The sequence below is a fragment of the Mesorhizobium sp. M0870 genome, from assembly GCF_040319775.1.
Lineage (GTDB): Bacteria > Pseudomonadota > Alphaproteobacteria > Rhizobiales > Rhizobiaceae > Mesorhizobium.
Genome location: NZ_JAMYOI010000002.1, coordinates 226120 through 280558 on the forward strand (window position 1 = coordinate 226120; position 54439 = coordinate 280558).

Consider the following 54439-nt stretch of genomic DNA (forward strand, 5'->3'; position numbering starts at 1 on the left):
CCTCTCTTTCCGGCAGGATCGTAATTTTCGGCGGTTGCCGTATTGCCGCAGAGGTAGACAAATCCCTTTGCTCCGGTGACGACCGTGCCTTTTCCCCACGGCATCAACCTGCCGTTTTTGAATTTCCTATGGGTTACGAGTTCCATGCTCCGTCCAGAGCTCTTGATCGTCAGCCTATCAAATCATCTATTCTGATCGGCAGATCGCGAATGCGCTTGCCGGTGGCATGATAGACGGCACTCGCCACGGCAGCAGCCGTTCCGACATTGCCGAGTTCGCCCAAGCCCTTGACGCCGGCAGGATTGACCTGGTGGTCGATTTCGGGGACCAGGATAACGTCGACCTGTTTGATGTCGGCGTTGACCGGCACGAGATAGTCCTGCAGGTCGCGATTCACGTAGCGCGCGTGTCGCTGATCAATTTCCGTGGCCTCGTGCAACGCTTGGCCAATGCCCCAGATCATGCCACCTATCAGCTGGCTGCGCGCGGTGCGCGTGTTCATGATGCGCCCGGCAGCGAAGGCTCCGACCATGCGCGGCACCCGGATTTCGCGTGTATAGCTGTTGATGCGCACTTCGACGAACTCGGCGCCAAACGCATATTTGACCGAATCTTCGTCGTTCTCTCCACCATGAAACTCCGATTGTCCGGCATAGAGTTTCCTCAGGGCTTCAGGCGAAGAACCCTTCGGCGCAAACTCGGCATATTCTTCGATGGCGCCGACTTGCATGGCCTTGAAGACATCGGCCAGCTTGGCGGACTTGCCGGTCTCGGTGACGACCTCTTCGTCCTTCAAATCCAGCTTCGCATTGGCCGAACCTGCCAGCGGAGCCCCCTTGCCCGCAGCGGCGGCAAACAGTTTTTCGCGTATCGCGTCGCAGGCTTTCATGACCGCGGAGCAGACGCTGGCGGTCGAGATCGATCCGCCCGACACGGGAGCCGGCGGCAAGGCACTGTCGCCCATCTCCACGCTGATCTTGTCCATGCCGACCCCCAGCCTTTCGGCCGCCATTTGGCCGGCGATGGTGCGAACGCCGGTGCCAATTTCATGGGAGCCGCACTGGACCCGAACCTCGCCATCCGCGGTGAGACGAACCCGGGCCGCGCAAGGTGCGGCGGCAGTCGGATAGATTGCCGTCGCACAGCCCATTCCGACCAGCCAATCGCCGTCGCGCATCGAGCCGACCCTGGGATCGCGCTTCGACCAGCCAAAGGCCTCGGACGCCTGGTCGTAGCACTTGATGAGTGAGCGGCTGGAAAATGGCTTGCCTCCGATCGGCTCCTTCTCCGGTTCATTGATGCGACGAAACTCGACAGGATCCATACCGAGGGCCACGGCCATTTCGTCCATGGCGTTTTCCAGCGCGTAGACATAAGGCGTCTCCGGCGGCGATCGCATGTAGCCAGGCGTGTTGCGGTCGGCATGAACCAGCGAAACATGCGTCAGAACGGAGCCGTAATCGTACATGCGCGCGGTGGCGGACGTGCCGCCGACGACATAAGGGTCCGGGCGTGACGTCACCTCCCAGGCCTCATGTCCGAACGCCGTGATGCGGCCGTCCTTGCCGGCGCCCATGCGGATCCGATGCCGCGTTTCGGCGCGATAGGTCTGCGTACCGAAGGCTTGCATGCGATTGACGACGCAGCGAACCGGCCGGCCGATGCGCCGCGCCGCGACGGCAACGATAGCAGTGCGTGCCGTCATCGGCCCCTTGGAGCCGAAGGCGCCGCCGATATAGGGACTGACGATCCGCACATTGGCCGGATCGAGCTTCAGTTGGCGTGCCAGTTCCACCTTCCAGCCCGTAACGTTTTGACTGGGTTCGTGTATCGTCAACTGGTCGCCCTGCCATATGGCGGTGGTCGAAAACAGCTCGATCGGATTATGATGCTGGGTCGGCGTCGAATATTTTTCGTCGATCTTCACCGTCGCATCCGCCCAAGCGGCGTCGAAGTCACCGGCCTTCGCATCCTCCTTGAACATCGGGCTTTTGCCGGCAGCCGGTTCCATCTTCACGCCCTTGGAATCAAAGCTGGCGCTGGGCCGTTCGTCCTCATAGTCGGCGCGGACCAACATCGCTGCCTCCTCCGCCGCCTCGAAGGTTTCAGCGACCACCAGAGCGATGATCTGACCATCGTGAAAAACCGTCTTGTCGTGCAAGGGCCCAATCGAACTTGCACCGGTGTTGCCGAATTTCGGCATGTCGGTCTTGTCCAGATCGCCATAGGTGACGATGTCCAGCACACCGGGTACGGCATTGGCGTCTTTCGTGTGAAGTTCGGAAACCTTGCCCCGGGCAATGCTGCTGGTGGCAAGGGCACCGTAGGCGACGTTGGCCGTAACGATGTCGGCGGGATAGCCGGCTTGTCCGGTAACTTTTAGCCGGGCGTCAATGCGAACAACGGGATCGCCCTGGTTTTCCCTTGGAGCGGGTGCAGCTTGGTTCATGGCTCAGCCCTTCATATCCCGGGTTTCGAGCAGCGCCCGCACCAGCGTGCGCTTGCCGAGCGGTATCTTGAATGCGTTATGCTCGCGCGGTCTGGCATCGGCGAAAGCAGCCTCGGCGGCCTCCTGCGCCGTGGCTTCGTCAAGCACTTTGCCCTGTAGCACGTCCTCTGCTTCGCGCGCACGCCACGGCACCGTCGCCACTCCGCCAAGCGCAATGCGCGCACTCCTTACCGTCTCGCCATCCATGTCGAGCGCGACAGCCGCGGACGCCAGCGCAAACGCGTAGGATTCGCGATCGCGTATCTTCAGATAGCGCGACCGGCTGCTCCACTGTGCCAGCGGCACTTCGATGGCGGTAATGAGCTCGTCGGCGGCCAGATCCGTCTCGATGTCGGGCGTTTCGCCCGGCCGTTTATGCAGCTTGGCAAAAGTGAGCGTGCGCCTTCCCCGCGGACCTTCGACATCGACGGTGGCGTCCAGCGCAACCAGCGCCTGCGCGAAATCGCCGTGATACGTGGCAATACAGGCATCGCTCGTACCCAGCACGGCATGCTGGCGATTGGACCCTTCCATCGCAGCGCAGCCGGAGCCCGGTTCGCGCTTGTTGCACGGCCAAGATATCTCTCGAAAATACTCGCAGCGCGTACGTTGCAGCACATTGCCGCCCAGGCTCGCCATGTTGCGAAGCTGACCGCTGGCAGCGAATTTCAAGCTGTCGGCGAGGACCGGGCAACGGCGCCTGACATCATTGTTGTCGGCTGCTTCACCCATACGGACCAGCGCACCAAACCGGATCTTATCATCGTCTATCCTGATCTGCCGCAAGGCCGGCTCGGCAAGAGTGTTGAGGTCGAGCAGTCGCTCCGGCCGCGCGACACCGAGCTTCATGTAGTCGGCCAGATTGGTGCCGCCGACGATGAACTGCGTGTCGGCGCCGGTTGGCGGAACATGCACGGCATCGGGACGGGACGCCATGGCGATTGCCGTGGAGACGCTGGTTGGTCTTTCATATACGAACGGGCGCATCCTAAGCCCTCCTGGTCTCGTCGCGTGCCTGAACGATCGCCGCAACGATGTTGGGATAGGCCGCGCAGCGACATAGATTGCCGCTCATATATTCGCGAATATCATCTTCCGATCCAGCATGGCCTTCGTTGATGCAACCGATGGCGGACATGATCTGACCCGGTGTGCAATAGCCGCATTGAAAGGCATCGTGGTCGACGAAGGCCTGCTGGACCGGATGCAGGTCCCCGTCCGCCGAAGCCAGGCCTTCCACCGTTGTGATCTCCCGGCCCTGGTTCATGACGGCAAAGCTCAAGCACGACAGTACCCGCTTTCCGTCGATCAGCACCGTGCAGGCACCACACTGACCGTGATCGCAACCTTTCTTGGTGCCGGTCAGGCCGACATGGTCGCGCAGCGCGTCAAGCAGGCTGGTTCGATTGTCGAGCGCGAGGTTGTAGGTCTGCTTGTTGATACGCATCGAAACCGCCGACAAATCGCGCGGTTCGGCCGGTTTTGCGGACGCGGGCTGGGCAGCTCTCGTTGGGGAATTCACAAGCGGCATCACCGCCGCCGCCGAAACAGAGGCCGTCATGAACATGCGTCTGCTCAAGCCGCTGGAAATTTTGGCATCGGACATGGCTGGCTCCGGGCTGGCTGGGTCTCAAGCGGCCCAAACCACTCGCGGAGGGCAAAGTTCCCTCCTCACGAGCCTGTGATCCTTTTTCTGCTGGCCGGATCGATGCAATCGGAACCTCCCCGGTCAAGCGATGGTTGTGTGCCAAGAGCCGGAAGGAGGCGATCATGAGCGATGGTCGGCATGGCAAGGACGGCGACAATGGACCTGTATTCTCTGCGGAGCAGGCGAGACAAGGCGAGATCATCCTGCGAACGCGCACCCGTCGGGTCATCTTCATAGCCGGCTTGGTCGGTGTCGTGATCCTGGCCCTCGTCGTGAGGTTGGCAATCGGCTGAACCAATTCCCCTCGCCTGCTGCTGCGCTCTCCCCGGCCCGAAAAGCGTTAGCCTGCGCGCGGCGGTGTTTGGCCATGCCGGGCGATGGCATTGGCTACGCGAACTTCTGTTGGAACCAGCGCGTCAAATCGACGTTCAGCCCTTATTCAATAGGAGCAGGCCATGCCACGAGGCGACAAATCGAAATACACTGACAAGCAGGAGCGTAAGGCCGACCACATTGCCGAAGGCTACGAGAAGCGCGGGGTTTCGGACAAGGAAGCAGAGCGGCGTGCATGGGCTACCGTCAACAAGGACGATGGCGGTGGCAAGAAGGAAGGCGGTTCGGGCCGCGGCAAACACACGGGCCATCTCGCGGCGCACAAAGGCGGTAAAAGCGGCGGCAAGGCATCGGCATCACGGTCTGCCGCAAGCCGATCCGAATCGGCAAAGAAAGCTGCAGCGACCCGCAAGCGCAATGCGGAACACCGCGCCCATTGATCTTGGCGACGGCCTTGGGCCGAACGATGGAAGCACAGGGATGAAATCTCAGCTCGTCAATGAGATCGGCGGACAACGGACATTCGTCGTGGTGCTCGAACCAGGCGAAGAAGCGTTCGCGGCACTGACCGCCTTCGCGGTCGACCAGGAGATCGGCAGTGCGTCCTTGACCGCCATAGGGGCTTTCGAAAAAGCCACCGTGGGCTGGTTTGATCCGACCGCGAAGACCTACCGCAAAATCCCCATCGGCGAACAGTGCGAGGTTCTGAGCGCGATCGGCGATGTTGCACTGGGTGATGATGACAAGCCCAGCCTGCACGTCCATGCGGTGCTTGGATTGAGCGACGGCACCACCCGGGGTGGACATCTGCTTGACGGCATCGTTCGACCAACGCTCGAAATCACCCTGGTGGAAGCGCCCGGTCATCTGCGCCGCAGCAAGCGTCCGGACCTCGGTGTCGCGCTGATCGATCTGGCCGACTGATCTACAGCCCTCTGTCTCGTTCTCACGCTTTCTTGCTCCGCTCGGCAGGTGCTGTGTCCGGCGCAGCTTCCCACCCGAACACGCTGCGCCCGCCAAGCAGATGCGACTGGTCGAATTCTCCCGCGACAATTTCCTTCAGGCTGGGGCCGGTCACGTATCGCTCGACTTGCCGCGACTGATCGTCGAGCCGCCTCAAGGCGCCGATTTCTTCATCGCGACCGAGCTTTGCCTTCTGCACGGCCGACTTCAGAACCCCGATCGTCTCGTCATAGACCTTCAGCGGTACCGGAAATGGATGCCTGTCCTTGCCGCCATGCGCCAGCGAGAAGCGGCCGGGATCGGAAAAACGGCAAGGAGCGCCATGCACCACCTCGGCAACGAGGGCCAGCGCGCGCACTGTGCGTGCGCCGACGCCGGGGACCAGAAGGAGCTCGGCGAAATCGGTGGGACCGCGGTCCGCGGCGGCTGCGATATTGCCGTGTAGGCGATGCATGACGACATCGCTTTCGCGAACGTCATGGTGGGCCGGCATGACCAAATGCGGCAGCAGCGGTTGTTCCGGCTCCTGCCGGCGCGTCGGCTCCGCGCCACGCTCCAATGCCGCCAGCTCGCCCAGGATGCGATCCGGTCCGAGATCCTGCAAAAGGTCAAGTTGCCCTTGGCGGGACGCCTCGGCACGCCGGTCGGTCAGGTTGACGATCTCGCCTTGATTGACCCCTTCGATGGCGGCATGCGGCTGGTCGACAAAACTCTTCAGGCCTTCGGAAAGCCAATGGTAGCGGCGCGCCACCTTGCTGTCGCCGTTCATACCTTGCTGCACCACAACCCAGTGACCGTCATCGGCGACGATAAAGCCATGCAGATAGAGATCGAAACCGTCCTGGACGGCGGCGCTGTCGACCTTGGCGACCAGCCGGCTGGCGGTTGCCAGGCCCGCTCCGTCGAAGCCGACGCGTTGGCCGATGGCTTCCAGCTCATGCGGGGTTTTGCGCGAATGCGCGCCGCGACCACCGCAGACATGAATGCCGAGCTCGCCGGAAAGCGGCGTGAGGCCACGCTTCAAAGCGCCCACGACGCTGGTCGTGATTCCTGACGAGTGCCAATCCATGCCCATGACAGCACCAAAGGACTGGAACCAGAATGGATGCGCCAGCCGCCGCAGCAGCTCGTCTCGACCATAGTGATGAATGATCGCCTCGCACATCACAGCGCCAAGACGCGTCATGCGGTCGCCGAGCCATTTTGGCACGCGCCCGCCATGGAGTGGAAGATCAGCACTTCCCGATCGTTGCGTCACGTCCTGCTACCTGTTCTGGTGTCCGTCATTCTCTTAACAGATAGGCAGCCCAACCGCGCAAGGAAGCATGGACACTCCCACCCGGGCCGGGTTAGCGGACGTCAAGTCCAGTTCGAGAGAACCGTTTCCATCTCAACCGTCTCGACCTGCTGCGCGAAACGTTGGTGGTAAACGGTCAGCAGTGCGTCATGGGTTGCGTCGGAAGAACTGCACAGCGCGTCCGTGACGAGAACCACGCGATAGCCGAAATCGATGGCCCCGAGCACCGTGGCCAGAACGCAAACATCCGTTTCGCCGCCGGTGATGACCAGCGTATCGATGCCGCGCTCCACCAGGAGCGCTCTGAGACGCCCTTCGAACCAGGGCGAGTAGATGTGCTTGTCGACGATCGCCGCTGGCGGACAGTAGCCGGCTAAAGACGGCAACAGTTCGGTCATTTCGGGCCCGATCGTCTCGATCGTCAGGGAAGCCCAGCGCTCATAATAGCGCTTCCATGTGCCGACGCCCTGCCCCGGCTTCCCGGCGGGCAGGAAGCGTGTAAAGACCGTCTGTGGCGCGCGTCTTTCGACCAGCCTCTCGATCTGCGGGAGAACCCGGGTGATCCAGGGTGTTGCCCATTCGGACGGCTCTGCAAACAGCCGCTGCATATCCACGCAGATATGCATGCATCGATCGCCGAGAGGACCGTATGCCAGCCCCGGCATCGACATCAGCGCTTCTCCAACCGGCGATGCATTTTCCCTGGTTCCTCCCGTTGTCGGCAAAGACACGCAACGCCGCGCGCAAGCACTGGTTCCTGAGATAGCCACAGGAACCGACGTAAATGGCTGGCGTTTCCGCTGAGATGAATGGAGGTGCTCGCATGAGACCGCGCGAGAGGCGTTGGAGCGGCAAGTCAGCCGGGGCGCCAAAATGGAACTGAGCGGAGGATGTCTCTGCGGCACGATCCGCTTCCGCGTTGGAAGCGAACCGAGAGTGCATTACTGCCATTGTGATATGTGCCGGCGGGCGACCGGCAGTGCGTTCGCGGTTCTGGCCTGGGTGCCTTCCCAAAGCGTGAACTGGACCAATGCGACGCCGACCTATCGCAGGTCTTCGCCGATTGCCTGCAGGGGGTTCTGCTCCGCCTGCGGATCGCCCCTCAGCCTTGCCTATGACGCATCGCCCGGAGAGATCGCGCTGCATATCGGAACGTTCGACGATCCGGCTCGGCTGGAACCGCGCTACAATTATGGATCGAGGCAGCGACTTGGCTGGGTTTGCTGCGGAATAGACCTGCCGCACCACGATACTGAGGAGCGATGGTGAAACCATGTCTGAAGGACAAGCCAGATGAGCATGTTTTACCGGGCGGCCAAGATTGCCGAAGAGGTCCACGCAGCACAGCGCGACAAGACTGGGCGACCGTATATCGAGCACTGCCGCCGTATCGTTGACGCGGTCGAAACCAAGGACCAGAAGGTCGTCGCCTATCTCCATGACGTCCTCGAAAAGGGCGAAGGCTGGGACCGGACCAAGTTGGAAGAGGCCGGTTTTGGCCCGACGATCGCTTCGGCCGTCGACGCCATGTCGCGCAGGTCCGGTGAGGATTACTTCGCGTTTGTGCGACGAGCGGCATCGAATCCATTGGCGCTGCCGGTGAAGCGCGCGGATTTGGCGGACAATATCTGGCAGGCACGACAGGTCGGGGCATCGACTGTCAAATATGAGGAGGCACTATGCATCCTTGATGACGAGTTTCCGCGCCGTCAGCACCAGCCTTGAATTCAGATCGCCCCGCTGCGAACGGGCAATCTACTCCGGGACGTGGGGCGTGTGCCGTCTGTCCTCCGCGGGCTCGGCATCGATGCGCACCTTTTCCGGATCGAATGCACCATGACGTGCAATGGGCCGCGCCGCGGTTTCAGGCGTCTCGTATGCCCACATGACATCGTCAGCCGAGCTGCCCACCGCATGGACGCGCCAGTAGCTCGCGGTGCCTTTCAAAGGGGAGCGGCTGGTGGTGTTCGTCTTTTCGAAAAGGTCGAAATAGATGTCTTCGAAAGGGATGTAGAACACGGGCTCATGTCCTTCTTCCTGAAGCACTTTCGCCCGTTCCGTGGCAGCGACTATGGCGTCGGAAAATCGTACCGTCACCGTGCCGGCAAACGGTTCTATGGCCAGTTGGCCAGCATGGGGTGTTGAGATTGCGCCTGAAGCTTGCATTCAAATTCTCCCTGGCTGCCGATTGATTGCGAGACCGCATTTCGGTTCGTCATGCATGGAGACGAAATGCACGGCGATGCGTCAGGTTCCGGTCTGTACTATGAGGTCGAATGACGACCCCACTTCAGCGCTTGCCATGGCTATCGAGAAACGCAGCCAACAATCGCGAAACCTGATCAGAAGCCTCACGCGTCGGGAAGTGTCCGATGCCATCCAGCACCACCCGCCTGTAGAACGCGGTGAAATGCTTTTCGAGCCCCTCTGAGGACTGGGCAAACACAACGCGGTCGTCGCCACCATGAAGCGTCAGGATTGGCACCGTGATGATCTTGACCGCTGCTTGCCGGCGGGCGAGTTCGGCATAGCGTGGATCGGGCTCGGCCTCTTCCCATCTGACCCGATAGGAATGCAACGTCACATCCGCCCAGTCAGGATTTTCGAACGAACTCGCGACACCATCGAAAATAGCGTCGTCGAACCAGCCTAATGGGCCCCAGCTATCCCACTGGTATCTGGCGAATTTCTTGCCATTGTTTCGTACGAACTCAGCGCCCCGGGCCGTCGCCATGAACCATTGATACCAAAATGCTTTCGCTTGTCCGGGCGCCGGCGTTGCTGGTTTGCCTGGTTGCCAGCCGAGCGACAGCGCAGCACAGCACTTGATGCGGTCCGGGAAAACCGACGCGAGCAGATAGGATATCCGGGCGCCCCAATCGTGTCCGACAACCGCAAAGCGGCTGAGGCCAAGCGCATCGGCAAAATCCAGCACATCCTGCGCCATCGCGGCAATCTCGCCCGAGCGCATGGTTTCTTCTGAAAGGAACGATGTCGGCCCAAAGCCTCGCAGCCAAGGCGAAAACGTCCGAAAGCCAGCTTCATGAAGGGCTGGCGAAATGCGAGCGTATGTCGTCGCGTCGTCGGGCCAGCCATGCAGCAGGATAACCGGGGCGCCGTCTCGCGGTCCACCATCGAGATAGGCGACGCGCAGCAGAGGTGTGTCGCAATGTGAGACCGAGTTCATTTGCCCTAAGGCACAGTGGCTGGCTGGTCACCAGTCGTGGACTCTGGTCTGGCGGCCTGGTCAACCTGTGGGTTCTTGTTGATGGTGCCGGTGTTGGCTTTCATCGGCTCGATATTGTTGTCGCAGGCGCCGAGCGCAAGGACGGCGGCCAGGACCAGGAGTAAAAAGAACCTCTTCATCGAAACCTCCTCTGGTTGCTGTCCGGCAAACGAGGTTCCACCAATTTGGTTGCCTGATCGTACTCTCAAGACGCCATGGATTTGACGATCAACGCCTTGAGCTATTGGAATCGGCTGCAACTGTCGGATCAGGCAAAACCGGGCCACGTTCAGTCTCCGAACCCTCAGCCTCGATCTCCTGCACGGCCTGGTCCCAGTGCTCCTGCTCGCGGCCAGCCGGCCGGCCCTCTTGCTCCCAGATCTCATGGGCTCGCCGTTTGATCTTTTCTTCCCTGCTGTCCATGGCTAGATCCTCCAATTCGTCAGTCTCAATTCCGGGCCATATTTTTTGTTCCTCCCCATATTTTTTGTTCCTCCTCTGTCGGGAACAGCGCTGCCGGAGTCGCGATTTCGGGGAAGGCGCTTGTGGATTGCGTGGGATGAGCCGCTTGGTAATTTTCGTACCGATATTTTTTCGTGACACACCGATGCCCGCAGCTTTATGAATCTGGCTATCGGCCAGCGCCGAGCACGTCCCTCTCCGATCCCATTGCCCGGCGCTCAACGCCTGATCGCCCGTCGCATCGACATGACGGGCTGTTGCTTCGAGAGGAGGTGACGCCCATGCGGGAATTGCCGAAAGACATCGACGCCGATGTGGTCATCGAAATCAGCAAGCTGCTGGACGACAGCCCGCTTTTCGTCCCGGTGCGGGTTCATGAACTTGCGGCCAGGGTGAGGCAGAGGGTGAAGACCGGCCTGCCGGATTTTTCGATCGAAGAATTGATCGTGGAGATGGCCTCCGTACGTCAACTGGCCATGGCCTTTGATCTGCCTGGATCGGAGAACGTCGTGCAAATCCCGGTGCGGTATCGCCGCTAGCACTGCGGCATCACACGCTCCATCCGGAGGTCAGAACAAGCGATGCCTCAAACATCTGCGCACCGATCTCATCGCGTACTTTGACGGTTACCTTGACGAAATCGCAGTCGGGCATTTCGTCTTGGGCAACATCCTGCAAAATACGAATTGCTTCCGCTCTGGCTTGTTCCCGGGATTCGAACAGCTGCCCGTCATCGTCGGGTACCGCGCCGTCACCGTTTTGAAGATCGAAATAGTACCGCTTCATTTTCGGGCCACGCTGGAAACATCGGGCGGGTCAGTGATTTCGCTTCATTGGGGTTCCTGCCCGCTCGGCGGCCGTGCTGGTGAAGACGTGGTCGTTCAACGCACCGCAGCGCGAAGCGCCGATAGGAAAAGCACAAGCAACGCCAAGGCATTGAGGCCGGCGGCGATGGCATGTGAATACTCCCATTGGCGCCGCAGCAGCTCCCAGTTTTCAGGCAGGACAGTCCAGTTCCGGGTCGCCTGATTGATTGGGTAGGTCAGCGTCCAGAAGGCAAATTGCGTGGCGCCGATGCTGAGAAAGGCGACGACAACCAAGCCGAAAGATGCACTCGCTCGGTAGAGCAGGATCGCCAGGGCGGCCGTAGAGAGCAATGCTCCCAGCACCACGATTCCGAACAGGCTCCATCCATCATAGGCGCGCTGCGCAGCCAGATAGTTTGGCCCGTCGAGCTTCATCTTGTTGAACATCGCGAAGAAATGCGCGGCGGCCGGAACGAAAGCCAGTGCCACGAAAATGAAGCTGACCACCCTCAGACTATAAATTGCCATATCCGGCCTCCTCTCAGGAGAGAGCTAGGGCAATCGGCAAGGTTGAAAAGGTCATTTTAACGACGGCTTCCGCCCGCGATCATATGGTCCCGAGTGAGGTCATTTTTTTAGACCTCACTCAACTATCTCGGAACATTTTTTTTGGGTTCTGGTTCTACGCACTGAAGGGACGAACCTTACCCAGGGAGATTTCCCCATGAAACATGTTCTCATTACCAGCATGCTGGCGATCGGGCTCGGCTGTGGAACGGCAATGGCTCAGACACAACAGCCCGAAAGCCAATCTGGCGCAGACGCCAATTGCGCTTCCGGGCAGGCCGACTGCCAGGGCGGTTCCAAGATGGGCGAGCAGGCCCAGGGCAAAGCCAAGCTGAAGACCGACGAGCAGGCTCAGGGCAAGGTCGGCACCTCCACCGACCAACAGGCGCAGGGCAAGGCCAAACTGAAGACCGACGAGCAGGCGCAGGGCAAGGCCGGCACCTCCACCGACCAGCAGGCTCAGGACAAGACCAAGCTGAAGACCGACGAGCAGGCGCAGGGCAAGGCCGGCACCACCACCGACCAGCAGGCTCAGGACAAGACCAAGATGCAGACCGACGAGCAGGCTCAGGGCAAGGCTGGCACCACCACCGACCAGCAGGCTCAGGACAAGACCAAGATGCAGACCGACGAGCAGGCTCAGGGCAAGGCCTCGACACAGGATACGACGTCGACCGGTTCCATCAACAACGTGACGGTGGAGCAGAAAACCGAGGTCACTCAGATCATCCGGGAGACGAAGGTCGAGCCTGTGTCCAATGTCGATTTTGACATCACCGTCGGCGTCGAAGTCCCACGGCAGAAGGTCAGGCTGCATCGTTTGCCGGCTCGTATCGTCAAGATCGTTCCCGCTTACGAAAGTTACGAGTATTTCGTGCTTGCGGACGGCCGGATCGTCATCGTTGATCCGGATACGTTCAAGATCGTCCTGATTTTGACCTAACATCTCCAACGAGTGGTCCGCCCTCTAGAGGGCGGACCGTCATTGCTGGACTGCTATGGATTCAAAGCAACCCAGAAGGACCGCAAGCGGCAGGTGATACATTCTGCCACCCGCATCGCGGACTCGGCTAGAGACGCCCGAGCACGACCAGGATAATGACTACAAGCAGCAGCAGACCGAGGCCGCCGCCGCCATAGTAACCGGTGCCGTAGAAAGGCCCGCCGCCAAGACCACTAAAACCGCCAAGCAATGCAATGACCAGAATAATGATAAGAATCGTGCCGAGACCCATGACTTGCTCTCCTGTTTGCGGCTTCGCGCCGTATAGACGGAGCGGCGGTCGCCGGCTGATGAGAATATGAACTCGCTACAAGCCTTCCTGTTCCCGACTGAGACCTCATCGACGCTGCCAAGGTAGTGTTTAGGCGAACAAAGGTCACCCCGAGACGCCCGAGTAGTCCCGCTCTTTCAGCAATCCAGCGAGATGGGCGGCGTTTGAAGCTGCCATTTCGATCGCACCCGAGACTTTTTCCGGAGTTGCCGGCAGGTCGACGTAGTTAACCTCCTGCATGGCCTCGCCAACCCAATAGACCCCGCCATTGGCCGGGATGGTGAAGCCAACATCGTTCAGTGCCTGAAAGCATTCCGCGTGGCAGTGATGCGCACCGTCCTCATTGCCGACGATGGCTACCAAGGCCACCTTTCCTGCTGCCGGCATGCGCCCTCTGTCATCGGTCTCCTCGAGGAACGCATCCATCCGCTCCAGGACGCGCTTGGCCACACTCGAGGGCTGGCCAAGCCAGATCGGGAGCCCGAGCACGAAAATGTCGGCCGCCAGTATTTTCCTTCTGAGTTTCGGCCAATCGTCGCCCTCGCCCATGTCGGAGAGCACGCCGGGCTTGATATCGTGGCTGAGCGCACGCACGATCTCGCCCTTCACCTCGTATTGCATCAGCGCCGCCAGGACATCCGCGAGCAACCGATCGGTGGAGGATTTTTCCCTGTCGTTCGAAGCTTTGAGCGAGCAATTGAGTGCGAAGGCCGTAAGCGGCATCTGGATCTCCCTGCATTGTCCTAATTGCAAATCGCCGCCGCGACGACATTGCGCCAGCCCATTCGCCCGTTGCGGGTTCGCCCGCATTTCAACGCCAGGGTTGAATGCTTGTTCCGCAGGCGGACCGACATGCCGGTGGCGAGATGGCCCCTCCTCCCACTTGGTGACGGTCCAGCCGGCTCACAGCGGGCTGGGTTCTTGAGCACCGACCACCGCCGGAGAACAGGCAGCGGTGAGCGATGCTGGCGGAACCCGGTCGAGCAACCTATTCGTTCGCTCATCGTTTTCTCCTGAGTTCCCGAGAATGGATAGACGATGCTCGTCCGGACCCTCGAAGCAGGCAATATACGGCTGGCGGTATCCATGGCCGGCGATCCGGGTCGCCCGGCCTTGATCCTTCTGCACGGTTGGCCCCATTCCCGGAAAATCTATGATGGTGTGATCGATGAACTCGGCGCACGATACTTTACGCTGGCTTTCGATCTTCCGGAGATCGGTGAATCGCGTGGCACGCCGCCGTCAACGGAAAAGAAGGTTCTTGCCGATATCGTGATTTCAGCCGCCGAGGCGCTTGGGGCCAAATCCATCGTCGTTGCAGGCTTTGATGTGGGCGGCATGATTGCCTTCGCTGCTGCTCGCCATCATGGCGATCGCATCGTTGGCGCGGTGCCGATGAATACAGTTATCCCCGGCCTTCATCCCTGGACGAAGATAGTGGCAAACCCGGACATCTGGCATTTTGCGTTCCATGCGGTGCCCGAACTGCCGGAGTTGCTGGTGACAGGCCACCAGCGCGCCTACTTCGATTTCTTCTTCAATCTGCTCGCCGGACATCCCGATGCATTGACCAATGAAATGCGGGAGACTTTTGCGGAGGCCTATTCGAGGCCGGAGGCACTTAAGACCGGCTTTGATTGGTATCGCGCGTTCAAGGAGGATGCCAAGGTCAATGCAGTACCGGCGCGCATCGAAGTTCCGATCCTCTATATCCGCGGCGACGCGGATTTCGGATCGATCGACGACTATCTCGAAGGTTTGAGGCTGTCTGGAGCAAAGGACCTGCAAGGTCGCGTGATCGCCAACTGCGGCGAATTCCTGCCCATCGAGGCACCGGCAGAATTCGTCAAGGCGCTGGTGGAATTTGCACCGAGATAGGTGAAGCGATCCGCGTTTATGCAGGTGCCTACCGGCTCGCGGAAGTTACGCGCCAGACTGTGTTTCCGACATCGTCGGCGATCAGCAACGCGCCCGATTTGTCGACGGCAACGCCGACGGGCCGCCCGTGTGCCTTGTTGTCCTTGTCGAGGAAACCGGTGACGACATCCTGCGGCTTGCCATCTGGATGACCGTCCTTGAACGGCACGAACACGACCTTGTAACCGTTGAAGGTCTTGCGGTTCCAGCTGCCATGCTCGCCAACAAAGGCGCCATTGCGATACGGGTCCGGCAGGTTGGTTCCAGTGTAGAACGCTAAGCCCAGCGGTGCGACGTGGGAACTCAAGGCATAGTCGGGAGGGATCGCCTTGGCGACAAGGTCCGGCCGCTGCGGCATCACGCGCGGGTCGACATGCTGACCATAGTAGCTGTACGGCCAACCATAGAACGCGCCGTCCTTGACCGAGGTCATATAGTCGGGAACCAGGTTAGGCCCGAGCTCGTCGCGCTCGTTGATCACAGCCCACAGCGCGCCGCTCTGTGGTTCCCAGCTCAGCCAGTTGGGATTGCGCAGGCCGCTCGCGAAAATACGATATCGGCCAGTGGCCCTGTCGACTTCCCATATGGCGGCCCGGTCCTTTTCTGCCTGGATGCCGTTCTCGGTGATGTTGCTGTTGGATCCGATGCCGATATAAAGCAGAGACCCGTCGGGGCTGGCCACGAGAGACTTTGTCCAGTGATGATCGATAGGCCCGCCGGGCAACGGCGTCAGCACTGTGCCCGGCGCGGTGATCTTGGTGTCGCCCGACATGTAGGGGTAACGCACGATAGCGTCGGTGTTGGCGACGTAGAGATCGTTGCCGACCAGGGCCACGCCAAAGGGCGAATTGAGATGATCGAGGAAGACCTCCTGGACATCGGGCACACCATCGCCGTTGGTATCGCGCAGCAGGGTGATACGGTTGCTTCCTTCGGTGCCGCCGCCTGACGTCGCCATGGACTCGATCCAGCCCATGACCAGGTCTTTCGGCCGCTTGATCGCCGCACCGGGCGGCGCCACGGACTCGACCACCAGAACGTCACCATTCGGCAATGTGTAAAGCGAGCGCGGATGCTTCAGGCCCTTGGCGAAGGCCTGGATTTGCAAACCCTTGGCAACCGTCGGCTTCTCGTCTTGTTTCCAACCGATGACCGACGCGACATGCATCGGCGGCACCAGATACTGGATCGGTTCAGGCAGCGTCGGGTTCGCTCCGACCTGATCGGTGGGATCCGGTTCGTTATCGCTGCATGCGGGCAGCGCCAAAATCGATCCACACAGCAGACCGAGGCTCGCGATACGCCTGATATGCCTGGCCGAGACATTCATTCGACCACCTCCACCTGAGTGCGGCCGGAACTCCATCCCAGCAGGCCCACCAAGAGAATAACGATCACGGCGACGGCGGACAGGATGAGCCCCGTCGGCACGACCGAGGTCCAGGCATCACGGCTGTGCACCAGTGCGTTGAAGAGAGACACGACGAGCACGACGAGGCTGCCGAGGAGATATGGCCATACACGCCCGGCTTCACCGGAAAGCCGGCCGGTAAACAAATCCACCAGTGCTGCAAGAACCGCGAGCACGCCCACAACCAGGCCAGCAAGCAGCAGCCAGGCGGAAAAATCGGCCCACATCATTTCAGCGCTTCGCCAATAGGCAACGTCGGTCAGCAATGTGCCGACGAAACATGCATTTGCGACTGCCATCGGCGTTTTATGGAACGGACGCCTGGCGGCCACCAACACTGAGCGGGCACGGGCCATGCGCATTCTCCACCTTTGAAGCTGTACCTGCCCTCCAAACCAACTTGTGGTTGGGAGGTTCCCGGAACCGTTTGCGTTCAAGAACTCGTGATGGCGCTGGCGATGCCTCAGAACGGCTCGGCGCGCGATGCTCATGCGGAATTGGCGCGCAATGTCCGCAAGGTGATCGAGTATCGATGCAGGTCAACTGGCGGAATGCTATGCTCCCATTCCGTGCGCGATGGTCCGGTCATGAGATACGCCGACCTTGGTTCGACGACGATGGTGCGGCGATCCCACTTGGTGCCATTCTTCCGCCGGAGCCGAAAACTGCAAGGCGCCAGCAACGAAACACCCGCAACGTCTTCGAAATGAGGCTTGTCTCGATGCCAGCCAATGCCGGCGCCGGGCCGGTATTCATTGATCAACACTTGCGCGAAGGCCTCGGCGGGCCTGCCTGCCAACGCCGCGATCTTGTCGCGTAGGGCCAATAGGAAGTCAGGGATCGGCGGCGCCTCGACGACTTGGCGCCTGTCGTAGTCGTAGCGCAGGCCAAAACCGACGACGCGCCGGTTTGCCAGATGGCCATGGAAATCGAACGCCTCGAAAGGCAGGCCTTCGAGATGCCGGGCGAGTTCCGTTTCTTCTTGCGCCGCGATCAGTTCGGGCTGGTAGAGGAAACCTTCCGGCAGGTCGTCGGCAGCACCAAAGAGATCGTGCTGGAGCCTGGATGAGTCGAGTGTTTTCGATGTGGGTGTCGCCATCCCAGCTAGATGGTGAAGGCCAGCCCGCCTGGCAATATCGGAACCTGGCCAGCAAATCTGCACCCCACCCAGCGGACATCACCGCATCTGACAACGCCTGCCAATCCGGAGTTTATCGGGTGCTGTATTCAACTCAGGATTCGCGAGCATGCCTTGAATGCAACCGAGGGAGGTTGCGTGCATGTACGTACGGTTCTTACCAAACCGTGAGCCTTCGTTGCCAGTTGCTTGTCAGCAACTAGATTGGCACCGCGGCATCCCCAAAAAATGCCGCGGTGGCCGGCGCGGGCTTAGGCAACGGTGTCTCACCGGCATCATCGCGTCGGCCACTCGAAAATGTCTTCCTGGCGGTTCAGTGGTGGAGAAGCCTCTGTTGGCCCCGGCGCTCAAGCGAGAGGCCGCTCCTGCCTCGCGGCATGCTTCGAGCCCAAATCTCCGATCAGCCGGCGGTACTGGGTTTCAGGTGGACCGTAAGAGCCTCGCGCCAACTTCACGAGACCGTCTCGATCGCGGATCGTGATCTCTCCGCGGCGCGCTCGGATATAACCATAACTCTCGATCATCTGCAGACCCACGGTAACCCCCGGACGCCTGACACCAAGCATGATGGACAGAAATTCATGGGTTATCATAAGTCTGTCGCCGACAGTGCGGTCGCTGCACATCAAAAGCCATCTCGCCAGCCGGACTTCCAGGCTCTGCCGTGCGTTGATCGATGCCGTGTAGCTTGTCTGAACGTGGAAATATTGGACATAGCGCAACAGGAACGACCGCAACGTAGGGCTGTTCTCCAAGGCTTCGACGAATGGGGCAGCCTCCACCCGGAGGGCCTCGCATGTCGACTGGACGTAACAATCAAAGTTCGCCTGGTCGTCCCCCATGACCAGGGCCGACCCGGTCATTCCTTCGAACCCGATGATTCCGACTTCAGCCTCGGTCGCCTCCGAAGTCCTGGCCACCACCGAGGCCAGTCCGCTTTCCAGAAAATAGACGGCCTCGATCTTCTGCCCCGCAGTCTCCATCGGCGCACGCAACTCAAGAAAAACGCTCGCCAGATGCGGCTTTAGCCGCGCGAAATCGTCCGCGCTCATGCGGCGAAGCAATTCGCTCTTGGCTTGCAGGATCTGGTAATCCACGAGACTCTTTTCCCTTGGGCAAGAGTACTGGGATCTCTTAGCCGGCCGCGCCCGTCGAACGAGCGGACGGTAACGAACCATAGACTTCGTCTCGCGCAGCACTAGACGGGCTGGCGTGTTGGTATGAAACCGACAGTTACTGCTGAAGACTCGAAGGCCTTGTTGGCTGACCATCTTGCGCCAGCAAACGAGCCTCCCGCAGGATAGAGGCGCGATCGAACCCGAGGAGCGATATGATTTCACGTATCTGCTGTTCAGTGGCGCCTGTATCCCGCGCAAGCGCGGTTATCGCGTCTACTGGCAGCACGTGGTGCTCGGGCTCCTTCGCCATGCAACGCCATGCCTCGTGATGGGCAAGAGCGATGGTCACTCCCAAGCGTCAGCGCCCAACTGTGCTGCTGACGATTTTCCTTTGTACGCTTCCGTACGGAGCTTTGCGAGTCAATTCGGGCCGAGGCTGATTTTGGGGGTTCTTGCATCCTTGCGTCGTCCGTCCGTCGGCCCCGAAATTGTTCGGAACGATTGCTCGGCTGAGAGGTTCAGATATTCCACCTAACAGGAGTCTCGAACGATGGACCACACCAACCACGTACGCCTCACAAGCACCGAACTGACGCCCGACCTTCTCGAAGACGCCACGATTTACGACATAGGCGCCAAGCCAGTGGCCGTTCCCGCGAGCCAGTTGGAATTCATGCGCGATGAAGACGGCGACGTTCACGCGGTGACGAACTGGACCAAGGATCAGCTCAAGAGCATGCCCGAGCATCACGATGCATGATTTCAACGACTTCACCTTGAATGGGAGCGGCCGTTCGGCCGCTCTCTGAACGCCCCTTGGGCGCGACAGGATGGACAGACGATGCGGCGCGAGACCGGAGCCTGTTTCTGCGGACGGATCGCGGCAGCCATGGATGGAGAGCCTTTCTGGATATGCTACGATCACGACGACGATTGCCGCCGGGCCATCGGAAGTCCGCTGACGATCTGGGTCGGTTACCGGCCGAAGCAATTTCAGCTTCTTAGGGGAACTCCGAAGGCCTTTTCCAAAACGCCAGGCGTCACCCGCACGTTCTGCCCAGACTGTGGAAGCTCGATAGGCTATAGCGACGAAGGCCTGCCGGACGAGTTCTATGTGACCATCGGCTTCCTCGACAAACCTGAAGGTTTTCGGCCGCAAGCCCATGCCTATTGGGACCTGAGGCTACCGTGCATCGAGTTTGATGACAGCCTGCCACGCATCGACCGATATTCGAGGAAGCGCGACCCGACGTTCGGCAACCCGCGCGACCGGTAGTCGCGGTGCGAGCCGCGAGGGCATCGGCGGAACCTGACTACCGCTAGCGGGTTATTCGGGCAGACCCGTCGGGTGCCACTATGCCATCGACCGTGATCCAAAACACACAATACGATCCCGCCACCAAGATCCTCTCGGTCTGGTTTGTGCCGAGCGGCAGACGTTACGATTATGAGGGTGTTGCGCCGGCAACTTATGCCGCTTTCACCAAAGCCTCCTCAAAAGGCCGCTTCTTTAATGAATTCATCCGAGATCGCCATCGGTACCGCCGCGTGGCGTAACAAGTTCGGACATGAGCAGGCGATGCACGGAACCTGACCGGCATCGTCTCGTTGACGTCTCGTCGAAGCAAACCAGGCAACGACAGTTCATCTGGATATGGTCGGGCGTTGGCACCGGCAAAGATCGATCGGAACAGGGCTTCAAGGGAGTTCAAGAGCCATGACGGCCAAGAAGCAGAAGACCGAAAGCAAGGACAAGAAGGCGCTGCGCTTGGCAGAGACCACCGACGTCTCACCCAAGCAGGCCAAGGAGCTCATGCGAAAGCATGGCAAGGACAGCCCCAAGGTCGAGAAAGAAGCCAGAAACTTCAAGGCGGAAGGATAGGATCCGCATTGACGCCCGACCTGTATGACCCTGCAAGCGATCGGCCGCCAGGCAATTCGGTATTAAGGGGGTGCCCCGGCCTCTTCGGCCGCGAGCGCAAAGGGGAAGCGCAGCACCAGGTTGCGGTTCTCGTCAAAAATCTCGAAGGCCAATCCGGTACGCAGCGGCTTGCCATGCAGCAGCTCTTCGGCGAGGATTTCCTTCGCCGACGCCATCGCGTTTTCCTCGGCGCTCGCGAGATCAGGAAATTCCTGGCCCTCCGGATCCTCCTGCAAGCTTCCGCTCTCATCTCGAAGGTCGAAAAAGTATCTGGACATGCCGACTGAACTCCTGCTCATCGCGATGGTGGCCTCGGAAGCGCCAGCCTCAGATTTCAGTGCCTGATATACCCGGATTGTCGAAGAGCACGGCGAGGCCATGCTCTATGGCGCAGGCCGCAATCAGATCATCGAAGGCCTTTCCCGAAAGCGGGCAACTTGGCATCACCTCTCGGATTGCGGTTCCGGCGTTGGCTGTAGAGATCACATCGTGGCGCTTCTTGCGTGTCTCGACATATTGCTCGACCAGGATTTTCAGGCGCCTCACCGCAACGTCGTCCGTAAACATGGATTCCTCAGCCAAAGCCTGAAGTAAGGCTGTCGGCCTGATCATCGTGCCGACGGTCTCGGGGTTAGCCGGGATTGCTCGCACAATATTTCCATGGGCAGTTGGTTCCCCCGACCGCTCGCTTGGTAATTTTCGTACAGGGAATACCCTTGCCCGCGCTTTCGTCGGGCCGAACCGACAGCCGACTTCAGATGCCGATGGCGAGCCTTCAGGCTTGCATCACCTTGCGGCTGTGACGTGCAAGGACACTTTCCTCATCGGTCGCAATCACGCGCACCTCCACCTTGCTCTCCGACCGACTGATGATTTCGGCGTGGGTGTCGTTGGCGTGTTCTTCAAGCACCACGCCAAGCCAGGTCAATTTTTCGCATATGGCGTTGCGGATAGACGCGGACCGTTCGCCGATGCCGGCGGTGAACACGAGGCATTCAAGACCACCCATCGTGTTTGCAAGCGCCGCGGCCTCTCTCGCGGCGCGAAAGGCGAAAAGCGCCATCGCCTCATGAGCGCGAGGATCATTGCTCGCTTCCAGCGTCCTCATGTCGCCCGAAATACCGGATACGCCGAGCAGTCCCGACTTCTCGTAGAGGATTGTCTGCAGTTCCTCAGCCGCGATGCCTCTTTCCAGCAGGAAGTACAACAGCACGCCGGGATCGATGGCGCCGCACCGCGTGCCCATGACGAGGCCATCCAGCGCCGAAAACCCCATCGTCGTATCGATGCTCTTGCCCTGCTGCAAAGCGCAAAGGCTGGCACCATTGCCGAGATGGGCGACGATGGTGCGTTTCGTCGCAAGAGTTGGCGATATCCCGCTGAGTCGCCCGGCGATGTATTCATAGGAGAGACCGTGAAACCCGTAGCGGCGCAAGCCTTGCCCTTCATACTGGCGCGGAAGGGCGAAGCGCCGCACGAGCGGATCGATCGTCTGGTGGAAAGCGGTGTCGAAACAGCCAACCTGTGGCAAGTCCGGTTGCAAGGCAGCTATCGCGCGGACCGGCGCGAGACTGCGAGGCTGATGCAGCGGAGCAAGCGGCGTCAACCTGTCGATGGCGTCGATGATGTCTGGGGTCAGACGGACAGGTTCGATGAATTCGCTTCCGCCATGCACGACGCGATGGCCGGCGCAGAGCAGGTTTCTTTCGCCAATTTCGCTCTGCACCCAATTCAGCATCTCGCCTATGGCCGCATCACGCGGCTTGTCGGCGGCGAGCTGCCGCTCGCACTGCACCGTTCCGTCGGCCGCTTTTGCGCGGAGTGTGGGTGTGTCGCCCAAGTCCAACGTGCCGCGTGAAACGAGCTGCAGATCCTGCGACGAGGCAACATCGTAAAGCGCGAACTTTATGCTGGACGAACCGGCATTCAGCGCCAGGATCGACCGGCGGATCATCGGCGCGCCTTTGCCGCGCTTTTGCCGGGCCAGCTCCATTCCTGGATTTCGGGCATGTCTTCGCCGTGCTCGCGGACATAGGCCCTGTGCTTCACCAGCCGGTCGTGGAGTTCGCCCGCAAGCCCTTCGGCCCTTTCGGCCAGTCCCGGCACGCGTTCGATGGCGGCGAGCGCGAGGTGGTAGCGATCGAGTTCATTGAGCACCACCATGTCGAACGGCGTCGTCGTGGTGCCCTCCTCGCGGAAGCCATGCACATGCATGTTGTCATGGTTGGCGCGACGGTAGGTCAGGCGATGAATGAGATAGGGATAGCCGTGATAGGCGAAGATGACAGGCCGTGTCTTCGTGAACAACGCGTCGAAGTCTCCATCGGCGAGGCCGTGCGGGTGCTCGGTGTTCGACTGCAGCGTCATCAGGTCGACAACATTGACGACACGTATTTTCAGGTCGGGGATCGCAGAGCGCAGAATGTCGGTCGCGGCCAACGTTTCCAGGGTCGGCACGTCGCCGGCGCAGGCCATGACCACGTCGGGCTCTTCGCCCTGAGCAACCGTACCGGCCCATTCCCAGATGCCCGCCCCCGCCTTGCAATGCGCTTCGGCTTCTTCAATGGACAGCCATTGCGGTGCCGGCTGCTTGCCGGCGGTAATGACATTGATGCGATTATAGGTTCTCAGGCAATGATCGGTGATCCACAGCAGAGTGTTGGCATCCGGCGGAAAATAGAGCCTTACCGTATCGGCCTTCTTGTTGGCGACCAGATCGGCAAAGCCCGGATCCTGATGGCTGAAACCATTGTGGTCCTGCCGCCAGACATGGGAGGTCAAAAGGTAATTGAGCGAGGCGATCGGCTTGCGCCAGGCAAGCTCGCCGGCGGTCTTCAGCCATTTGGCATGCTGGTTGACCATCGAATCGACAATGTGGATGAAGGCTTCATAGCAGGAGAACAGGCCGTGCCGGCCGGTGAGCAGATAGCCTTCGAGCCACCCTTGGCAAAGATGCTCACTGAGCACTTCCATGACACGTCCGTCACGGGAAAGATGGACGTCGTAGGGTTCGATGCGCTGCATCCAGATCCGATCGGTAACTTCGAACACCTCATCGAGGCGGTTGGATGACGTCTCGTCCGGCCCCATCAGGCGAAAATTCCGCGCCTCGGCATTGAGGCGGAACACCTCGCGAAGATAGCTTCCGCAAATCCGCGTCGCTTCAGCGATGACGCCACCTGGACGCGGCACTTCCAGCCCCAGGCTTTTCCAGTCTGGAAGCACAAGATCGCGCTTCAGCAGTCCGCCATTCGCGTACGGGCTTGCACCCATGCGCTTTGTCCCTGTTGGGGCAAGTGCCGCTAGCTCTGGCAACAGGTGTCCGCTTTCATCGAACAGCTCTTCCGGTTTGTAGCTTCGCATCCAGTTTTCGAGGATTGTGCGGTGGTCCTCATTTCCGCGTGCGTTCGACACCGGCACTTGATGCGAGCGCCAGAAACCCTCAACCTTCTCGCCATCGACCTCCTTGGGACCTGTCCACCCCTTGGGGCTGCGCAGCACGATCATCGGCCATTGCGGGCGTTGACCATGCCATCCCGGAGCCCGTGCCTGCTCCTGAATGGACCGGATGCGATCGAGCACCGTGTCGAGCGTCGCGGCCATCGACTGGTGCATGGAAAGCGGCTCGTGGCCTTCGACGAAGAACGGTTCGTAGCCATAGCCGGCGAAAAGCTTTCGCAATTCCTGGTCGTCCATGCGGCCGAGGATCGTTGGGCTGGCGATCTTGTAGCCGTTGAGATGCAGGATCGGCAGGACGGCGCCGTCCGACATCGGGTTCAGGAACTTGTTGGAATGCCATGCCGCCGCGAGCGGACCGGTCTCGGCTTCGCCGTCACCAACGACGCAGGCAACCACCAGGTCCGGATTGTCGAAGGCCGCACCGAAGGCATGGACCAAGGCATATCCCAGTTCACCGCCCTCATGGATTGAGCCGGGCGTCTCGGGCGCGGCATGGCTTGGCACGCCGCCGGGGAAGGAAAACTGCCGGAACAGTTTCCTGAGGCCGTCTTCGCCCTGCCCGATATCGGGATAGATTTCGCTATAGGTGCCCTCGAGCCAGGTGTTGGCAACCATTGCGGGACCGCCATGGCCCGGGCCGCAGATAAACAGAACATCAAGGTCGCTTTCGCGGATAACGCGGTTCATATGCAGGTAGAGAAAATTCAGCCCCGGCGTCGTGCCCCAATGTCCAAGCAGCCGCGGCTTGACATGTTCGGCCTTCAACGGTTCGCGCAACAGCGGATTGTCGAGCAGGTAGATCTGGCCGACCGAGATATAATTCGCGGCGCGCCAGTAACGGTCCAAGAGGTCGATCCGTTCGTGGCCGATAGCCTGCGGCGTCGCGGCTGCCTTGTCGTTCATCGACATCTCCAGCTTCGGTTCGCTGGTGATAACTGGGGCATTTTTGCGCTTGAGCAACCCCCGACTGCCGCCGTCCGGGGCGGCGTCGCGACCCGCGCAGCCAAGAGACCGGACGCTATCCCGGCGGGCACACGGCTCTGTCCGCAGATAGTCGGGAACCTTGAAGTCTTCTGGCGGTTAGAAACTGGAAACGCGAAGGCAGGCTCAAGGCAGGTACCGCGAAGGATCGCCTCGAAGCGTTGCACCAAAGGGGAGCTAAAAGATGCTCGATCTTCCTCGTGCCCGTGATCGAATGGTCAAAATCCATGTCGGCCGGCGCGGCATCCATGACCGTGAGATTCTGCAGGCTATGCGCGAAGTTCCACGCGAGGCCTTCGTCGAACCCGGCTTCGAGGAATTTGCTTATGAAGACACGCCGCTGCCGATCGCCGACGGCCAGACCATATCGCAACCCTACATCGTCGCGTTCATGATCGAGATGGCGGATGTCAAACCGGGTGACCATGTGCTCGAAATTGGCACCGGCTCGGGGTACGCGGCCGCGGTGATGAGCCGGATCGTCGAACAGGTCTACACGATAGAGCGTCATCCCGGTTTGGCCGAAACCGCGAAGCGGCGGTTTGAAAAACTCGGCTACCAAAACATCGAGGTTCGGACGGGCGATGGCACCAAGGGCTGGCCGCAGGCGGCGCCGTTCGATGCCATCGTGGTGACAGCCAGCGGTCCCGGCGCACCGCTCGCCCTTCAGGAACAACTCGATGTCGGCGGCAGGCTCGTCATTCCGGTCGGCGACGACCCGGATTTACAACGTCTGCTCAAAGTCACCCGGACAGGCGCCGCAACCTATAGCGAGGAGGATTTCGGCGGTGTGCGCTTCGTCCCTCTGATCGGCGAGCAGGGTTGGTCGGAAAACGGCACAGTCACCGACGTCGGTCGTCCGCTTCGACATCCCCATCCGATCAGCCTGCCTGATATGATCGCGGCCGCGGCCGAACCCCTGCCCGATTTCGACGATCCGGCCTTCGGCGCATTGTTCGATCGGTTCGCCGACCGGCGCATTGTTCTGCTTGGCGAGGCAAGCCATGGCACGTCCGAATTCTACAGGGCGCGCGCGGCAATCACCCGCAGGCTCATCGAACGCCACGGCTTCACCATCGTCGCGGTCGAGGCGGACTGGCCCGACGCGGCGGCGATCGACCGCTACGTTCGCCATCGTCGGCCGCGAACCGGCACTGGTGCGCCATTCCAGCGATTTCCGACGTGGATGTGGCGCAACACCGATGTCGCGGCCTTCACCGACTGGATGCGCCGTCACAACGAGAAGCTAGAGCCTTCGGAGCAAGCAGGGTTCTACGGCCTCGACATCTACAATATGAGCGGTTCCATCGGCGCGGTCCTCGACTATCTCGACCGGGTCGATCCCCAGGCAGCCAAGATCGCGCGCGAACGCTATGGCTGCCTGACGCCCTGGCAACACGAACCGTCCACCTACGGCCGCGCGGTGCTCACCGCCGGCTATCAAAAATGCGAAAAAGCGGTGCTGGAACAATGCCGGGACTTGCTCGCCAAACAGCTCGAATATGCAAAAAGGGACGGCACCGACTTTCTCGATGCCAGTCAGAATGCCCGGCTGATCGCGTCCGCCGAACACTATTACCGGATCATGTACTATGGCGGCGCGGAGTCCTGGAACCTGCGCGACACGCACATGTTCGAAACGTTGGAACATTTGCTGCATGCCGACGGCCCCAAAGCCAAGGCCGTGGTGTGGGCGCACAATTCCCATATCGGCGATGCCCGCTTTACCGAGATGGGCGTCGTCAGGGACGAACTGAACATCGGCCAACTCTGCCGGCAGCGTTTCGGGGATGAGGCAGCGCTGATCGGTATGGGCACGCATTCCGGCACTGTAGCGGCCGCCAGCAACTGGGATGGCAAAATGGAGGTGAAGCAAATTCGCGCGTCGCACGCCGACAGTTACGAACGGCTTTGCCACGATTCCCTTGTGTCGCGGTTCCTGCTCGACCTCGGGCGCGACACAACGCTGCGTGAGCGGTTGCTGGAACGCAGGCTGGAGCGATTTATCGGCGTGATCTACCGGCCGGAAACCGAGCTGGGCAGCCACTATGCGGACGCTTCCCTGCCCCGGCAGTTCGACGCGTTCCTATGGTTCGACAAAACCGCGGCAGTGACGCCGCTTGGCCCGGAGCATGCAAGAACCGGCGTTCCCGACACCTATCCATTCGGGCTTTAGCCGGCGCGCTGCGAACCAATGAAGAAGCCGAGGCGTGGAACCGGAACGAATTATCCGCTCTGCGATTTCAAAACTGCAATCCCCGTCGAAGGAGTTTTCTCATGACCGGAACCAAACATCCGAAATGGAAAAAACCGAGCGATGCCGACTTGGCGAACAATCCTGGTATCGGGACTTCCAAGGGAACGATCAAGGAAGGCGAAGAGTTCGAGCTTGAAGGCGAGAACACGGTCGAAGGTGACGTCGAAAACGACACGACCGCCGCTGGCGGAATCGATCCAAGACAAAAGATGCGGACCAACAAATAGCTGCCCTGCGCGTCGCTGGGATCAACTTCGCCCGAGGAGTGAACCATGCCACTTGCCCTTAGCAGTGCCGCCTTTGCCGAAGGCGGACAAATTCCCGAAAGATACACACGAGACGGCAAAAACGTATCGCCGCCGCTGAAATGGTCTGGAGTGCCAGATGAAGCAAAGAGCCTTGTTCTCGTCGTTCAGGATCCTGACGCGCCGAGCGGAACGTTTGGTCATTGGGCGGTGTTCAACATCTCCCCGGACACAAGGGAACTTCCCGAGGCCGAAAGCGGCAAGCCGGGTCCGGGCGCCCTCAGGCAAGCAACGAATGATTTTGGCAACGCCTATTACGACGGCCCTGAGCCGCCGGTCGGACATGGCGTTCACCATTACCATTTCCGGCTGGCCGCGCTCGACATCCCGAGCCTTGCCATTCCAGCCAGCGTGGGCATCGAGCGCATCTGGCGGGAGGCGCAGAAACATTCGCTTGAGCAGGCTGAACTCATCGGAACCTACGAGCGCAATTCGTAAGTTAATGACCAGGGGCGACCGAGGTGGCCTGCTGCGCGGAACGGTTCTCCTCCTCGCCGGTTGTCTGGGAAAGGAGATGGCGCCATGTTTGGAGATATCATGTGGTTGGTCGTCGTTGCCGGCGGCCCATTGCTGCTGATCGTGCTGATGGCCTATGCCGTTATCGCACGCCGTCGGCGTGGACCCGCCGAACGAAGGGAGAGCGACCGAGCGACCGAGCGGCTATACCAGGACAAGCGTTGATCCGCATCGGCGAGACCTCCGATTGGCAAGACATCCAATCGGCAAGACATCCAATCGGCAAGACAGGGGATCGTATGCCGCACCGAAGCGACGACGATCCCCAACTACGGTCAGCGCATTATCCTTTGCCGCAACCACGCAAAGAACCTGCCGCTGATGGCTGAGCGGACCCGCGTCGCAGCCCAGCGCGCTTTCATGGTTGAGCCGACGTGGCAATCGCAGACGATGTCGTGCAACTGCCAGTCGTTCAACTCGAAAAAGCGCTTTGCCTCACCATATGTGTCGTCTTTCAAACCCGATGCGCGCAGCACTGGATCTTCGAAGGCAACCGAAATTGCCGTACCCTCGCCCCGCATCATCGCACGTGCTTCAGGGTGCAAATGTTCAGTGCCTGCAAAGGCCCCAAGGCATCGCTCGGGATTACGCTCCAGCAGTTCAGCCCAGCGCTCTACGCGCTGATTTCGTGTCATTGCGGAATAGGCAGCCGACGATTCAATCTTGGCGACGGCATGCAGTTGGTCGAGTGTTTGATGTTTCATGGCCAGCTCCTGTTGAGGCAGCGAAGCGCCCACGCCTTCAAGGGAATTACCGCGCGTTAATGCTTCGACAAGAGCGCCAGGCTGGAGAATTCGACACAACCGGATTGGGCCGGCGGGATCATAAACACGCCGGCTGCGTTCATCGACGGGGCTGCTTGTGACAAGCCACTGATCCGCGACGGGATGCATCCATGTTCATCCAGCCAATCGACTATTTCCTTGCCGTCTGGTTCGCTCTTGCCGCCGCCTCGACGCTTTATGTCGGCTTCGATCAATACCGCAACAATCCCGAACCGGTGGTGATGAAATGGGGTTTCATCCTGGTGACCCTCTATATGGGTCCATTGGGGCTGCTGCTTTATGTGCTTGCAGACAAGGAGCCACGGCCGGGCGAGCATGAAGACTTTACCAGGCCGCTGTGGAAACAGGGGGTCGGTTCGACCATCCACTGCGTTGCCGGCGATGCGACCGGCATCATTCTCGCCGCAGTCATCACGGCAACGCTTGGCTTGCCGATGTGGCTCGACCTCATCGTCGAATATCTGGCGGGCTTTGCCTTCGGCCTGTTCATCTTCCAATCGCTGTTCATGAATCGATGATGGGCGGCACCTACCGGGAGAACGTGCGCAAGAGCTTCCTGCCCGAGTTCATCTCGATGAATTTCATGATGGCCGGCATGGCACCCGTCATGAGCTTTCTGATGATGGGGCGCGACATGCGCGCCATGGAGCCGAACGAGCTTTTGTTCTGGGGCGTGATGTCGATCGGCGTCATCGCTGGCTTCACGCTCGCCTATCCGGCCAATGTCTGGCTGGTCGCGCGCGGGCTGAAGCACGGATTGATGACGCAGCGCCCGCAGGCGAACGAAACGAGCAGTGGAGAGCCGACCGCCCACCAACAGCATGCTATGCATCACCCCAACGCCGGCGACGGCCGACGAAGCCGCAACACCTCCCATAAGTCCAAACGCAGCGGCCACCAGATGGAGACGGACGCTACCACGCCGCAGATTGCGGCCCTCGGTATTGTGTCGGTGTTGGCGCTGGCGATCGGCATGGCCGCGCCGGCCAACTGGCTGAACCTGACGCTTTCGGCGCGTGACGTCGGCGGCGCGATCATGCCGCAAGGCATGATCATGGGTCGCGACACGCCGGCGGAGGCCATGCGTGACATGGCTGCAACCGATCCGCGTCGCGTTACCTCGTCCTATGCTCTTGCCGCCAAGGGCGACCAGGAACTGCCATTCCGCCTGGAGAACGGCGTCAAGGTGTTCGAGCTCAGACCATCGGTGGTCCGCTGGCAGATCCTGCCCAACGTCGCGGTCGACGCCTATGCCTACAATGGCCAGATTCCCGGTCCGCGCATCCACATTCGCCAGGGCGATAAGGTTCGCATCGACGTCACCAACGACCTGCCCGAAGAAACCACGGTGCATTGGCACGGCATGATTCTGCCGAACCAGATGGATGGGCCTGCCGAGATCACCCAGCCGCCGATCGAACCTGGACAATCCTATTCCTATGCATTCACCGCGACCCAGCACGGGACCTATTTCTATCATCCGCATGCCAAGCCGGACCGCACCCAGGCGCTGGGGCTTTATGGGGCGCTGATCATCGATCCCGCCAATCCTGCCGACGAGGTTCCGGCTGACCACGACTATGTCATCGAACTTCAGGAATGGCTGGTGCGTGATGGGCTGACCTACCCCTCAATGCCAATGGAAGGCGGCATGCCGAACTTCTTCACCATCAACGGTAAGGCCTATCCCGCAACCGACACCATTCCTATGAAGGTGGGCGAGACGCTGAAGGTGCGTTTCATCGGCACCAACAACGGCTTCGTCCATCCAATGCATATCCATGGCGGACCCTTCGAGGTCGTCGCCCGTGACGGTGAGACGCTTTCTCCCTCGGCACGCTTCCTGGCCGATACCATCAATGTCGGACCGGGACAGCGCTATGACGTCGTGTGGAAGGCGCTGCGTCCCGGCAAGTGGCTCATTCACTGCCACATCCCGCATCACACGACGAACAACAATGTCGAGGAGAAGGGCGGCGGCGGGTTGATGGTCGTCATCGACGTCGGCTAGATCTGCCAACCCCTGTGGATTTACCGATGTTATTCGGAGGCCGCGTTGTTGCGCGCTACTTCTTGATAATGGTTCCGTTGCGCAAGTCGAATGCTTCGGTACCGCGAGCCTGACGGTAGAAATCGTCCTGCAATTCGCCCCACTCGCCGAGAAAGGCGCCGCAATTGCTGCAATGAATTGGCGTCGATTCCTCCGCGTTGTCGGGAATGTCCATTTGGATAGTCCCACAAGCCTTGCAATCGAGTTTGTCGTCCAACCGTCGTCCCATTTCCCAATGATTGCGCATTTTCGGCCATGAGCCAATTGTCGATTTCGTACCAAATCGCTTCAACCGCCGGTGAGTCCTCCAGCCATGGCTCATCGGTCAATCGCGAGAGTCAAAAAGGACGGCCAGCCCCAGTTCCCGTGCCAGCTCGACGATCGTCTCCATCAACTCATCGTCTGTGTCCTGCAAATAAGGCGCGTCCCTGCGAGCGGCCTCTATCGCCGCTTTGACCGAAACAATGTCGCCGTATCGCGCACTTCGAAGCTCCTCTGCCAGAAACGCCTTGGCGGTACCGACAGGTCTTATTGCCCATCTGGCGATGCTCATGCGGCTCCCTCCCATGGTCACCTCTGCTTGATTTTGATCCTGTCCAAGGTGCAGATCAATCGATGGTACGATTCCGTACGAAACCGCCCAACCGGTTGGGAGACAGCCGTGTGACGGACGCCCTGGCCAAGGTTTTCGGCGTCTCTCTGGGGTGAGTTGGGACGAAATCGCCCGGCGGGACCAGCCCCGCGGGAACCATCGCTCAGCATGGGGGTTTCTTCAAAGTCTCCTCGAGGATGCAAGGAGCGACCATGCGCATGTTGACGATAGCTCTCGCACTTTCCGGGGCGGTCATCATTCAGCCCGTCTACGCCCAAACTGTTGGCCCGCAGCCTCCCCAGGTGACGCCACCGCAGGGCGAAGTGCAACCGGAGCTGGCGCTGCCAGATCCAGGCTCTGCTGATTTGAATTTCACCGGCGTTGCCATTATCGCCGTCGAGGATTTGCCTGACGAAATCAAGGCGCAGGCGGATGCCGTGATCAATCAAACCAGCGCCGAAGATTTGCTTCGCCTGCAAAACTCAGTCGATGCTTCGCCTCAGGCGACATCGGCTTTGAGGGCGAATGGGCTCAATTCCTCGCAGGTTGTCGCTGCAAACATAGATGGCGATGGCACGCTGACCCTGATCATCCAGACGACGACTTGAGGCGCCGAAGCAACCATTCAACTTTGCCGATCTGCAGGCGATGGGCTTTCTGTCTCGAGGTTGCGCACTTGCCCCGCGATAAAGAAGCTCCCCTTCGTCTATGCGTGGACGGGAGGCTCTTCATTCTCGTCGGGATTGGGCAGCGGGGTCTCGTCCGGGAGCCTTTCCGGTTCGGGTTCCTCGATCGGCTGGGGCTTCCATGTTGGAGGCGGCACGGGCACATCGCGATTTGGGTCTGGCTGTCTTGGCTGTGGCATCTAACTATCTCCGTTCAGTCGGAACAACTCGTGCGCCGTGGCATGGTTCCTGGCAGAATCCAGCCATCGAGATCGTTACGCCCTCAGGGCACGCGCATGTTGGTCCGCCCAGGTGCCGGCCCAAAAGTTTGCAGATCGTTCGGAACCGGTCGGATTTTCGAGCCGTTGTCATCGACAGGGATCAAGGAGAAGCGCGATGAAGGACAAGCAAGGAAATATCGACCATACATTGCCGCAGGTCGCCATCGACGATCAGCAGGTGCGACAACTGGCGGCCACGACCGATTTGCCGTCCAGGCAGGCTCGCGAACTGGTGCGCCGTCACGGCAACGATCCCCGGAAGCTGGAAGAGTTGGCGAAGTCGATCAACGCCACCAATTGAGTTCAGGCCAATGGGCACCACGGCGCATGCCGCTGGCGTCAGATTTCGAGCAAGGCGTAGGGGCGGCCGCTTGGCTTGGTCACATGCATGGCGACGTTGTAGACCTTGGCTCCGCCAGGCGTTTGACCTTCGTAAGAACCGCGATGTGCATGACCGTGCACGACAGCACTAACCTGGAATCGATCGATCGTCTCCGCCAGGCGTGAAGAGCCCAAAAATGGAAATATCTCCGGCGGTTCTCCCGCGACTGTGTCGGCAATCGGCGCATAGTGGAGGATCACCAGCGTGCGCTTCGCCCGCACCTGGCGCATCGCGTTTTCAAGTCGCATTGCCTCGTTCACGCTTTCGGCGACCATCGTCTTGATGGCCGGTTCACCGAATGAGCCGAGCATGCGTGACCCGAAGCCGCCTATGAATCCCTTCACGCCGACAAAACCCACCTCTTCGATTTCGACTGCCTGCCCGTCGAGGAGATGAACATGCGCCTGGCGCAGGATGTTCGTGACGTCTTCCACCGCACCAGACTCGTAGTCATGATTGCCGAGCACCGCCACGACCGGGATCGAGCAGTTGCGCAGATCCTCGGCCAGCATCTCCGCTTCACGAGGCTTGCCGAGATTGGTCAGATCTCCCGTGAGAACGAGAATGTCCGCTTCGCTCGAAATTTCGCCGAAGAGGTTTCGATACGAGGTTTGCGCATCTTCCCGCACATGGAGATCCCCGACCGCGGCAACTTTGAGCGCGCGTGCGCCGTCCTTGGGCCCGCTGCTCTTGACGGGATCAGCCATCACGGAATTCTCCCACACCACCGACGCCGGCGAAGCCCCATTCCTTGACGTCGATTTCGTAATCGGTTTGCGAAAGCAGCCGCCCACGGCAGATCTTCATCCTTGGAGACGGCAACTGCCGTTGCTTGGCGAGGCGGTCGAGCAATTCATCGAGCAGCCACGCCGGGATATGATCGCGCTCGCTCGGATAGATCCATCTGAAATTGATAAGCTGCATCAACAGAACCTCCCAATGAACCTCCAGATAAGAAAGCAGCCGGTGCCAATCGATCTGATCGCCCGCCTTGAGAATCGTATGAGCGATATCGGCGCCATCGTGTCGCCCTCTGTCCTGGATAAAGCATTTGGACCAGATGAGTTCGGTCGGGCCGATGATCCGCACCCTGCTGCCCAACAGCTCTGTTTGGCGGGCGTGTTCCAGCCACAGGTCGCCAACAGGCACCGTGCCGTTGGCCGAGCCGAATATGACGTCGAAGAAATGCGTGCCCTTGAACACCTTGCCGAGCCACCGGTCATCCTCGATTTCGACGGCATATCCAAGCTGCTTGAAATGGGCGAGGATCCGCGCGTAATCGCCTGCCTTGCAGAAAATATCGAGGTCCTTGGTCTGGCGGGTGACACCCGTATAAGCGCTTACCGCGTAAGTTCCGGCGACCAGAAAGGGTATGTCGGTGGCGGTAAGCTCGCGGATTGCTTCCGTGTAAAATACCTCCGCCTCGGCATTTTTGAGCGTCGGCGCCGCTTTTGCATCGATCTTGGGAAGCGAGACCAGAACGTTTTCAGGCAATGGACCATTGGTCATGAAACGATGACTCCGAATCCGGCAACCGGTAGTCGCCCGCTGTGGTAACAACGTGAACCTCGCCTGGTTCCGCTACCAGGCGACCAGCCAAGGTTCATTCTCGTCACGCACTGGAAATTTCGGGATCGCGCCTGCCGATCCAAACCGCCAACGTCCTCGTCGGCAGCGCAATGTCGCCTCGAGATCGGCCCATGCCACCGCCAATGTCCCATTGGCCCAAATTTGAAACACCAGGTGGGTGATCGATCTCGATTGTTTTAGAGTTTATTGGGCTTACCCAATCGGCCCACAAAGCTGAAGCCGAGGCGCTTGACTTAGACACAACCGATTGGCGTGCGCTAAGCCATCATCAGGATCCATCAAGCCATGACACCCTCGCCTCCCTTTCTCGGCTTTCCCGATCGCCTGACAGATGGCCACATGCCCCGCGCAGTGATCTTCGGAGCCGGTCACGGCAGCACTTATCCCGGCAAGGACAGCCGCGGCCATGCCTTGGCGGCGGATGCCATCCGAACTGCGAGCCAGGACGATGCCGCGCTCGTCGAGCACTGGGATTTCGATCTCGGCGGCCCGCTGTTCGACGGCAAGCCGGCCTCTTGCATCGACTTCGGCGATATCTTGACCACCATGCATGACAACGCCGGAAACCGGGGCAGGATCGAGGCAAAAACGTGCGAGATCCTGGCATTGCCGGCCGTGCCGATCCTGATCGGTGGCGACTGTTCCATGACCATTCCCTTCCTCGCCGGCTTTGCGGAGCACGGGCCGGTCTGGGTCCTGCAGATCGACGCTCATATCGACTGGCGCGACGAGGTGTATGGCGAGCGCCACGGCTATTCGAGCCCGATGCGCAGGGCGAGCGAGATGCCGCATGTCGCAGGCATGGTGCAAGTCGGCCTGCGCAGCGTCGGCAGCGCACGCATCACCGAGATCGAAGCGGCACGGCGCTATGGCAGCCGCTTCGTGACCGCCCGCGAGGTTCACGCTCAGGGCGTCGAAGCCGCGCTCCGGCATATTCCGGAAGGCGCGCGGGTTGTCGTCACCCTCGACTGCGACAGCCTCGATCCAAGCATCATGCCGGGCGTGGCGGCGCGTACACCCGGCGGCCTCACCTACATGCAGGTGATCGACCTGATCGCCGGCCTCGGCAGACGGACCCGGATCGCAGGGTTCGACCTTGTCGAGTTCTATCCTCCGGCCGACATCGACGGCCTGTCAGCGCTGACCGCCGCGCGCCTTCTCGTCAATGTGGTCGGCACCGTCGTCCGGCAGGTTTGATATCAAAACCCCGCTTTTCGCCGCAGACCGGCCCAAAAGCTCGTGAGCAAGCTTGCGGCTGAAATGCCCTTTTCCACACCTGGGTACTCGATCCTGCCTTGTCCGACCGGCTCGTCGCTCCAGACCAAGTTGAAAGCAATGCCCTTGAGCCCAAGCTCCCCGATCCGGCGTACGATCGTCTCCTGCAGATAGATATCGGATATTCGCACCCCATCGGCACGCTCGGGCAGCTTGAATATCTCGGCACCGCCGATTGCGTCCGCTCGAAGGACGAGGCTTTCGATCACCATTATGCCGCCATCGTCAAAGCGAACGATCTTTGAACGTTCCTCGTCCAGCGCATCGATCACGGTGGTGACATTGAAGAGCGATATTGGCTTGTCAGCACGAAGCGGCAGGAATTCACCGTACGGTTCGAGGGTTGGCCGAAGCAACTTCAACGCCCTCGCCCGCAGGATGAGCGCATGCTCGCCAAGCCATGGAAAATCTGAATATTGCCGGAGCGTACCGTCGTCGTGTTCGCACAGGATCTCCATCCCGGGCGGATGCCATTGTGTCTGCTTCCGGCCGCAGAGCGTCGAAAACAGCTGGTAGTCGTCCGCCTGTCGAGGAAGGACCCATTCCTGTCCTTCGACCACACTCAGGACATAGATATTCATCCGATCCCCCGCACATCATTGCCTTGGTAGACTCGGCCTGCTGCGCGGCTCTTCGCGCGCGTTCTCACCGCTGGTCCGCGACAGCCGTTTGCGGCACCGGCAGCAATTCGGGTGCATCCATCCCCTTGAAAGGGTCACGCCAGGCGTCGATGTCTTCAAGCCGACGGTACCAGCGGCTGACAGAGGAATAATCGTCGAGCGGCAATCTGGCGGCATCGTTGAACGGCAGAAAGGTCGCCATTCGAAAATCGGCATAGGAAACCGAATTCCCGACCAGCCACTGCCGCTCGGCAAGCACGGCGTCGAGTATTGCCGCGGCCGTATGGAATTGGTTTAGGCCCTCCTCCACCCGCTTCTGATCGATCGGGCCGATGCCGTACCGCTGTTTGGTCCCACGTTCGAAATGCACCGTGTCGCAAGCGAGTGCGAAGTGCTCCTTGCCCCAGCTGAGCCAACGGATCATCTCGGGTTCGTCATCGCCGGTGCGCCAGAAATCCGAATGCGCGTCGCGCGAGAGCCTGCAGGCTATGGCGTCTGCCTCCCAGAGGCTCTTTCCCTCATCATCCACAAGGATGGGCAATGAGAGATTGGGATTTAACGGCCGATATTTCTCCGCCTGCCCCGGAGCGAAGGGCGAGGCGAATTCAAATTCGACTTTCGCGTCGAGATGGAGTGCCGCCGCGACCGCCAATCGAGGGTTGGGATTGCGGCTGAAATACAGCTTCATAGGGCACTCCCGGCGTGACTGGATCTGCCGATCAGGAACGTCATAGCAGCCGTGTCTGATAGCTCATCACGCGCTTTGCCCCCGGCGCGACCAGCATCAGACCTGGTTTGTCGACAAAATCACCATCGAAATCCACCGGGCTTGCAAGGCCGTGCCAAGGTTCGATGCAAAGGAATGGCGCGCCGCCCGGCTTTGACCAGACGCCCAACTCCCGAACCCCTTGCCAGGACATCTCCAGAGCCGGGCCACGCTCAGCGGCATAACGCACGCTGGAGCTGGCGATCTGGTCCATGATCACCGCGTCCTCGTCGAACAACCGCTCAGAGAGCGGGAGTATGTTGCCTTCGACAGGCGTCGGCTGTGGCGTTTTCAGCAGCAGTCCGTCCTTAAGACGGCGGATCGGCGCCGGCTCATCATCGGCAAAGATCAGCCGGTAATCCGCCTTGGCCAAATCCGGCTGCAAGGGCCAATTGAATGCCGGGTGCGCCCCGATCGATGCCGGCAGGAGCTCATCACCGGTGTTGGCGATGTCGAAAGTCACATCAAGCTGCTGGCGGACCAGCGTATAGGTCACTTCAAGCCGAAAGGCGAACGGATAGCGCGCCCAGGTGTCGGCGTCGTCAGTGAGCACCAGCGTGCAGGATCTCGCCCCCTTCTGCGTCCAGGCAAACGGCTTGTCGCGCCCAAACCCGTGCTGCGTCATTGGATAGGTCCGGCCGCGATGGCGCAGATGATCGCCCGCCAGCCGCCCCACGATCGGGAACAGCACCGGCGAGTGCCGCCGCCATTCTGGCCCCGCCTGCCACAGGAATTCAAATCCGTGCGCGTCTTGCAGCGAAATCAGTTCGGCACCCTGCGCGACGATGGTCGCCGAGATGCCGTCGCCATGAAGCGTTTGGCTGTCCTGTGCCACATTTCCTCGCGGGTCGTTGTTGAAGGCCGGCGCGGTCGGCAGACTAGCAAAAGCTCTTGGGGACTCAAGGTGTAGCCTGGTTCTGCAGGAACGAATTGTGGCCGGAGGATCTCCCTCCGGCCACCTCTCCGCATCAAGAGCAATAACCCTCGCTCTTGCCCACAGCGAATAGTCGTTATTCGCGTTCGCCGGTAAAATTCAGCAGCAGCTGGAAGATGTTGATGAAGTTCAGATAGAGCGAGAAGGCGCCGAAGACGGCAAGTTTCTGGCGCGATTCCGCGTCGAAATTCTCGGCATACTGTTCTTTGATCGTCTGCGTATCCCAGGCGGTCAGGCCGATGAACACGGCGATGCCGATCACCGAGATGGCGAACTGCAGCGCGGTCGAGCCGAGGAAGATGTTGACGATGCTGGCGATCACAACGCCGATCAGGCCCATGATCAGGAACGACGAGAACTGGGTCAGGTCGCGCTTTGTCGTGTAGCCGTAGAGACTGGTGGCGCCGAACATGGTGGCGGCGATGAAGAAGGTGCGCGCGATGCTGGTTCCGGTGAAGACCAGGAACACGGAGGCGAGCGACAGGCCCATGACCGCGCAGAAGGCCCAGAACATCGCCTGGGCACTCGCCGCCGACATGGTCTGCATTTTGAACGAGAACAACATGACGAAGGCGAGCGGCGCCAGCATCACCACCCATTTCAGCGGGCTGGAGAAGATCGGCACGTAGAGCGCCGGCGTCGATGAGATCATGAAGGCGACGAGGCCGGTGACCACAAGGCCGACGCCCATGTAGTTGTAGACGCGCAGCATATGCTGGCGCAGGCCCTCGTCGAAGATGGCTCCGGTTTGCGCGCCGGCGCCGACGCGATATCCCAGATTGGGGGTGTTCATTTGCGTTCTCCTTTGTGGATCGATCAGTAAAGCGTCTTGGCAAGCGTCTCGGCGGCGCGGTCGAGGTCGTGAACCTCGCTTCGTCCGACCACCGCATAGGCGACATCGCCGATCTGGAAATAGGCCGACGAAATGTCGCCCGAGGGCGCTATCGTCGGCTTGACGACGTCGAAGGTTCCGGGCCGGATCGCAAACAGCGACACCAGCCCCATGTCTTTCGTCTCGACCGCCATCTCGACGCTCGGCCCAAAGCGCGACGGATAGATCTGCACGTCGCGCACCCTCCAATCCGTCGGCAGCGACGGCATGACGATCGCAGTGGCGGCGCGGATTTCGCCGGCGTTGTAATTGGGCGCTTCCGGCTGCGATGGCATGCTCTCGCGCACCAGCGTCGTCCTGTGGGCCTGCACCGCCTCGTCGACATAGGCGGGCGGCTGCGGCGAGGCGACGACCTTGGTCACCGACATCGGCCCGATGATGCCGTTTGCCAGCCAGCCGGCGGCGACGAAGCCGGCGACCGCCGCCGCGCGCTGCAACACGCCGAAGAGCCGGCCGCGGGCAAGCCCCCTCTCCAGCCGCCGCGCGGCATCGGCGGTCGCGGACCGCGCCATGCCTTTGGAGCCGGCCAAACCTGCGGAACCGGCAAGCGCCACGCGCAGTTCATCGCGGGTCCTGAGATCCGACATCACGCGCGCCGCCGCCTCCGGGCGAGCGGACAAGAATGCTTCGACCTCGATGCGGCGGGTGACGTCGACCTGATCGTCGACATAGGCGTCGAGGTCGATATCGGTCACGGGATCGACAGTTGCGGTCATGACGGGCCTCCAACGATCCTGAGATGGTTTTTTGCCTTCGCCGGCTCCTCCATCTCGCGCAGTGCGGCGCGCGCCCTGCCGATGCGTGACATCAGCGTGCCGAGCGGCACGCCGCTGGCATCGGCGGCCTGTTGATAAGAGAGGCCTTCGATGGCGACGAGGTGCAGCGCTGAACGCTGTTCTTCCGGCAGGCTGAAAAAAGCCTCGCGCACCTGCGCTAGGCGCACCGAATGTTCCTGTGGTGCCGGCGTGCTGCCGTCGGCCAGGTATCCAGCCTGTTCGACGCGCGACGCTTCGGACTTGCGGGACCGCATCTTGTCGATGAAGGTGTTGTGGACGATCGACAGCAGCCACGCGCGCAGGTTTCCGCCGGAGCGGAACGTGCTGCGCCGCTCATAGGCGCGCACCAGCGCGTCATGGACAAGATCCTCGGCGTCGGTGCTGTCGCGCGTCAGCGAGCGCGCATAGCGACGCAGCGAACCGAGCTGTCCTAGGATGTCAAAGCGTGGCATCGACGGTTTCATGTCCTGTTTACGGAGCATGTGGGGATTTTAATCCCTGCCCTGCCAATTTTTTCCCTTTGAGGACATCGTTCGCCTCTACCCTCGCCTCGCAGCATCGAGCGGCTATCCCTGGAACCGCATGATGAAGCCGAGAAATACAAGCTCCCGGAATCGTTGTGCGGGTGATTTCCATCGGTGCATCGACGGCAGGCATGGCGGCAGTGGGCCCAATGTGGCGACTGGAATGCAGTAGATCGTGCCTACTTCACACGCCTCTTCTCCAGCTTCCTCGCCAGCGTCCGGCGGTGCATGCCCAACCGTCGTGCTGTCTCGGAAATGTTGAAGTCGGCCTCCACCAGCATTTCGTGGATGCGCTCCCATTCGAGGTTCTTTATCGAGGTTGGTCGCTCGGCGAGCGGCACCGAAGCATTGCCCTCGACCTGGCCGAAAGCGGCTTCAATGTCGTCGGTGTTGGCGGGCTTGGCAAGATACTGGCAGGCGCCGAGCTTGATCGCCTCAACAGCGGTGGCGATGCTTGCAAAGCCGGTCAACACGACGATCCGCATTTCAGGATCGTGCTCGTGCAGCGCCCTGACGCATTCCAGGCCCGAGCCGCTGGCAAGCTTGAGATCGACGACGGCATATTGGAAGGCAACGGTGCCGATCAGCGCATGCACGCCGTCGACGCTCCGGCAGCTATGCGTTTCGTAGTCACGCCGTTCGAAAGACCGGCGCAGTGCGTTGGCAAAGGCGATGTCGTCCTCGACGATCAACAGCGTGCGTTTAGTCGGCATTGTGCCCTCGCGGAGACAGAGCAGCCAGCGGCAGATGCAACGTAACCGAAGCTCCCCCCTCGGTTCTATTTCTTACGGTGACGCTACCCCCCAGCTTGCGGATGACATTGACGACCAGAAACAGGCCGAGCCCGCTACCTGGCCGGTTTTTGGTCGACGTATAGGGCTTGCCGAATTCAGCAAGCATGGCTTCTTCAAATCCCGGTCCCGCGTCGACAACTTCGACGATAAGATCGTCCGCGTGGCGGCTGACGATCAACCCGACCCATAGAGGCGACGCTTCAAGTGCGTTGTCCAGTACATTGAACATCACCTGTTTGAGCGCAGGATCGGAGACGATCTCCTGGTTGGCGCCGAAACGCCTGGTGTATTCGAAACCTTGCGGCAGCCGTGTCGATTTCCATTCGGCCACCAGCTCCGCCAGGAAGGTGTCGACGGAGGTGCGAACCGTGCCTTCGCCGCGCAATTCGCCCGACGACATCAGGATTCCCGAAACGATCTTCTTGCAACGGTCCAACTGGCCCTGCATCTCCCGGATTTCCTGCGCCAGATCCGGATCGGCCTCGAGAGCCGGCATGCGCTGCCAGTCGTTGAGGATGACCGAAAGCGTGGCCAGCGGCGTGCCGAGCTCATGCGCGGCGCCAGAGGCGAGCAGGCCCATCCTGACGATGTGAGCCTCCTCCGCCGACTGCTGGCGCAAATCCGCAAGATGGGCGTCGCGGGTGCGAATGTTGTTCTGGACCCTGGTGATGAACAGCACCAGAAGCGTTGCCGCCAGGACGAAACAGATGAACATGCCTTGGATGTGCAAGCTGAACAGCCCGGCACCGTGTGCGGCGGGCAGGCTGATCTCACGGTAGAAAGTGGTCAGCGCGATGAAGCACGTGCTTGCAATGAGAACAAGGGCCCAGACCGACCATGTCTCCAGCAGCACCGCGCCCAGGATGACCTGGAGCAGGTAAAGCGAAATGAAGGGATTGGACGCGCCGCCGCTCAGGTAAAGCTGGACCGTCAACGCGGTGACGTCGAGCAGCAGCCCAAGAAACAGCTCGGTGTTGGTGATCGCGTCCTGGCTGCTGTGCCGGCGCAGGCTGGCGACATTGAGAGCGATCAGCAGCAGGATCACCACCGCCATCGGCACCAGCGGCAGGCCGATGCCAAGCGCGTAGCGGACGAACAGGATCGTCACGATCTGACCACCGACCGCGATCCAGCGCAGTTGGATCAGAAGCAGGAAATTCTGTTTGTTGGTCTTGTCGTGCAGAGTCATTGGGCCGGGAGGTCCCCAGCCCTGGCCAAGCAGGTCACTCAAGCGGGCGTCCGATCCAGGCGCTGGTTGAGCCTCAGCGCCAGCAACGTGCACAGCGCTCCCGACAACAGATAGGCGCCTGACGAGATCAGCCCGAAATGGGCGGACAGGAACAGGGCGACTATGGGGGCGAAGCCGGCGCCGAACAGCCAGGCGAGGTCCGAGGTCAGCGCAGCACCTGTATAGCGGTAGGTCTTTGAAAAGTTCGAGGCGAGTGCTCCTGAAGACTGGCCGAACGACAGGCCGAGCAGGACGAAGCCCAATACCATGAAGACGGACTCTCCGACGAAGCCGCCATCGAGCAGCTGTGGCGCGAAACCGCTGAAAACGGCGATGGCCACCGCCGAGCCTCCTAGCAAGGGCCAGCGCCCAACCCGGTCGGCGACGAAGCCCGAGATCGCGATTGCCGCCAGGCCGAAGAAGGCTCCGATCGTCTCGATGACCAGGAACCGGGCCGGTCCCTCGCGCGTGAACAGGAAAATCCAGGACAGAGGAAACACCGTCACCATGTGGAACAGGGCGAAGCTCGCCAGCGGCGCGAAGGCGCCGAGCACGACAGTGCGCCCTTCGGCGCGCAATGTCTCGCGGACGGAAGTCGGCTCCAGTTCCTGGCCTTCGAACAGTTTGGTGTATTCCGGCGTCACCACGATGCGCAGCCGTGCGAACAGGGCGACGACATTGATGGCGAAGGCGACGAAGAAAGGATAGCGCCAACCCCAGCTGAAGAAGTCTTCGGCCGACAGGTTGCCGACGAAATATGCAAACAAGGCGCTGGCAACGATGAGCCCGAGTGGTGCGCCCAGCTGCGGGATCATCGCATACCAGCCGCGGCGCTTTTCGGGCGCATTCAACGCCAGCAGCGAGGCAAGTCCATCCCATGTCCCGCCCAGCGCCAGTCCCTGACCGATCCGAAACATGGCCAGCAGCCAGGCCGAAGCCGGGCCGATCTGGTCGTAACCGGGCACGAAGGCGATCGACACGGTCGAGGTCCCCAGCAGGAACAGTGCGATGGTGAGCTTGGCGCTGCGGCCGTAGGCGCGGTCGAGCGCGGTGAAGATCGCCGTCCCGATCGGCCGCGCGATGAAGGCAAGCGCGAAGATGGCGAAGGAGTAGAGCGTGCCGGTCAACGGGTCGGCATAAGGAAATACGAGCTTCGGAAAAACGATGACGGAAGCGATCGCGTAGACGAAGAAGTCGAAGAATTCCGACGTCCTGCCGATGATGACGCCAACGGCGATTTCGCCGGGCTTCACCTCATGATGGCGCGCGTTTATCCGTCTTGCGTCGGCTTCGATCTTCGAAGTTGGGCTCACAGCATTCTCCGTCGCCCCGCCGCGGTCTCATACGATCGCTTGCCATGTGCGCGGGCCAGGTGCTTTGATGACGCCTGCCGCGTCATTGCGGCATTGGACAAATTGTCCAATGCCTTCATTGCCGCGGTACGGCTAGCACTGGGGGGAACAACCGACAGGTCAAACATTGAGCCGTCTCCGTACCCTTTTCCTGCTGCCCCTGCTGGCATCGCTCGGCTCCTGCAGCATGGTCGTCATGAACCCTGCCGGCGACGTTGCCGCGCAGCAGCGCGACCTGCTGATGGTGTCCACGGCACTGATGCTGATCGTCATCATACCGGTGATGGCTCTCACCATATTCTTTGCCTGGCGATACCGCCAGTCCAACCGCGAGGCGCGCTACGAGCCGGATTGGGACCACTCGACCCACCTCGAACTCGTCATTTGGGCTGTGCCGCTTCTGATCATCATCTGCCTGGGCGCAGTGACCTGGATGGGCACCCATCTGCTCGACCCCTATCGTCCGATCGGACGTGTAGCGGCCGGCAAGCCGCTGCCGCCGGACGTGCGCCCGCTTGAGGTCGAAGTCGTCGCGCTCGACTGGAAATGGCTGTTCATCTATCCGGACTACGGGGTCGCCATGGTCAACGAACTGGCTGCGCCGGTCGACCGGCCGATCAGCTTTCGCATCACCTCCGCATCGGTGATGAACTCCTTCTACATTCCAGCACTGGCCGGCCAGATCTATGCAATGCCGGGTATGGAAACCAGGCTGCACGCCGTCATAAACAAGTCCGGCGACTATGAAGGGTTCTCCGCCAACTACAGCGGCGCCGGCTTCTCGGGAATGCGCTTCGCGTTCCACGGCCTAGACGATGCCGGTTTCCAGGCATGGATCGCGAAGGCAAAGGACGGCGGCGGCAAGCTCGACCGAAACGGCTATCTGGAGCTCGAACAGCCCAGCGAGAACCAACCCGTGCGCCACTATGCGGCGGTGGATGCCGATCTCTACAAGGCGATCCTCAACATGTGCGTCGAGCCCGGCAAGATGTGCATGAGCGAGATGTCGCAGATCGATGCCAAGGGCGGTCTGGGAATGGCCGGCATCCGCAACACCCTGCCGCTGCTGTATGACAAGTTCGCCCGGCGCGGCACGATATTCGGCCCTGCCCCATCCTATGTCGCCAGCATATGCACGACCGAAGAAGCACTGGCGGCTTCGAAGGCCGATCAATCCGTCACGCCGATGACCTCGACGCCGATAGTCGGCGCTGGTCTGCAACGGCCACCGCCCCTGTCGATCCGACTGCCGTCACCTTCCGCAACCGGCACGCTTCGGTCGCCCTTCAACTCCTGAGGCGCCACGCAAGACATGTTCGACAATCCTGCTCTTCTCAAGGCGATCTTCGGCCGGCTCACGCTCGAGTCGCTGCCGCTGCACGAACCCATCGTGGTCGCGACCTTCGTAGTCGTCGCGCTGGGCGGCATCGCCCTCGTCGGCGCGCTGACCTATTTCAAGCTCTGGGGCTATCTGTGGCGCGAATGGTTCACCAGCGTCGACCACAAGCGCATCGGTGTGATGTACATGGTGCTCGGCATCGTCATGCTGCTGCGCGGCTTCAGCGACGCCATCATGATGCGGCTCCAGCAGGCGATGGCCTTCGGCGGTTCGGAAGGCTACCTCAATTCGCATCACTACGACCAGATCTTCACCGCGCACGGCGTGATCATGATCTTCTTCGTGGCGATGCCGCTGGTGACGGGCCTGATGAATTTCGTCGTCCCGCTGCAGATCGGCGCGCGCGACGTGTCGTTTCCGTTCCTCAACAATTTCAGCTTCTGGATGACGGTCGGCGGCGCGGTCATCGTCATGATGTCGCTGTTCGTCGGCGAATTTGCCCGCACCGGCTGGCTTGCCTATCCGCCGCTGTCGGGTATCGGCTACAGTCCCGATGTCGGTGTCGATTATTATATCTGGGCCCTGCAAGTGGCGGGCGTCGGCACGCTGCTGTCGGGCGTGAACCTGGTCTGCACCATCGTCAAGATGCGCGCGCCAGGCATGACCATGATGAGAATGCCGATCTTCACCTGGACCGCGCTCTGCACCAATGTGCTCATCGTCGCCGCCTTCCCGGTGCTGACGGCGGTGCTGGCCCTGCTGGCTCTCGACCGTTATGTCGGCACCAACTTCTTCACGAACGACTTCGGCGGCAATCCGATGATGTACGTGAACCTGATCTGGATCTGGGGCCACCCCGAGGTCTACATCCTGATCCTGCCGGCCTTCGGCATATTTTCCGAAGTGACCTCGGCCTTCTGCGGCAAGCGGCTCTTCGGCTACACATCGATGGTCTATGCAACCATCGTCATCACCATCCTGTCCTACCTGGTCTGGCTGCATCACTTCTTCACCATGGGATCGGGAGCGAGCGTCAACTCGTTCTTCGGCATCACAACGATGATCATTTCGATCCCGACAGGCGCCAAGATATTCAACTGGTTGTTCACCATGTACCGCGGCCGCATCCGCTTCGAACTGCCGATGATGTGGACGGTCGCCTTCATGCTGACCTTCGTGGTCGGCGGCATGACCGGCGTGCTGCTCGCGGTTCCGCCAGCCGACTTCGTGCTCCACAACAGCCTGTTCCTGGTCGCGCATTTCCACAACGTCATCATCGGCGGCGTGCTGTTCGGCCTGTTTGCCGGCATCAGCTACTGGTTCCCCAAGGCATTCGGATTCCGGCTTGATCCGTTCTGGGGAAACATGTCGTTCTGGTTCTGGGTGGTCGGCTTCTGGTTCGCCTTCATGCCGCTCTACATCCTCGGCTTGATGGGCGTAACGCGCCGGCTGCGCACCTTTGAGGATCCCTCGCTGCAGATCTGGTTCATCATCGCCGCCTTCGGCGCCTTCCTGATCCTGCTTGGCATCCTGTCCTTCCTCATCCAGATCTTCGTCAGCGTGCGCCGGCGCGAGCAGCTTCGCGACGATACCGGCGATCCGTGGGACGGGCGTACGCTCGAATGGGCGACGTCCTCGCCGCCGCCGGCCTACAATTTCGCCTTCACCCCGGTCGTCCATGATCTCGACACCTGGGCGGACATGAAGAAGCGCGGCTACCAGCGCCCTCTGACGGGCTTCCGTGACATCCACATGCCGCGCAACACCGGAGCCGGCGTCATCCTGGCCGGGTTGAGCGTGGTGCTTGCCATGGCGCTCATCTGGTACATTTGGTGGCTGGCGATCGTCAGCTTCGTCGCCCTGATCGGCTACGCCATCGCGCATACTTTCAACTACGACCGGGACTTCCACATTCCGTCCAGTGACGTCACCCGCGTCGAGGACGAGCGGACACGCCTGCTCGCAGCCACCAGCCAGGCGGGATAAGCACCATGGCACACGCCGACACGGTGATCGACGACACGGTCTTCCACCTGGAAGACGACCACGGCCATGCCGAGAGCGGCAGCAGCACCATGCTCGGCTTCTGGATCTATCTGATGAGCGACTGCCTCATCTTCGCGATGCTGTTCGCGGTCTACGGCGTGCTCGGTGGCAATTACGCGGCCGGACCCGCGCCGAAGGACCTGTTCGATCTTCCGCTGGTCGCGCTCAACACCACCATGCTGCTCCTGTCCTCCATCACTTACGGCTTCGCGATGCTGGAGATGGCGAAGGGAAGGGTGAAGCCCATGCAGGTGTGGCTGGTGATCACTGGCCTGTTCGGCCTCGCCTTTCTCAGCATCGAACTCTACGAATTCGCCCATTTCATCCACGAGGGGGCGACGCCGCAGCGCAGCGGCTTCCTGTCGTCGTTCTTCACGCTGGTCGGAACGCACGGCCTGCACGTCACCTTCGGCCTGGTCTGGCTGGTGGTGCTGATGGTGCAGGTCTCCAGGCACGGGCTGATCGCCGCGAACCAGCGGCGCCTGATGTGCCTGAGCATGTTCTGGCACTTCCTCGACGTCATCTGGATCGGCGTCTTCACCTTCGTTTATCTGATGGGAATGTTGCGATGAGCGCCGGGCACCAAACAGACACCAGCGACCAGAGCCACGCGCATCACGGCGTCGATCACGGCTCGCTGCGCGGCTATCTGACAGGCTTCGGCCTGTCCGTCGTGCTGACCGCCATTCCCTTCTGGCTGGTCATGACCAACGCGCTCGGCAATCAGATGGCGTCGGCGATTGCCATCATGGCCTTCGCCGTCGTGCAAATCATCGTCCACATGGTGTTCTTTCTGCATATGAACACCAGGTCGGAGAGCGGCTGGACCATGATGGCCCTGATCTTCACCCTCATCCTGGTGGTGATCGCGCTGACGGGCTCACTCTGGGTCATGTACCATCTGAACGTCAACATGATGCCCGGCCATGACATGAGTCAGATACCCTGAGAGAGGGACCTGGCTTTGGACGAACAGGCACGGACGATACCGCATTCGAATACAGGCGACGGCCAAAGGGTTACGCGTTCACCATGGACGCTGTTGGTGCTTTGCCTTTGCGGGGCCATCGGCATCACCGGCTTTTCGGCGCTTGGTGTCTGGCAGCTGGAGCGCCGCGTCTGGAAACTCGACCTGATCGAGCGTGTCGACCAGCGTCTCAAGGCAGTACCTGTGGCCGCCCCGGCGCCTTCGGCCTGGCCAGCGATCAACGCCAGGGATGGCGAGTATCGCCAGCTTGCCGTCACGGGCCGGTTTCTCGGTGATCGCGAGACCCTGGTCCAGGCGGTCACCGATCTCGGCGGGGGCTTCTGGGTAATGTCGCCGTTCCGAGCGGATGATGGCTTCACGATTCTGGTGAACAGGGGCTTCGTGCCGACGGACAAGCGCGATCCGGCAACCCGCCTCGCAGGCAAGCCCTCGGGCGATCACACCGGAATTCACGGCCTGTTGCGCATCAGCGAACCGAAAGGCGGCTTCCTGCGTAACAACGATCCGGCCGCCAACCGCTGGTATTCGCGCGATGTGCAGGCGATCGCCACGACGCAAGGCCTCGGGCAGGTCGCTCCTTATTTCATCGATGCCGATGCCACGCCCAATCCGGGAGGGTGGCCGGTCGGCGGCTTGACGGTGGTTTCGTTCCACAACAACCATCTGGCCTATGCCCTGACATGGTTCGGGCTGGCCTTGATGGTGCTGAGCGCGGTCGCCTATCTGTTGCGGCAGGCTGTGAAAGACAGGCACGGTGGGGGCTGACCACTGGCCGTGGCAAAGCCGAAATTTGCGCACAGAAGCGCTCATGCCGACGCGGACGATGGCGTGGTGGCGCTGTTAATGCCGGCTGGTCATTTTCCCACGCGCATCAATGGGTTCCGCATCAAACCCCGTCCACATCACAGGAGCGTGCAGAGCAGGCTTCCCGGCACCCCCGTCTAGGGCTGGATCACCCAGCTAAAACCGCTGGCGAAACGTGACCGATTTGCGTATCACTCCGCCGCCATTGGAGCCGTATCGATGTTTGAAGCCCTGCAGCCCGCCCCCGCCGACAAGATCCTGGCCCTGATCGGCCTTTATCGCGCCGATCCGCGCCCCGACAAGGTCGACCTCGGCGTCGGCGTCTACAAGGATCGCGACGGCAAGACGCCGGTCATGCGCGCCGTGCGCGAAGCCGAAAAGCGGCTCTTGGAGGGTCAGGACACCAAGACCTATCTCGGCCTTGCCGGCGATACCGGCTTCAACACAGTGATGGCCAAGCTCGCCTTCGGTCCAGGCGCCGACATGACGCGCATCCGCGCCGCACAGGCGCCCGGCGGTTCCGGCGCGCTGCGGCTGGTGGCGGAACTGCTGAAGCGGACGCGCTCGGATGCAACCATCTGGCTATCGGATCCGACCTGGCCGAACCACATGCCGGTGATGCGCGCCGCCGGCCTGCAGATCCGTGAATATCCCTATTTCGATGCGGCCTCGGGCGCCGTTCGTTTCGACGACATGCTGGCCGCGTTGCGGACGGCAAAGAGCGGCGACGTCGTGTTGCTGCATGGCTGCTGCCACAACCCGACCGGCGCCAATCTGGATGCGGCACAGTGGGCAGCCGTTACCGATCTGGTCGTCGAGCGCGAGCTGCTGCCGTTTGTCGACATCGCCTATCAGGGCTTTGGCGATGGCCTTGAGGCCGATGCCCTCGGCTTGCGCCTGCTGGCGGCGAAAGTTCCGGAGATGGTGGTGGCGTCGAGCTGCTCGAAGAATTTCGCCGTCTACCGCGACCGCGTCGGCGCGGCGATGATCCTGGCCAGGGACGGCGCACAGGCGGATGTGGCGATGAGCCAGATGCTGTCGGCGGCGCGCGCCATGTATTCGATGCCGCCGGACCATGGTGCGGCGGCCGTGCGCATCGTGCTCGAAGACGCCACCTTGCGCGCCGACTGGGAAGCCGAGCTCGAAGAGATGCGGCTGCGCATGCTCAGGCTTCGGGTCCAGTTCGCCGAGGCGCTGCGCCGGCAGTCCAATTCCGACCGTTTCGATTTCGTCGCCAGCCATCGCGGCATGTTTTCTCGCCTTGGCCTCACCGAAGCGCAGGTCGAGCGGTTGCGCGCCGAGCACGGCATCTACATGGTCGGCGACAGCCGCATCAACGTCGCCGGCCTACCCGAGGACGGCATGGACGAACTCGCCAAGGCGATCGTTTCGGTTCTTGATTGACGCGGCTCATCTGTGGACAAGGCTCCCGCGCCGGCTGACAGCGTTGGCCGCGCGGCCGGTCGCGGGATAGCATCCGATAGACTGTTTTGACGCAATTCCGGACAGAAAACCGTTTCACACTTTTCCTGGAATAGCTCTAGATGACGCCATCGAAAGACATTTCGCGCCTGATCGAGATCATGGCGGCGCTGCGGGCGCCGAAGACTGGCTGCCCCTGGGACATCGAACAGGATTTCTCGACCATTGCGCCCTATACGATCGAGGAAGCCTATGAGGTGGCGGACGCCATCGCGCGCGGCGACCTCGACGATCTGCGCGACGAGCTCGGCGATCTTCTGCTGCAGGTCGTCTACCACGCGCAAATGGCCGAGGAAGCCGGTGAATTCGCCTTCTCTGACGTGGTGCAAGCCATCACGACGAAGATGATCCGCCGCCATCCGCATGTCTTCGGTGACGAGAAAGCCCGCAGCGCCGGCATGGCCAAGGGCATGTGGGAAAAGATCAAGGCCGAAGAGAAGGCTGAGAAGCGAAGCGCTCGCCTCGCCCGCGGTCTCGATCCCGAAGACAACGGCAAGGGGTTTTTGGACAGCGTGCCGGTCGCCCTGCCCGCGCTGACCCGGGCACTGAAACTTCAGGAGAAAGCCGCCCGCGTCGGCTTCGACTGGAGCGAGGCAGCGCCCATCCTCGACAAGATCGAGGAAGAGATCGGCGAGTTGCGCGAGGCACTGGCCAAAGGCGACACCGCCTCGATCAAAGACGAGTTCGGCGACATGCTGTTTGCCGTCGTCAATCTCGGCCGTCATCTCAAGCTCGATTCCGAAGCAGCGCTGAGCGGCACCAACGAAAAATTCCGCTCGCGTTTCCATTATGTCGAACAGGCACTGGGAAAAGCCGGCAACACGCTGGACAAGGCTGATCTGGCCGAGATGGAAGCGCTCTGGCAGGAAGCAAAGACCGCGAAGTAAGTTACATTAGCCGTTGTTTTTACGACGCAATCTGCTTTCGATCTCTTCGCGGGCGCTTTGCGTGGCCTTGAGCGAGATGGTGGCGCTGCCGTCATCATTGTCGCTTCGCGAAACGACATCGCCATTGCGGTAAAGCCAGTCGACAAGGCCGAACTGTGCCGGCTCGATCGTCACGGTGAGGTCTTCGAGTTCGCCCGCCATCCGCGTTTCGATGATCGCCTTCAGCGCATCGATGCCCTCGCCGGTCACCGCCGACACCGCGATCGGCGGCGCCTTGTTGGCATCGGCGCCGTCGGCAAGCAGCCGGGTCCGGTTGCCTTCGTCGAGCCGGTCGATCTTGTTCCACACTTCGATCACCCGCTTGGCGTCGCCGGCGTCAACACCGAGGTCGGCCAGGATACGCTCGACATCTTCGGCCTGGGCGGCCGTGTCCGGATCCGAAATGTCGCGCAGATGAAGCACGAGATCGGCCTCGACTACCTCTTCCAGGGTGGCGCGGAAAGCCGCGATCAGATGCGTCGGCAGGTCCGAGATGAAACCGACAGTGTCGGAGAGGATGATCGGCGTGCCATGTGGCAGGCGCACGCGGCGCAGCGTCGGATCGAGCGTAGCGAACAGCATGTCCTGCGCCAGCACGTCTGCTCCGGTCAGCCGGTTGAACAGCGTCGACTTGCCGGCGTTGGTATAGCCGACGATCGCCACCACCGGGAACGGCACCTTCCTGCGCTTGGCGCGGTGCAGGTCGCGCGTGCGCCGCACCGTTTCCAGCTCCTGCTTCAGCTTGATGATCTTTTCCTGCAACTGCCGCCGGTCGGATTCGATCTGCGTTTCGCCGGGGCCCCCGAGAAAGCCGGCGCCACCGCGCTGGCGCTCCAGATGGGTCCAACTGCGCACGAGGCGGCCCTTCTGGTAGTTGAGATGGGCGAGCTCGACCTGCAGCGTGCCTTCCTTGGTGCGCGCGCGCTCGCCGAAGATCTCGAGGATCAGCCCGGTGCGGTCCAGCACCTTGGCGTTCAGCTCCTTCTCCAGATTGCGTTGCTGCACCGGGGTCAGCGGATGGTCGACGACGACCACCTCCGCGTGTCCCTCTTTGACGATTTCGGCGAATTCGGCGACCTTGCCGCTGCCGAGCAACGTCGCCGGGCGCGGATCGTTGATGGTAACCACCGCAGTGTGGACCAGGTCGAGGTTGATGGCGCGGGCAAGGCCAACTGCCTCGTCATGACGAGCATCAGCCGAACGCATCAACCGAGGACGGTTGGTCTCGTCGTCGTTGCGCTGGTGGCGGGTAAGGACGGGCACAATGACAACGGCCCGGGTCGGGCCCTTGGCTTCCGTCCCGGGATGATGTGTTGGTTTTCCGCGAACGGTGGCGTCCGCGTCTTTCTCACGTGCCAATCAGGCGCCCTGGCTTTCCTCGCCATCGAACATCTGAACCGGCTGGCTCGGCATGATCGTGGAAATGGCGTGCTTGTAGACGAGCTGGGAGTGACCGTCGCGGCGCAGCAGGACACAGAAATTGTCGAACGAAGTGACCACGCCGGTCAGCTTCACGCCGTTGATGAGGAAGATGGTGAGCGGGTTCTTGCTCTTGCGAACTGAATTCAGGAACAGGTCCTGAAGGTTTTGCGATCGTTCCGCCATTGTTCTTGTCTTTCGCCGATCCCCTTCGGTTTGCAAGCCAATGCGCCAAATTAACGGGCGCATGTCAAGCTCGCAAACACCGTCTTGTCGTCAGTAACGACAAGCAGAACGAGATATATTGATGTTCATTCCACCTGTGCGGTTATCAGGCTGGACTTTTTTCCGCAATGTCAAAAAAGGCCTGCCGCAAGGAAAGTGTTATTGAGCCGGGGTGCCCGTTGGCGACCGTATCGCCGTCGATGCTCACCACCGGCATGGCGATTGTCGTTGCGGAGCTGATGAACGCCTCGCGTGCCGCCTTGGCCTCGGCGACGGAAAAGCCGCGCTCCTCGATCTTCAGGCCAAGCTTGGCCGCCACTTCGAACATGGTCGTGCGGGTGATGCCGCGCAAGATGCCGTGCTCGGCCGGCCTGGTGACCAGGACGCCGTCCCGGGTGACGATCCAGGCATTGGACGAGCCGCCTTCTTTTACGTTGCCTTCATCGTCGACGAACCAGGCTTCCTGCGCACCGGCTTCCTTGGCCTTCTGCTTGGCCAATACATTGGGCAGCAGCCCGACGGTCTTGATGTCGACGCGGTCCCAGCGGTTCTCCGGCACGGTGATGACCGCGATGCCGGTCTCGGCTCGCTTCGCTCCAGCCGCTGCGTCGGCCTTCCTGGCGGTGACTACCAGGGCCGGCTTCGTGTCGGCGGAAGGGAAGGCGAAGTCGCGGCTGGCCACGCCGCGCGTCACCTGCACGTAGACCAGGCCATTGGCGACCTGGTTGCGATTGACCACCTCGCGCAGAATGAGTGGCAGCACGCGGGAGGTGACCGGCCAGGCGATCGACAATTCGGTCAGCGAGCGGTTCAGCCGGGACAGATGGCGCGGCATGTCGACGATGAAACCACGCGCCACCTCGCAGACCTCATAGACACCGTCGGCGAACTGATAGCCACGGTCCTCGATATGGACGGCGGCATCGGCGTGCGTGACATAGCGCCCGTTGACATAGGCAATGCGCGGCATGGGCAACCTCTAGATATTCTCGGGGCTTTCTTATGCGATTCCACCGCCGCCGTAACCGGCAAATGCTCGGCCCGGGCGCGGCGGCTGGATATGTCGCGCTCAGACGCCCAGCGACTTCAGCTTGCGATGCAGAGCGGAGCGCTCCATGCCGATGAACTCGGCGGTCTTCGAGATGTTGCCGCCGAACCGGTTGATCTGGGCGATCAGGTAATCCTTCTCGAACTGCTCACGCGCTTCGCGCAACGGCAGCGCCATGATGTGCTGGTCGGATTGATTCGGCGTGCGCGGCATGACATCGCCGATCTCGGCCGGCAACAGGTCGGCGGTGATCGGCGCATCGACGTCGTCGCCGCGCGCAAGGATCATCAGGCGCTCGACATTGTTGCGCAGCTGGCGAACGTTGCCCGGCCAGTTGTGCGCCTGCAGCACGGCCAGCGCGTCGTCGCCGATGCGGCGCGGCTTGATGCCGGCCTGGCGGGCGATCTGCTTCATGAAATTATCGACGAGGTAGGGAATATCCTCGCGCCGCTCGGCCAATCCCGGCACGATGACCGGAACCACCGCGAGGCGATGGTAAAGATCCTCGCGAAAACGCCCGTCGGCAATCATCGCTTCGAGGTTCTGCGAGGTCGAGGAGATGATGCGGA

General features: G+C 61.0%; 65 protein-coding genes and 1 pseudogene (1 of these 66 cut by a window edge). 27 read left to right on the forward strand and 39 right to left on the reverse strand.

The window, feature by feature from the left end:
- Positions 1-169 precede the first annotated feature (169 nt).
- Genes NKH97_RS04185 through NKH97_RS04195 form a run of 3 tightly spaced genes read right to left on the reverse strand, consistent with a single transcriptional unit; the run spans position 170 to position 4049 of the window.
- Positions 170-2449, reverse strand: a complete 2280-nt coding sequence (locus NKH97_RS04185) for a xanthine dehydrogenase family protein molybdopterin-binding subunit (RefSeq protein WP_023811963.1) — start codon at positions 2447-2449, stop codon at positions 170-172.
- Between the two features lie 3 nt (positions 2450-2452).
- Positions 2453-3475, reverse strand: a complete 1023-nt coding sequence (locus tag NKH97_RS04190) for an FAD binding domain-containing protein (RefSeq protein WP_023811964.1) — start codon at positions 3473-3475, stop codon at positions 2453-2455.
- Position 3476: 1 nt separating this feature from the next.
- Positions 3477-4049, reverse strand: coding sequence for a (2Fe-2S)-binding protein (locus NKH97_RS04195; protein ID WP_245273254.1), 573 nt, complete (start codon positions 4047-4049; stop codon positions 3477-3479).
- Positions 4050-4258: 209 nt separating this feature from the next.
- Between NKH97_RS04195 and NKH97_RS04200 the strand changes: the two genes are divergently transcribed.
- The 3 genes from NKH97_RS04200 (at position 4259) to NKH97_RS04210 (ending at position 5393) form a co-directional block, all read left to right on the forward strand.
- Positions 4259-4429 (forward strand): hypothetical protein, encoded by a 171-nt coding sequence (locus NKH97_RS04200; RefSeq protein WP_023811966.1) that lies wholly within the window; start codon positions 4259-4261, stop codon positions 4427-4429.
- Between the two features lie 162 nt (positions 4430-4591).
- Entirely contained in the window at positions 4592-4909 is a 318-nt protein-coding gene (locus NKH97_RS04205) for a hypothetical protein (protein WP_023811967.1), read from the forward strand.
- Positions 4910-4949: 40 nt separating this feature from the next.
- A complete protein-coding gene (locus NKH97_RS04210) occupies positions 4950-5393 on the forward strand; it encodes a PPC domain-containing DNA-binding protein (protein ID WP_352795504.1) in 444 nt (147 codons plus the stop codon).
- A 22-nt stretch (positions 5394-5415) separates the two neighbouring features.
- On the opposite strand, the gene NKH97_RS04215 is transcribed toward NKH97_RS04210, so the two are convergent.
- Complete coding sequence (locus NKH97_RS04215) at positions 5416-6690, reverse strand: DUF763 domain-containing protein (RefSeq protein WP_352795506.1); 1275 nt, start codon at positions 6688-6690, stop codon at positions 5416-5418.
- A 101-nt stretch (positions 6691-6791) separates the two neighbouring features.
- A complete protein-coding gene (locus NKH97_RS04220) occupies positions 6792-7400 on the reverse strand; it encodes a cysteine hydrolase family protein (RefSeq protein WP_127294539.1) in 609 nt (202 codons plus the stop codon).
- 202 nt (positions 7401-7602) lie between these two features.
- Here NKH97_RS04220 and NKH97_RS04225 point away from each other — a divergent pair, with 202 nt between their 5' ends.
- A complete protein-coding gene (locus tag NKH97_RS04225) occupies positions 7603-7998 on the forward strand; it encodes a GFA family protein (RefSeq protein WP_352441508.1) in 396 nt (131 codons plus the stop codon).
- Positions 7999-8022: 24 nt separating this feature from the next.
- Positions 8023-8454: an HD domain-containing protein gene (locus NKH97_RS04230; protein ID WP_023811972.1), complete on the forward strand. Its 432-nt coding sequence runs from the start codon at positions 8023-8025 to the stop codon at positions 8452-8454.
- A gap of 30 nt (positions 8455-8484) precedes the next feature.
- Here NKH97_RS04230 and NKH97_RS04235 read toward each other — a convergent pair whose 3' ends face one another.
- The 4 genes from NKH97_RS04235 to NKH97_RS04250 form a co-directional block, all read right to left on the reverse strand.
- Positions 8485-8895, reverse strand: a complete 411-nt coding sequence (locus tag NKH97_RS04235) for a DUF427 domain-containing protein (protein WP_352795509.1) — start codon at positions 8893-8895, stop codon at positions 8485-8487.
- Positions 8896-9019: 124 nt separating this feature from the next.
- The gene (locus NKH97_RS04240; RefSeq protein WP_128304478.1) at positions 9020-9916 is read right to left on the reverse strand and encodes an alpha/beta fold hydrolase; all 897 of its coding nucleotides are present in this window, start codon (positions 9914-9916) and stop codon (positions 9020-9022) included.
- A 5-nt stretch (positions 9917-9921) separates the two neighbouring features.
- Entirely contained in the window at positions 9922-10095 is a 174-nt protein-coding gene (locus NKH97_RS04245; protein ID WP_352795511.1) for a hypothetical protein, read from the reverse strand.
- An 88-nt stretch (positions 10096-10183) separates the two neighbouring features.
- Positions 10184-10378, reverse strand: a complete 195-nt coding sequence (locus tag NKH97_RS04250) for a DUF2934 domain-containing protein (RefSeq protein ID WP_352795513.1) — start codon at positions 10376-10378, stop codon at positions 10184-10186.
- A gap of 320 nt (positions 10379-10698) precedes the next feature.
- On the opposite strand from NKH97_RS04250, the gene NKH97_RS04255 reads away from it, so the two are divergent.
- Positions 10699-10956, forward strand: coding sequence for a hypothetical protein (locus NKH97_RS04255; RefSeq protein WP_352677712.1), 258 nt, complete (start codon positions 10699-10701; stop codon positions 10954-10956).
- A 10-nt stretch (positions 10957-10966) separates the two neighbouring features.
- Here NKH97_RS04255 and NKH97_RS04260 read toward each other — a convergent pair whose 3' ends face one another.
- Together NKH97_RS04260 and NKH97_RS04265 are read right to left on the reverse strand one after the other, a co-directional pair.
- Complete coding sequence (locus NKH97_RS04260; protein ID WP_023811979.1) at positions 10967-11203, reverse strand: DUF6894 family protein; 237 nt, start codon at positions 11201-11203, stop codon at positions 10967-10969.
- Between the two features lie 95 nt (positions 11204-11298).
- Positions 11299-11751 (reverse strand): hypothetical protein, encoded by a 453-nt coding sequence (locus tag NKH97_RS04265; RefSeq protein WP_127294525.1) that lies wholly within the window; start codon positions 11749-11751, stop codon positions 11299-11301.
- A gap of 196 nt (positions 11752-11947) precedes the next feature.
- Here NKH97_RS04265 and NKH97_RS04270 point away from each other — a divergent pair, with 196 nt between their 5' ends.
- Positions 11948-12733 (forward strand): DUF1236 domain-containing protein, encoded by a 786-nt coding sequence (locus tag NKH97_RS04270; protein WP_352795516.1) that lies wholly within the window; start codon positions 11948-11950, stop codon positions 12731-12733.
- Between the two features lie 127 nt (positions 12734-12860).
- Here NKH97_RS04270 and NKH97_RS04275 read toward each other — a convergent pair whose 3' ends face one another.
- Positions 12861-13025, reverse strand: a complete 165-nt coding sequence (locus NKH97_RS04275; RefSeq protein WP_023811982.1) for a DUF3309 family protein — start codon at positions 13023-13025, stop codon at positions 12861-12863.
- A gap of 144 nt (positions 13026-13169) precedes the next feature.
- Entirely contained in the window at positions 13170-13787 is a 618-nt protein-coding gene (locus tag NKH97_RS04280; RefSeq protein ID WP_352795598.1) for a flavodoxin family protein, read from the reverse strand.
- 315 nt (positions 13788-14102) lie between these two features.
- Here NKH97_RS04280 and NKH97_RS04285 point away from each other — a divergent pair, with 315 nt between their 5' ends.
- The gene (locus NKH97_RS04285) at positions 14103-14942 is read left to right on the forward strand and encodes an alpha/beta fold hydrolase (protein ID WP_352795519.1); all 840 of its coding nucleotides are present in this window, start codon (positions 14103-14105) and stop codon (positions 14940-14942) included.
- Between the two features lie 28 nt (positions 14943-14970).
- Here the strand turns inward: NKH97_RS04285 and NKH97_RS04290 are convergent, their stop codons facing one another.
- From NKH97_RS04290 to NKH97_RS04305, 4 genes are all read right to left on the reverse strand, one after another.
- The gene (locus tag NKH97_RS04290; protein WP_352795521.1) at positions 14971-16311 is read right to left on the reverse strand and encodes a PQQ-dependent sugar dehydrogenase; all 1341 of its coding nucleotides are present in this window, start codon (positions 16309-16311) and stop codon (positions 14971-14973) included.
- Positions 16308-16748, reverse strand: coding sequence for a DUF2231 domain-containing protein (locus NKH97_RS04295; protein ID WP_352795523.1), 441 nt, complete (start codon positions 16746-16748; stop codon positions 16308-16310). The genes NKH97_RS04290 and NKH97_RS04295 overlap by 4 nt, the downstream gene beginning before the upstream one ends.
- 131 nt (positions 16749-16879) lie before the next feature.
- Entirely contained in the window at positions 16880-17491 is a 612-nt protein-coding gene (locus NKH97_RS04300; protein ID WP_031213486.1) for an alpha-ketoglutarate-dependent dioxygenase AlkB, read from the reverse strand.
- Positions 17492-17877: 386 nt separating this feature from the next.
- A complete protein-coding gene (locus NKH97_RS04305; protein ID WP_352795525.1) occupies positions 17878-18627 on the reverse strand; it encodes a Crp/Fnr family transcriptional regulator in 750 nt (249 codons plus the stop codon).
- 571 nt (positions 18628-19198) lie between these two features.
- On the opposite strand from NKH97_RS04305, the gene NKH97_RS04310 reads away from it, so the two are divergent.
- From NKH97_RS04310 to NKH97_RS04325, 4 genes are all read left to right on the forward strand, one after another.
- Complete coding sequence (locus tag NKH97_RS04310) at positions 19199-19408, forward strand: PRC-barrel domain containing protein (protein WP_352795527.1); 210 nt, start codon at positions 19199-19201, stop codon at positions 19406-19408.
- An 81-nt stretch (positions 19409-19489) separates the two neighbouring features.
- Positions 19490-19924: a GFA family protein gene (locus NKH97_RS04315; RefSeq protein WP_352795529.1), complete on the forward strand. Its 435-nt coding sequence runs from the start codon at positions 19490-19492 to the stop codon at positions 19922-19924.
- Positions 19925-20004: 80 nt separating this feature from the next.
- Positions 20005-20205, forward strand: coding sequence for a KTSC domain-containing protein (locus NKH97_RS04320; protein WP_023811991.1), 201 nt, complete (start codon positions 20005-20007; stop codon positions 20203-20205).
- A gap of 160 nt (positions 20206-20365) precedes the next feature.
- The gene (locus tag NKH97_RS04325) at positions 20366-20530 is read left to right on the forward strand and encodes a hypothetical protein (protein WP_023811992.1); all 165 of its coding nucleotides are present in this window, start codon (positions 20366-20368) and stop codon (positions 20528-20530) included.
- A gap of 62 nt (positions 20531-20592) precedes the next feature.
- Here the strand turns inward: NKH97_RS04325 and NKH97_RS33290 are convergent, their stop codons facing one another.
- From NKH97_RS33290 to NKH97_RS04345, 4 genes are all read right to left on the reverse strand, one after another.
- Positions 20593-20949: a DUF6894 family protein gene (locus tag NKH97_RS33290; RefSeq protein WP_502897063.1), complete on the reverse strand. Its 357-nt coding sequence runs from the start codon at positions 20947-20949 to the stop codon at positions 20593-20595.
- Complete coding sequence (locus NKH97_RS04335) at positions 20897-21136, reverse strand: hypothetical protein (RefSeq protein WP_031213489.1); 240 nt, start codon at positions 21134-21136, stop codon at positions 20897-20899. The genes NKH97_RS33290 and NKH97_RS04335 overlap by 53 nt, the downstream gene beginning before the upstream one ends.
- A gap of 208 nt (positions 21137-21344) precedes the next feature.
- Positions 21345-22523 carry an acetate/propionate family kinase gene (locus NKH97_RS04340; protein WP_352795534.1) on the reverse strand — a complete coding sequence of 393 codons (1179 nt, stop codon included), beginning with the start codon at positions 22521-22523 and terminating at the stop codon, positions 21345-21347.
- Entirely contained in the window at positions 22520-24931 is a 2412-nt protein-coding gene (locus tag NKH97_RS04345) for a phosphoketolase family protein (protein WP_352795536.1), read from the reverse strand. Before NKH97_RS04345 ends, NKH97_RS04340 begins: the two co-directional genes overlap by 4 nt.
- Before the next feature lie 262 nt (positions 24932-25193).
- On the opposite strand from NKH97_RS04345, the gene NKH97_RS04350 reads away from it, so the two are divergent.
- From NKH97_RS04350 to NKH97_RS04365, 4 genes are all read left to right on the forward strand, one after another.
- Complete coding sequence (locus tag NKH97_RS04350) at positions 25194-27185, forward strand: protein-L-isoaspartate(D-aspartate) O-methyltransferase (protein WP_352795538.1); 1992 nt, start codon at positions 25194-25196, stop codon at positions 27183-27185.
- Between the two features lie 101 nt (positions 27186-27286).
- Entirely contained in the window at positions 27287-27493 is a 207-nt protein-coding gene (locus tag NKH97_RS04355; RefSeq protein ID WP_013531530.1) for a hypothetical protein, read from the forward strand.
- Between the two features lie 45 nt (positions 27494-27538).
- Entirely contained in the window at positions 27539-28009 is a 471-nt protein-coding gene (locus NKH97_RS04360) for a YbhB/YbcL family Raf kinase inhibitor-like protein (RefSeq protein WP_128304464.1), read from the forward strand.
- A gap of 84 nt (positions 28010-28093) precedes the next feature.
- A complete protein-coding gene (locus NKH97_RS04365; RefSeq protein ID WP_352721411.1) occupies positions 28094-28252 on the forward strand; it encodes a hypothetical protein in 159 nt (52 codons plus the stop codon).
- A 110-nt stretch (positions 28253-28362) separates the two neighbouring features.
- On the opposite strand, the gene NKH97_RS04370 is transcribed toward NKH97_RS04365, so the two are convergent.
- On the reverse strand, positions 28363-28791 hold the full coding sequence (locus tag NKH97_RS04370) for a hypothetical protein (protein ID WP_023812000.1): 429 nt from the start codon (positions 28789-28791) through the stop codon (positions 28363-28365).
- Between the two features lie 191 nt (positions 28792-28982).
- On the opposite strand from NKH97_RS04370, the pseudogene NKH97_RS04375 reads away from it, so the two are divergent.
- Positions 28983-30883: pseudogene (locus tag NKH97_RS04375) on the forward strand (multicopper oxidase domain-containing protein).
- 55 nt (positions 30884-30938) lie between these two features.
- On the opposite strand, the gene NKH97_RS04380 reads toward NKH97_RS04375, so the two are convergent.
- Positions 30939-31097 (reverse strand): hypothetical protein, encoded by a 159-nt coding sequence (locus NKH97_RS04380; protein WP_023812002.1) that lies wholly within the window; start codon positions 31095-31097, stop codon positions 30939-30941.
- Between the two features lie 150 nt (positions 31098-31247).
- A complete protein-coding gene (locus NKH97_RS04385; protein ID WP_023812003.1) occupies positions 31248-31475 on the reverse strand; it encodes a hypothetical protein in 228 nt (75 codons plus the stop codon).
- Between the two features lie 251 nt (positions 31476-31726).
- Here NKH97_RS04385 and NKH97_RS04390 point away from each other — a divergent pair, with 251 nt between their 5' ends.
- Both NKH97_RS04390 and NKH97_RS04395 read left to right on the forward strand, forming a co-directional pair.
- Positions 31727-32122, forward strand: coding sequence for a hypothetical protein (locus NKH97_RS04390; protein ID WP_023812004.1), 396 nt, complete (start codon positions 31727-31729; stop codon positions 32120-32122).
- 453 nt (positions 32123-32575) lie between these two features.
- On the forward strand, positions 32576-32761 hold the full coding sequence (locus NKH97_RS04395; RefSeq protein ID WP_023812005.1) for a hypothetical protein: 186 nt from the start codon (positions 32576-32578) through the stop codon (positions 32759-32761).
- Positions 32762-32799: 38 nt separating this feature from the next.
- On the opposite strand, the gene NKH97_RS04400 is transcribed toward NKH97_RS04395, so the two are convergent.
- Both NKH97_RS04400 and NKH97_RS04405 read right to left on the reverse strand, forming a co-directional pair.
- On the reverse strand, positions 32800-33549 hold the full coding sequence (locus NKH97_RS04400) for a metallophosphoesterase family protein (RefSeq protein ID WP_023812006.1): 750 nt from the start codon (positions 33547-33549) through the stop codon (positions 32800-32802).
- The gene (locus NKH97_RS04405) at positions 33542-34351 is read right to left on the reverse strand and encodes a nucleotidyltransferase family protein (RefSeq protein WP_023812007.1); all 810 of its coding nucleotides are present in this window, start codon (positions 34349-34351) and stop codon (positions 33542-33544) included. Before NKH97_RS04405 ends, NKH97_RS04400 begins: the two co-directional genes overlap by 8 nt.
- 366 nt (positions 34352-34717) lie before the next feature.
- On the opposite strand from NKH97_RS04405, the gene NKH97_RS04410 reads away from it, so the two are divergent.
- Positions 34718-35629, forward strand: a complete 912-nt coding sequence (locus NKH97_RS04410; RefSeq protein WP_023812008.1) for an agmatinase — start codon at positions 34718-34720, stop codon at positions 35627-35629.
- A gap of 2 nt (positions 35630-35631) precedes the next feature.
- On the opposite strand, the gene NKH97_RS04415 is transcribed toward NKH97_RS04410, so the two are convergent.
- The 9 genes from NKH97_RS04415 to NKH97_RS04455 form a co-directional block, all read right to left on the reverse strand.
- Positions 35632-36288: an imm11 family protein gene (locus NKH97_RS04415; RefSeq protein WP_023812009.1), complete on the reverse strand. Its 657-nt coding sequence runs from the start codon at positions 36286-36288 to the stop codon at positions 35632-35634.
- Between the two features lie 64 nt (positions 36289-36352).
- A complete protein-coding gene (locus tag NKH97_RS04420; protein WP_023812010.1) occupies positions 36353-37015 on the reverse strand; it encodes a glutathione S-transferase family protein in 663 nt (220 codons plus the stop codon).
- 40 nt (positions 37016-37055) lie between these two features.
- On the reverse strand, positions 37056-37928 hold the full coding sequence (locus NKH97_RS04425) for an aldose 1-epimerase family protein (RefSeq protein ID WP_023812011.1): 873 nt from the start codon (positions 37926-37928) through the stop codon (positions 37056-37058).
- A 175-nt stretch (positions 37929-38103) separates the two neighbouring features.
- Positions 38104-38820, reverse strand: coding sequence for a Bax inhibitor-1/YccA family protein (locus NKH97_RS04430; protein ID WP_023812012.1), 717 nt, complete (start codon positions 38818-38820; stop codon positions 38104-38106).
- Positions 38821-38843: 23 nt separating this feature from the next.
- Positions 38844-39635, reverse strand: coding sequence for an anti-sigma factor family protein (locus tag NKH97_RS04435; protein WP_128304461.1), 792 nt, complete (start codon positions 39633-39635; stop codon positions 38844-38846).
- Positions 39632-40177, reverse strand: coding sequence for a sigma-70 family RNA polymerase sigma factor (locus tag NKH97_RS04440; protein WP_081734885.1), 546 nt, complete (start codon positions 40175-40177; stop codon positions 39632-39634). The genes NKH97_RS04435 and NKH97_RS04440 overlap by 4 nt, the downstream gene beginning before the upstream one ends.
- A gap of 221 nt (positions 40178-40398) precedes the next feature.
- Positions 40399-40932: a response regulator transcription factor gene (locus NKH97_RS04445; RefSeq protein WP_023812014.1), complete on the reverse strand. Its 534-nt coding sequence runs from the start codon at positions 40930-40932 to the stop codon at positions 40399-40401.
- A complete protein-coding gene (locus NKH97_RS04450) occupies positions 40922-42202 on the reverse strand; it encodes an ATP-binding protein (protein WP_031213491.1) in 1281 nt (426 codons plus the stop codon). Before NKH97_RS04450 ends, NKH97_RS04445 begins: the two co-directional genes overlap by 11 nt.
- 38 nt (positions 42203-42240) lie before the next feature.
- Entirely contained in the window at positions 42241-43554 is a 1314-nt protein-coding gene (locus NKH97_RS04455; protein ID WP_023812016.1) for an MFS transporter, read from the reverse strand.
- Between the two features lie 166 nt (positions 43555-43720).
- On the opposite strand from NKH97_RS04455, the gene cyoA reads away from it, so the two are divergent.
- The 7 genes from cyoA (at position 43721) to mazG (ending at position 51139) form a co-directional block, all read left to right on the forward strand.
- Positions 43721-44890, forward strand: coding sequence for a ubiquinol oxidase subunit II (gene cyoA, locus NKH97_RS04460; protein WP_023812017.1), 1170 nt, complete (start codon positions 43721-43723; stop codon positions 44888-44890).
- Between the two features lie 15 nt (positions 44891-44905).
- Positions 44906-46918 carry a cytochrome o ubiquinol oxidase subunit I gene (cyoB, locus tag NKH97_RS04465; protein ID WP_352611740.1) on the forward strand — a complete coding sequence of 671 codons (2013 nt, stop codon included), beginning with the start codon at positions 44906-44908 and terminating at the stop codon, positions 46916-46918.
- Between the two features lie 5 nt (positions 46919-46923).
- The gene (gene cyoC, locus NKH97_RS04470) at positions 46924-47550 is read left to right on the forward strand and encodes a cytochrome o ubiquinol oxidase subunit III (protein ID WP_127270912.1); all 627 of its coding nucleotides are present in this window, start codon (positions 46924-46926) and stop codon (positions 47548-47550) included.
- Positions 47547-47927, forward strand: coding sequence for a cytochrome o ubiquinol oxidase subunit IV (cyoD, locus tag NKH97_RS04475; RefSeq protein WP_352611739.1), 381 nt, complete (start codon positions 47547-47549; stop codon positions 47925-47927). The genes cyoC and cyoD overlap by 4 nt, the downstream gene beginning before the upstream one ends.
- Positions 47928-48023: 96 nt before the next feature.
- On the forward strand, positions 48024-48731 hold the full coding sequence (locus NKH97_RS04480) for an SURF1 family protein (protein WP_352611760.1): 708 nt from the start codon (positions 48024-48026) through the stop codon (positions 48729-48731).
- A gap of 258 nt (positions 48732-48989) precedes the next feature.
- Positions 48990-50174, forward strand: coding sequence for an amino acid aminotransferase (locus NKH97_RS04485; protein ID WP_352795546.1), 1185 nt, complete (start codon positions 48990-48992; stop codon positions 50172-50174).
- Positions 50175-50314: 140 nt separating this feature from the next.
- Complete coding sequence (mazG, locus tag NKH97_RS04490; protein ID WP_023812023.1) at positions 50315-51139, forward strand: nucleoside triphosphate pyrophosphohydrolase; 825 nt, start codon at positions 50315-50317, stop codon at positions 51137-51139.
- 6 nt (positions 51140-51145) lie between these two features.
- On the opposite strand, the gene hflX is transcribed toward mazG, so the two are convergent.
- The 4 genes from hflX to ntrX all read right to left on the reverse strand — a co-directional run.
- The gene (gene hflX / locus NKH97_RS04495; protein WP_023812024.1) at positions 51146-52537 is read right to left on the reverse strand and encodes a GTPase HflX; all 1392 of its coding nucleotides are present in this window, start codon (positions 52535-52537) and stop codon (positions 51146-51148) included.
- On the reverse strand, positions 52538-52783 hold the full coding sequence (hfq, locus tag NKH97_RS04500; RefSeq protein ID WP_006202172.1) for an RNA chaperone Hfq: 246 nt from the start codon (positions 52781-52783) through the stop codon (positions 52538-52540).
- Between the two features lie 145 nt (positions 52784-52928).
- Positions 52929-53792: a D-amino-acid transaminase gene (locus NKH97_RS04505; protein ID WP_023812025.1), complete on the reverse strand. Its 864-nt coding sequence runs from the start codon at positions 53790-53792 to the stop codon at positions 52929-52931.
- Positions 53793-53891: 99 nt separating this feature from the next.
- On the reverse strand, positions 53892-54439 hold the 3' portion of the coding sequence (ntrX, locus tag NKH97_RS04510; RefSeq protein WP_023812026.1) for a nitrogen assimilation response regulator NtrX. It continues 814 nt past the right edge of the window; only the last 548 of its 1362 coding nucleotides appear in the window; the start codon falls outside the window, past its right edge; the stop codon is at positions 53892-53894.

Bases quoted from the DNA above. Each gene is read 5' to 3' on its own strand.
- NKH97_RS04185 (WP_023811963.1), bottom strand. From the start codon at position 2,449: ATGAACCAAGCTGCACCCGCTCCAAGGGAAAACCAGGGCGATCCCGTT.
- NKH97_RS04190 (WP_023811964.1), bottom strand. From the start codon at position 3,475: ATGCGCCCGTTCGTATATGAAAGACCAACCAGCGTCTCCACGGCAATC.
- NKH97_RS04195 (WP_245273254.1), bottom strand. From the start codon at position 4,049: ATGACGGCCTCTGTTTCGGCGGCGGCGGTGATGCCGCTTGTGAATTCC.
- NKH97_RS04200 (WP_023811966.1), top strand. From the start codon at position 4,259: ATGAGCGATGGTCGGCATGGCAAGGACGGCGACAATGGACCTGTATTC.
- NKH97_RS04205 (WP_023811967.1), top strand. From the start codon at position 4,592: ATGCCACGAGGCGACAAATCGAAATACACTGACAAGCAGGAGCGTAAG.
- NKH97_RS04210 (WP_352795504.1), top strand. From the start codon at position 4,950: ATGAAATCTCAGCTCGTCAATGAGATCGGCGGACAACGGACATTCGTC.
- NKH97_RS04220 (WP_127294539.1), bottom strand. From the start codon at position 7,400: ATGTCGATGCCGGGGCTGGCATACGGTCCTCTCGGCGATCGATGCATG.
- NKH97_RS04225 (WP_352441508.1), top strand. From the start codon at position 7,603: ATGGAACTGAGCGGAGGATGTCTCTGCGGCACGATCCGCTTCCGCGTT.
- NKH97_RS04230 (WP_023811972.1), top strand. From the start codon at position 8,023: ATGAGCATGTTTTACCGGGCGGCCAAGATTGCCGAAGAGGTCCACGCA.
- NKH97_RS04235 (WP_352795509.1), bottom strand. From the start codon at position 8,895: ATGCAAGCTTCAGGCGCAATCTCAACACCCCATGCTGGCCAACTGGCC.
- NKH97_RS04240 (WP_128304478.1), bottom strand. From the start codon at position 9,916: ATGAACTCGGTCTCACATTGCGACACACCTCTGCTGCGCGTCGCCTAT.
- NKH97_RS04245 (WP_352795511.1), bottom strand. From the start codon at position 10,095: ATGAAGAGGTTCTTTTTACTCCTGGTCCTGGCCGCCGTCCTTGCGCTC.
- NKH97_RS04250 (WP_352795513.1), bottom strand. From the start codon at position 10,378: ATGGACAGCAGGGAAGAAAAGATCAAACGGCGAGCCCATGAGATCTGG.
- NKH97_RS04255 (WP_352677712.1), top strand. From the start codon at position 10,699: ATGCGGGAATTGCCGAAAGACATCGACGCCGATGTGGTCATCGAAATC.
- NKH97_RS04260 (WP_023811979.1), bottom strand. From the start codon at position 11,203: ATGAAGCGGTACTATTTCGATCTTCAAAACGGTGACGGCGCGGTACCC.
- NKH97_RS04265 (WP_127294525.1), bottom strand. From the start codon at position 11,751: ATGGCAATTTATAGTCTGAGGGTGGTCAGCTTCATTTTCGTGGCACTG.
- NKH97_RS04270 (WP_352795516.1), top strand. From the start codon at position 11,948: ATGAAACATGTTCTCATTACCAGCATGCTGGCGATCGGGCTCGGCTGT.
- NKH97_RS04275 (WP_023811982.1), bottom strand. From the start codon at position 13,025: ATGGGTCTCGGCACGATTCTTATCATTATTCTGGTCATTGCATTGCTT.
- NKH97_RS04280 (WP_352795598.1), bottom strand. From the start codon at position 13,787: ATGCCGCTTACGGCCTTCGCACTCAATTGCTCGCTCAAAGCTTCGAAC.
- NKH97_RS04285 (WP_352795519.1), top strand. From the start codon at position 14,103: ATGCTCGTCCGGACCCTCGAAGCAGGCAATATACGGCTGGCGGTATCC.
- NKH97_RS04290 (WP_352795521.1), bottom strand. From the start codon at position 16,311: ATGAATGTCTCGGCCAGGCATATCAGGCGTATCGCGAGCCTCGGTCTG.
- NKH97_RS04295 (WP_352795523.1), bottom strand. From the start codon at position 16,748: ATGGCCCGTGCCCGCTCAGTGTTGGTGGCCGCCAGGCGTCCGTTCCAT.
- NKH97_RS04300 (WP_031213486.1), bottom strand. From the start codon at position 17,491: ATGGCGACACCCACATCGAAAACACTCGACTCATCCAGGCTCCAGCAC.
- NKH97_RS04310 (WP_352795527.1), top strand. From the start codon at position 19,199: ATGGACCACACCAACCACGTACGCCTCACAAGCACCGAACTGACGCCC.
- NKH97_RS04315 (WP_352795529.1), top strand. From the start codon at position 19,490: ATGCGGCGCGAGACCGGAGCCTGTTTCTGCGGACGGATCGCGGCAGCC.
- NKH97_RS04320 (WP_023811991.1), top strand. From the start codon at position 20,005: ATGCCATCGACCGTGATCCAAAACACACAATACGATCCCGCCACCAAG.
- NKH97_RS04325 (WP_023811992.1), top strand. From the start codon at position 20,366: ATGACGGCCAAGAAGCAGAAGACCGAAAGCAAGGACAAGAAGGCGCTG.
- NKH97_RS33290 (WP_502897063.1), bottom strand. From the start codon at position 20,949: ATGGCCTCGCCGTGCTCTTCGACAATCCGGGTATATCAGGCACTGAAA.
- NKH97_RS04335 (WP_031213489.1), bottom strand. From the start codon at position 21,136: ATGTTTACGGACGACGTTGCGGTGAGGCGCCTGAAAATCCTGGTCGAG.
- NKH97_RS04340 (WP_352795534.1), bottom strand. From the start codon at position 22,523: ATGATCCGCCGGTCGATCCTGGCGCTGAATGCCGGTTCGTCCAGCATA.
- NKH97_RS04345 (WP_352795536.1), bottom strand. From the start codon at position 24,931: ATGAACGACAAGGCAGCCGCGACGCCGCAGGCTATCGGCCACGAACGG.
- NKH97_RS04350 (WP_352795538.1), top strand. From the start codon at position 25,194: ATGCTCGATCTTCCTCGTGCCCGTGATCGAATGGTCAAAATCCATGTC.
- NKH97_RS04355 (WP_013531530.1), top strand. From the start codon at position 27,287: ATGACCGGAACCAAACATCCGAAATGGAAAAAACCGAGCGATGCCGAC.
- NKH97_RS04360 (WP_128304464.1), top strand. From the start codon at position 27,539: ATGCCACTTGCCCTTAGCAGTGCCGCCTTTGCCGAAGGCGGACAAATT.
- NKH97_RS04365 (WP_352721411.1), top strand. From the start codon at position 28,094: ATGTTTGGAGATATCATGTGGTTGGTCGTCGTTGCCGGCGGCCCATTG.
- NKH97_RS04370 (WP_023812000.1), bottom strand. From the start codon at position 28,791: ATGAAACATCAAACACTCGACCAACTGCATGCCGTCGCCAAGATTGAA.
- NKH97_RS04380 (WP_023812002.1), bottom strand. From the start codon at position 31,097: ATGGACATTCCCGACAACGCGGAGGAATCGACGCCAATTCATTGCAGC.
- NKH97_RS04385 (WP_023812003.1), bottom strand. From the start codon at position 31,475: ATGAGCATCGCCAGATGGGCAATAAGACCTGTCGGTACCGCCAAGGCG.
- NKH97_RS04390 (WP_023812004.1), top strand. From the start codon at position 31,727: ATGCGCATGTTGACGATAGCTCTCGCACTTTCCGGGGCGGTCATCATT.
- NKH97_RS04395 (WP_023812005.1), top strand. From the start codon at position 32,576: ATGAAGGACAAGCAAGGAAATATCGACCATACATTGCCGCAGGTCGCC.
- NKH97_RS04400 (WP_023812006.1), bottom strand. From the start codon at position 33,549: ATGGCTGATCCCGTCAAGAGCAGCGGGCCCAAGGACGGCGCACGCGCG.
- NKH97_RS04405 (WP_023812007.1), bottom strand. From the start codon at position 34,351: ATGACCAATGGTCCATTGCCTGAAAACGTTCTGGTCTCGCTTCCCAAG.
- NKH97_RS04410 (WP_023812008.1), top strand. From the start codon at position 34,718: ATGACACCCTCGCCTCCCTTTCTCGGCTTTCCCGATCGCCTGACAGAT.
- NKH97_RS04415 (WP_023812009.1), bottom strand. From the start codon at position 36,288: ATGAATATCTATGTCCTGAGTGTGGTCGAAGGACAGGAATGGGTCCTT.
- NKH97_RS04420 (WP_023812010.1), bottom strand. From the start codon at position 37,015: ATGAAGCTGTATTTCAGCCGCAATCCCAACCCTCGATTGGCGGTCGCG.
- NKH97_RS04430 (WP_023812012.1), bottom strand. From the start codon at position 38,820: ATGAACACCCCCAATCTGGGATATCGCGTCGGCGCCGGCGCGCAAACC.
- NKH97_RS04435 (WP_128304461.1), bottom strand. From the start codon at position 39,635: ATGACCGCAACTGTCGATCCCGTGACCGATATCGACCTCGACGCCTAT.
- NKH97_RS04440 (WP_081734885.1), bottom strand. From the start codon at position 40,177: ATGCTCCGTAAACAGGACATGAAACCGTCGATGCCACGCTTTGACATC.
- NKH97_RS04445 (WP_023812014.1), bottom strand. From the start codon at position 40,932: ATGCCGACTAAACGCACGCTGTTGATCGTCGAGGACGACATCGCCTTT.
- NKH97_RS04450 (WP_031213491.1), bottom strand. From the start codon at position 42,202: ATGACTCTGCACGACAAGACCAACAAACAGAATTTCCTGCTTCTGATC.
- cyoB (WP_352611740.1), top strand. From the start codon at position 44,906: ATGTTCGACAATCCTGCTCTTCTCAAGGCGATCTTCGGCCGGCTCACG.
- cyoC (WP_127270912.1), top strand. From the start codon at position 46,924: ATGGCACACGCCGACACGGTGATCGACGACACGGTCTTCCACCTGGAA.
- cyoD (WP_352611739.1), top strand. From the start codon at position 47,547: ATGAGCGCCGGGCACCAAACAGACACCAGCGACCAGAGCCACGCGCAT.
- NKH97_RS04485 (WP_352795546.1), top strand. From the start codon at position 48,990: ATGTTTGAAGCCCTGCAGCCCGCCCCCGCCGACAAGATCCTGGCCCTG.
- mazG (WP_023812023.1), top strand. From the start codon at position 50,315: ATGACGCCATCGAAAGACATTTCGCGCCTGATCGAGATCATGGCGGCG.
- hfq (WP_006202172.1), bottom strand. From the start codon at position 52,783: ATGGCGGAACGATCGCAAAACCTTCAGGACCTGTTCCTGAATTCAGTT.
- NKH97_RS04505 (WP_023812025.1), bottom strand. From the start codon at position 53,792: ATGCCGCGCATTGCCTATGTCAACGGGCGCTATGTCACGCACGCCGAT.